52 protein-coding genes (1 of these 52 running past the window's edge) are annotated in these 57,671 nt (G+C 52.1%); 21 read left to right on the forward strand and 31 right to left on the reverse strand.

Annotation, left to right across the window (positions count from 1 at the left end):
• The 3 genes from EK22_RS16910 to EK22_RS24345 all read right to left on the reverse strand — a co-directional run.
• Nucleotides 1-2,903, reverse strand: a 2,903-nt coding sequence (locus tag EK22_RS16910; RefSeq protein ID WP_036252874.1) for an IPT/TIG domain-containing protein, incomplete at its 3' end; no start/stop codon positions are given.
• 31 nt (nt 2,904-2,934) lie between these two features.
• Entirely contained in the window at nt 2,935-3,702 is a 768-nt protein-coding gene (locus tag EK22_RS16915) for a rhodanese-like domain-containing protein (protein ID WP_152565131.1), read from the reverse strand.
• Nucleotides 3,695-4,120 carry a hypothetical protein gene (locus tag EK22_RS24345; RefSeq protein WP_152565132.1) on the reverse strand — a complete coding sequence of 142 codons (426 nt, stop codon included), beginning with the start codon at nt 4,118-4,120 and terminating at the stop codon, nt 3,695-3,697. The genes EK22_RS16915 and EK22_RS24345 overlap by 8 nt, the downstream gene beginning before the upstream one ends.
• Nucleotides 4,121-4,518: 398 nt before the next feature.
• Between EK22_RS24345 and EK22_RS16920 the strand changes: the two genes are divergently transcribed.
• Nucleotides 4,519-4,776, forward strand: a complete 258-nt coding sequence (locus EK22_RS16920; protein WP_036252878.1) for a hypothetical protein — start codon at nt 4,519-4,521, stop codon at nt 4,774-4,776.
• Between the two features lie 371 nt (nt 4,777-5,147).
• On the opposite strand, the gene EK22_RS16925 is transcribed toward EK22_RS16920, so the two are convergent.
• From EK22_RS16925 to EK22_RS16940, 4 genes are read right to left on the reverse strand one after another with little or no spacing between them, the layout of a single operon-like run.
• On the reverse strand, nt 5,148-9,167 hold the full coding sequence (locus EK22_RS16925) for a hypothetical protein (RefSeq protein WP_036252933.1): 4,020 nt from the start codon (nt 9,165-9,167) through the stop codon (nt 5,148-5,150).
• Between the two features lie 14 nt (nt 9,168-9,181).
• Entirely contained in the window at nt 9,182-9,535 is a 354-nt protein-coding gene (locus EK22_RS25330; protein WP_036252880.1) for a hypothetical protein, read from the reverse strand.
• Nucleotides 9,516-10,883 carry a UDP-N-acetylmuramate:L-alanyl-gamma-D-glutamyl-meso-diaminopimelate ligase gene (gene mpl / locus EK22_RS16935; protein ID WP_036252883.1) on the reverse strand — a complete coding sequence of 456 codons (1,368 nt, stop codon included), beginning with the start codon at nt 10,881-10,883 and terminating at the stop codon, nt 9,516-9,518. Before mpl ends, EK22_RS25330 begins: the two co-directional genes overlap by 20 nt.
• A 30-nt stretch (nt 10,884-10,913) precedes the next feature.
• Nucleotides 10,914-11,426 (reverse strand): ankyrin repeat domain-containing protein, encoded by a 513-nt coding sequence (locus EK22_RS16940; protein ID WP_036252885.1) that lies wholly within the window; start codon nt 11,424-11,426, stop codon nt 10,914-10,916.
• Nucleotides 11,427-11,498: 72 nt separating this feature from the next.
• Here EK22_RS16940 and apaG point away from each other — a divergent pair, with 72 nt between their 5' ends.
• Nucleotides 11,499-11,876: a Co2+/Mg2+ efflux protein ApaG gene (gene apaG / locus EK22_RS16945; RefSeq protein WP_036252887.1), complete on the forward strand. Its 378-nt coding sequence runs from the start codon at nt 11,499-11,501 to the stop codon at nt 11,874-11,876.
• A 4-nt stretch (nt 11,877-11,880) separates the two neighbouring features.
• Nucleotides 11,881-12,720: a symmetrical bis(5'-nucleosyl)-tetraphosphatase gene (locus EK22_RS16950; protein WP_036252889.1), complete on the forward strand. Its 840-nt coding sequence runs from the start codon at nt 11,881-11,883 to the stop codon at nt 12,718-12,720.
• A 63-nt stretch (nt 12,721-12,783) separates the two neighbouring features.
• Here the strand turns inward: EK22_RS16950 and EK22_RS16955 are convergent, their stop codons facing one another.
• Together EK22_RS16955 and EK22_RS16960 are read right to left on the reverse strand one after the other, a co-directional pair.
• Complete coding sequence (locus tag EK22_RS16955) at nt 12,784-14,481, reverse strand: multicopper oxidase family protein (RefSeq protein ID WP_036252891.1); 1,698 nt, start codon at nt 14,479-14,481, stop codon at nt 12,784-12,786.
• A 93-nt stretch (nt 14,482-14,574) separates the two neighbouring features.
• Entirely contained in the window at nt 14,575-15,066 is a 492-nt protein-coding gene (locus EK22_RS16960) for a dihydrofolate reductase (RefSeq protein ID WP_036252893.1), read from the reverse strand.
• A 62-nt stretch (nt 15,067-15,128) separates the two neighbouring features.
• Between EK22_RS16960 and EK22_RS16965 the strand changes: the two genes are divergently transcribed.
• Nucleotides 15,129-16,145, forward strand: coding sequence for an asparaginase (locus tag EK22_RS16965; protein WP_036252895.1), 1,017 nt, complete (start codon nt 15,129-15,131; stop codon nt 16,143-16,145).
• Between the two features lie 275 nt (nt 16,146-16,420).
• Here the strand turns inward: EK22_RS16965 and EK22_RS16970 are convergent, their stop codons facing one another.
• The 11 genes from EK22_RS16970 to dnaA form a co-directional block, all read right to left on the reverse strand.
• The gene (locus EK22_RS16970; RefSeq protein WP_036252897.1) at nt 16,421-17,458 is read right to left on the reverse strand and encodes a Fic family protein; all 1,038 of its coding nucleotides are present in this window, start codon (nt 17,456-17,458) and stop codon (nt 16,421-16,423) included.
• 9 nt (nt 17,459-17,467) lie between these two features.
• A complete protein-coding gene (locus tag EK22_RS24960) occupies nt 17,468-19,168 on the reverse strand; it encodes a restriction endonuclease subunit S (RefSeq protein WP_036252899.1) in 1,701 nt (566 codons plus the stop codon).
• Nucleotides 19,168-20,631 (reverse strand): type I restriction-modification system subunit M, encoded by a 1,464-nt coding sequence (locus EK22_RS16980; protein WP_036252901.1) that lies wholly within the window; start codon nt 20,629-20,631, stop codon nt 19,168-19,170. The genes EK22_RS24960 and EK22_RS16980 overlap by 1 nt, the downstream gene beginning before the upstream one ends.
• Nucleotides 20,632-20,658: 27 nt before the next feature.
• Nucleotides 20,659-23,031 (reverse strand): EcoAI/FtnUII family type I restriction enzme subunit R, encoded by a 2,373-nt coding sequence (hsdR, locus tag EK22_RS16985; protein ID WP_036252902.1) that lies wholly within the window; start codon nt 23,029-23,031, stop codon nt 20,659-20,661.
• The gene (locus EK22_RS16990) at nt 23,024-23,239 is read right to left on the reverse strand and encodes a helix-turn-helix domain-containing protein (protein ID WP_036252904.1); all 216 of its coding nucleotides are present in this window, start codon (nt 23,237-23,239) and stop codon (nt 23,024-23,026) included. Before EK22_RS16990 ends, hsdR begins: the two co-directional genes overlap by 8 nt.
• Before the next feature lie 162 nt (nt 23,240-23,401).
• Nucleotides 23,402-24,394, reverse strand: a complete 993-nt coding sequence (locus tag EK22_RS16995) for a thymidylate synthase (protein WP_036252906.1) — start codon at nt 24,392-24,394, stop codon at nt 23,402-23,404.
• Between the two features lie 71 nt (nt 24,395-24,465).
• Complete coding sequence (gene lgt / locus EK22_RS17000) at nt 24,466-25,248, reverse strand: prolipoprotein diacylglyceryl transferase (protein ID WP_036252908.1); 783 nt, start codon at nt 25,246-25,248, stop codon at nt 24,466-24,468.
• A gap of 2 nt (nt 25,249-25,250) precedes the next feature.
• A complete protein-coding gene (gene gyrB, locus EK22_RS17005; protein ID WP_036252911.1) occupies nt 25,251-27,665 on the reverse strand; it encodes a DNA topoisomerase (ATP-hydrolyzing) subunit B in 2,415 nt (804 codons plus the stop codon).
• A gap of 46 nt (nt 27,666-27,711) precedes the next feature.
• Entirely contained in the window at nt 27,712-28,788 is a 1,077-nt protein-coding gene (gene recF, locus EK22_RS17010) for a DNA replication/repair protein RecF (RefSeq protein WP_036252913.1), read from the reverse strand.
• A gap of 8 nt (nt 28,789-28,796) precedes the next feature.
• The gene (dnaN, locus tag EK22_RS17015; protein WP_036252916.1) at nt 28,797-29,948 is read right to left on the reverse strand and encodes a DNA polymerase III subunit beta; all 1,152 of its coding nucleotides are present in this window, start codon (nt 29,946-29,948) and stop codon (nt 28,797-28,799) included.
• Between the two features lie 184 nt (nt 29,949-30,132).
• Nucleotides 30,133-31,449, reverse strand: coding sequence for a chromosomal replication initiator protein DnaA (gene dnaA / locus EK22_RS17020; RefSeq protein ID WP_036252918.1), 1,317 nt, complete (start codon nt 31,447-31,449; stop codon nt 30,133-30,135).
• A gap of 171 nt (nt 31,450-31,620) precedes the next feature.
• Between dnaA and rpmH the strand changes: the two genes are divergently transcribed.
• The 8 genes from rpmH (at nt 31,621) to EK22_RS17045 (ending at nt 37,908) form a co-directional block, all read left to right on the forward strand.
• The gene (gene rpmH, locus EK22_RS23770; RefSeq protein WP_081917941.1) at nt 31,621-31,755 is read left to right on the forward strand and encodes a 50S ribosomal protein L34; all 135 of its coding nucleotides are present in this window, start codon (nt 31,621-31,623) and stop codon (nt 31,753-31,755) included.
• An 11-nt stretch (nt 31,756-31,766) separates the two neighbouring features.
• The gene (gene rnpA / locus EK22_RS17025) at nt 31,767-32,135 is read left to right on the forward strand and encodes a ribonuclease P protein component (protein ID WP_020158772.1); all 369 of its coding nucleotides are present in this window, start codon (nt 31,767-31,769) and stop codon (nt 32,133-32,135) included.
• A complete protein-coding gene (gene yidD / locus EK22_RS23775; protein WP_081917942.1) occupies nt 32,117-32,353 on the forward strand; it encodes a membrane protein insertion efficiency factor YidD in 237 nt (78 codons plus the stop codon). Before rnpA ends, yidD begins: the two co-directional genes overlap by 19 nt.
• Complete coding sequence (gene yidC / locus EK22_RS17030; protein WP_036252935.1) at nt 32,346-34,046, forward strand: membrane protein insertase YidC; 1,701 nt, start codon at nt 32,346-32,348, stop codon at nt 34,044-34,046. Before yidD ends, yidC begins: the two co-directional genes overlap by 8 nt.
• A 9-nt stretch (nt 34,047-34,055) precedes the next feature.
• Nucleotides 34,056-35,405 (forward strand): tRNA uridine-5-carboxymethylaminomethyl(34) synthesis GTPase MnmE, encoded by a 1,350-nt coding sequence (gene mnmE / locus EK22_RS17035; protein ID WP_036252921.1) that lies wholly within the window; start codon nt 34,056-34,058, stop codon nt 35,403-35,405.
• Between the two features lie 430 nt (nt 35,406-35,835).
• The gene (locus tag EK22_RS17040; RefSeq protein ID WP_152565133.1) at nt 35,836-36,066 is read left to right on the forward strand and encodes a hypothetical protein; all 231 of its coding nucleotides are present in this window, start codon (nt 35,836-35,838) and stop codon (nt 36,064-36,066) included.
• A complete protein-coding gene (locus EK22_RS24965; RefSeq protein WP_081917943.1) occupies nt 36,063-36,248 on the forward strand; it encodes an AlbA family DNA-binding domain-containing protein in 186 nt (61 codons plus the stop codon). The genes EK22_RS17040 and EK22_RS24965 overlap by 4 nt, the downstream gene beginning before the upstream one ends.
• On the forward strand, nt 36,238-37,908 hold the full coding sequence (locus EK22_RS17045) for an ATP-binding protein (RefSeq protein WP_081917944.1): 1,671 nt from the start codon (nt 36,238-36,240) through the stop codon (nt 37,906-37,908). The genes EK22_RS24965 and EK22_RS17045 overlap by 11 nt, the downstream gene beginning before the upstream one ends.
• A 483-nt stretch (nt 37,909-38,391) precedes the next feature.
• Here the strand turns inward: EK22_RS17045 and EK22_RS17050 are convergent, their stop codons facing one another.
• The 6 genes from EK22_RS17050 to EK22_RS17075 form a co-directional block, all read right to left on the reverse strand.
• Nucleotides 38,392-38,775, reverse strand: a complete 384-nt coding sequence (locus EK22_RS17050; protein ID WP_020158781.1) for a hypothetical protein — start codon at nt 38,773-38,775, stop codon at nt 38,392-38,394.
• 241 nt (nt 38,776-39,016) lie between these two features.
• Nucleotides 39,017-39,400 carry a hypothetical protein gene (locus EK22_RS17055; protein WP_020158782.1) on the reverse strand — a complete coding sequence of 128 codons (384 nt, stop codon included), beginning with the start codon at nt 39,398-39,400 and terminating at the stop codon, nt 39,017-39,019.
• A 154-nt stretch (nt 39,401-39,554) separates the two neighbouring features.
• Nucleotides 39,555-39,746 carry a CPXCG motif-containing cysteine-rich protein gene (locus EK22_RS17060; RefSeq protein WP_020158783.1) on the reverse strand — a complete coding sequence of 64 codons (192 nt, stop codon included), beginning with the start codon at nt 39,744-39,746 and terminating at the stop codon, nt 39,555-39,557.
• 3 nt (nt 39,747-39,749) lie between these two features.
• On the reverse strand, nt 39,750-40,580 hold the full coding sequence (locus tag EK22_RS17065) for an SDR family oxidoreductase (RefSeq protein WP_020158784.1): 831 nt from the start codon (nt 40,578-40,580) through the stop codon (nt 39,750-39,752).
• A gap of 7 nt (nt 40,581-40,587) precedes the next feature.
• Nucleotides 40,588-41,163, reverse strand: coding sequence for a DUF4124 domain-containing protein (locus EK22_RS17070; RefSeq protein WP_020158785.1), 576 nt, complete (start codon nt 41,161-41,163; stop codon nt 40,588-40,590).
• Between the two features lie 53 nt (nt 41,164-41,216).
• Nucleotides 41,217-42,557 (reverse strand): POT family MFS transporter, encoded by a 1,341-nt coding sequence (locus EK22_RS17075; protein ID WP_036252923.1) that lies wholly within the window; start codon nt 42,555-42,557, stop codon nt 41,217-41,219.
• Between the two features lie 396 nt (nt 42,558-42,953).
• Here EK22_RS17075 and EK22_RS17080 point away from each other — a divergent pair, with 396 nt between their 5' ends.
• The 6 genes from EK22_RS17080 (at nt 42,954) to EK22_RS17105 (ending at nt 49,882) form a co-directional block, all read left to right on the forward strand.
• Complete coding sequence (locus EK22_RS17080) at nt 42,954-43,946, forward strand: AAA family ATPase (RefSeq protein WP_036252925.1); 993 nt, start codon at nt 42,954-42,956, stop codon at nt 43,944-43,946.
• A complete protein-coding gene (locus tag EK22_RS17085; protein WP_051961949.1) occupies nt 43,946-44,872 on the forward strand; it encodes a DUF58 domain-containing protein in 927 nt (308 codons plus the stop codon). The genes EK22_RS17080 and EK22_RS17085 overlap by 1 nt, the downstream gene beginning before the upstream one ends.
• Nucleotides 44,869-45,351 carry a DUF4381 domain-containing protein gene (locus EK22_RS17090; protein WP_051954366.1) on the forward strand — a complete coding sequence of 161 codons (483 nt, stop codon included), beginning with the start codon at nt 44,869-44,871 and terminating at the stop codon, nt 45,349-45,351. Before EK22_RS17085 ends, EK22_RS17090 begins: the two co-directional genes overlap by 4 nt.
• Nucleotides 45,338-46,318 carry a vWA domain-containing protein gene (locus tag EK22_RS17095; RefSeq protein WP_036252927.1) on the forward strand — a complete coding sequence of 327 codons (981 nt, stop codon included), beginning with the start codon at nt 45,338-45,340 and terminating at the stop codon, nt 46,316-46,318. The genes EK22_RS17090 and EK22_RS17095 overlap by 14 nt, the downstream gene beginning before the upstream one ends.
• A complete protein-coding gene (locus EK22_RS17100) occupies nt 46,315-48,129 on the forward strand; it encodes a vWA domain-containing protein (RefSeq protein ID WP_020158791.1) in 1,815 nt (604 codons plus the stop codon). The genes EK22_RS17095 and EK22_RS17100 overlap by 4 nt, the downstream gene beginning before the upstream one ends.
• 94 nt (nt 48,130-48,223) lie before the next feature.
• A complete protein-coding gene (locus EK22_RS17105) occupies nt 48,224-49,882 on the forward strand; it encodes a BatD family protein (RefSeq protein ID WP_020158792.1) in 1,659 nt (552 codons plus the stop codon).
• On the opposite strand, the gene nudE is transcribed toward EK22_RS17105, so the two are convergent.
• On the reverse strand, nt 49,883-50,431 hold the full coding sequence (gene nudE, locus EK22_RS17110) for an ADP compounds hydrolase NudE (RefSeq protein WP_020158793.1): 549 nt from the start codon (nt 50,429-50,431) through the stop codon (nt 49,883-49,885).
• 48 nt (nt 50,432-50,479) lie between these two features.
• Between nudE and yrfG the strand changes: the two genes are divergently transcribed.
• Nucleotides 50,480-51,136: a GMP/IMP nucleotidase gene (gene yrfG / locus EK22_RS17115; RefSeq protein WP_020158794.1), complete on the forward strand. Its 657-nt coding sequence runs from the start codon at nt 50,480-50,482 to the stop codon at nt 51,134-51,136.
• Here the strand turns inward: yrfG and EK22_RS17120 are convergent.
• Nucleotides 51,099-52,382, reverse strand: a complete 1,284-nt coding sequence (locus tag EK22_RS17120; RefSeq protein ID WP_036252929.1) for a DEAD/DEAH box helicase — start codon at nt 52,380-52,382, stop codon at nt 51,099-51,101. The genes yrfG and EK22_RS17120 overlap by 38 nt on opposite strands.
• Nucleotides 52,383-52,481: 99 nt before the next feature.
• Between EK22_RS17120 and trxA the strand changes: the two genes are divergently transcribed.
• Both trxA and rho read left to right on the forward strand, forming a co-directional pair.
• On the forward strand, nt 52,482-52,808 hold the full coding sequence (trxA, locus tag EK22_RS17125) for a thioredoxin TrxA (protein ID WP_027147182.1): 327 nt from the start codon (nt 52,482-52,484) through the stop codon (nt 52,806-52,808).
• Nucleotides 52,809-52,992: 184 nt separating this feature from the next.
• Nucleotides 52,993-54,249 (forward strand): transcription termination factor Rho, encoded by a 1,257-nt coding sequence (rho, locus tag EK22_RS17130; protein ID WP_020158797.1) that lies wholly within the window; start codon nt 52,993-52,995, stop codon nt 54,247-54,249.
• 71 nt (nt 54,250-54,320) lie between these two features.
• On the opposite strand, the gene EK22_RS17135 is transcribed toward rho, so the two are convergent.
• The 3 genes in view from EK22_RS17135 to EK22_RS17145 are tightly spaced (at most 1 nt apart) and all read right to left on the reverse strand, a layout consistent with a single transcriptional unit that may run on beyond the window.
• On the reverse strand, nt 54,321-54,593 hold the full coding sequence (locus tag EK22_RS17135; protein ID WP_027147183.1) for an oxidative damage protection protein: 273 nt from the start codon (nt 54,591-54,593) through the stop codon (nt 54,321-54,323).
• Nucleotides 54,586-55,644, reverse strand: coding sequence for an A/G-specific adenine glycosylase (gene mutY, locus EK22_RS17140; protein WP_020158799.1), 1,059 nt, complete (start codon nt 55,642-55,644; stop codon nt 54,586-54,588). The genes EK22_RS17135 and mutY overlap by 8 nt, the downstream gene beginning before the upstream one ends.
• 1 nt (nt 55,645) lies before the next feature.
• A protein-coding gene (locus EK22_RS17145) for an AsmA family protein (RefSeq protein ID WP_036252931.1) crosses the window boundary here: on the reverse strand, nt 55,646-57,671 show its 3' portion. 83 nt of this gene lie beyond the right edge of the window; only the last 2,026 of its 2,109 coding nucleotides appear in the window; its start codon lies beyond the right edge, outside the window; it ends in the stop codon at nt 55,646-55,648.

Genomic DNA, 57,671 nt, shown 5'->3' on the forward strand with positions numbered 1-57,671 from the left:
TAGAACCCGTCCACGATGCCTGCTGGATCGGCATTCACAATGGCCAGATCGATCGGCAGATCGGCTGCCGCCGTCTGGTTGCCCGAGTATGCCGCGCCCGGCACGGTGACGTAGAGGCGGAACTTGTCACGCATGCTGGCCGGGCTACGCTTGGTGTCTAATTGATTGAAATTGAATACCGGCGCCACAGTGTTCACCAGCAGCTTGGTTGCCGGAGACGTGTAGCCTTCGGCCGTCGCATCGATCGTTACCGTCGCGCCATTGTTGAAGTCCACGCCGGTCACCTGGAAGTAGACGGAAGAGCTACCTGCCGGGATCGTCACGGTCGCCGGAACAGTAGCCTTGGCCGCATCCGAACTGACCAGATTGATTGTCAAAGACTGGTTTGGCGAGTAATTGCTGCCGCCCGTTTTGCGATAGACATAAACCTCCTGGTAATAAGTCCTCAGCCCTTTGCCCACAGTGACTGCCGCCTTGCTGAAGGCAAGGTCCGCTTTTATTGTCGTCACTGGAACGCTTGCGGCATTCAATCCCGGCGAGCTTGCAGTAAATGTCGTGGTTCCTATCTCTACACCGGTCACATTGGCCAAATTTATGCCACCCGATGTCTGTCCCTCGGCAATGGTGATACTCGCAGGCGAAACCGTTGCAATGGCTGGGTTTTCTGAAGCCAGGCTGATCTCGACACCGCCGGCTGGCGCGGGTTTTGACAGAGTAATAGCATAAGAGTGGGTAGTGCCCATGAGTATAGTGATTGAGTTAACAGACGGGTTACCGATATTGATCGACACAGACTCAACAGTAACTGCCGTGCTGGCGGATTGATAGTCGGCAGCGGTTGCGTTAATTTCCGTCATACCCGCGGCCACGCCGGTCAGCGTGAAGTTGGCGCTGGTTTGTCCTTCCGGAACTGTTATTGAAGCCGGAACGGTTGCAGTGGCACTGTTTCCGCTTGTCAGATTCACCACCAAGCCACCCGCGGGAGCCGGATCGGAGAGAATGAGCGGAACGGAGCGTGTCAGGCCGGGTGCAACCAGGACGTTGGCCGAAAGATTCAAAGATACAGGCCGCACTGTAACCGCTGCGCTGCCAGACACAAATTCAGTGGCTATCGCCTGTATAGTGGCTGACCCGATAGCTACCGTAGTCACGGTAAATGTTGCGGATTTCGCTCCCTCAGGAATAACGACGGAAGCAGGCACTGTGGCGATGCCGCTGTCGCTGCTGCTCAGGGCAACGCTGAGACCCGATGTTCCCGCAGGCACGCTGGAGTGAATAGTCAGCGATGCAGTGCGCCCCACGCCCAAGGTTAGCGAAGTGGGCTCCAACTTCAAGGTGGGTGGCGGCACAACCGAGATTTGAGCTTGTCCACTAGTGAAGCCAAGCTTGCTGGCAGTTACCACAGTGTTACCAACATTGGCCGCATTGAACGTGAAGCTGGCAGACATTTGGCCTGCCGGAATCATTAATGTGGATGGCACTGCGCCAACAGTTGGAACACTGGAAACCAGATCAACCGTCACACCGCCCGCCGCAGCCGGGTAAGGCAGTGTCAAAGTAATGGTCTTGGTGGAACCCTTGGGAGCAGTGAGTGTCGACGGACTCAGCAAGAGTTGGCCAGGCACCACTGGCAACAGCAATTCATTCGACATCAAGTATTGACCGGCATTTACAGAATCGGGCGTCTGCAGGCGGACATGCAGATTACCCGCGGAAGCAGGTGTGTCGATACTTGCTTTTAACTGAGTCGCAGATTGAAACTGCGTGGGAACCGCTCCGCCATTTACCTGAACCGAGGATTCGCTGGTGAAATTGGTCCCATTGACCATGACATCCACCATGCCCTGACCCAGGTAAAGCGTTGACGGATCCAGACTGCTGAGTATAGGTTGAGTTGGTACCACCGTAAGCGCATCGGCGACCTTGATTTCACCTGCATCGACCAGAAAACTCGCCTGAGCGGGTCCAATGGCCGCTGTTGCAGCGGCATTTACCGATAGACTGGCTTGAGTGTCTGTAGCGCCCGACAAAACCTCTACTGTCAGCCCCGAGTTATCGAACTGAGCACTTGCCAAGCCCGTCAAACGGGCGCCAGTAATATCGACAGTAGTTGTCGTGCCTTGCTGTATTACATCAGGCGTGATTGCTGTTATGCTGGGTGAAACGCCAACGGAAACCACCCCGGAGTCAACAACATAAGGGATACCGCGTAATCCCCACTTTATGCTGCCATTGATATCACCTGCCGGCACGGTAATGCCATTTATGTCATTGCCGTTTGCCTCATTTCCCACGCCCGAGGGAGATGCCTTCAGATCAATAGCGATTGCAGCCCCCTCATGATTGTTTACTTTGAGATAGTTCAATACAGGGGCTGAACCATTGATCACCAAACCAGTGCCATGTTCGAACAATATATGCTCGAGGCGCGTGTTGATTGTACCGGGGCTAAATACCCACTGTTTCCAATCGCCTGGGGCGGCGCTCTGGGCAAGACGGGTTTTATCCGACAATACACTGATGGGGTCTGTCAAAGTGCCAAGCGCCTGAATGCTTCCCGCTTGCACGTTGAGATTGGCGTTAGCCGCCATATAAACAGTGACGCCGGGATCAACAACAAGTTTGGCGCCATTTTGAATGACTACATCACCACTGAGGAGATAAGGGCTGTTAGCGGAAGTCCAATGAGTATTGGCGGCAATGACGCCAGAAACTGGAGTCTGTGCTAATGCGCCCGAAGCTAGAAATAGCAAAACCAGAGAGGCAAACCACCACATGGGAATGATATAATGCTTCCGCCAAATACGGGCCAATGCCTCGTGCAAACTGACTTCCCGATGTAACATATCAATCATCGAAGACAGCGCAATTTTGGAATCCGTTCTCATGGTGTTGAAATACATAGTGCCATTTCCTTGTTAATTTTCTTGTTATTTACCGATCCGTTGCGTTTACCCAGGCCGGGTATCCCCCATCCAAGACGGTGGTAAGCAGATAACCTTTTTGAAAGAGCTCCCAGGCTATTGGTTGGACCCCTTCATTACTACTGTAACCAACCAGAACAATCCATTTCTCTTTCGAAAGCTTTGATAAGTTGCCTAAAACCTCGTGGGGCATCCAGCGCAAAACTTGCGGAAACGGCGAAACCTCATGCACTCCCGGCGTTACCGATCTTAGGTCAATCACTTGAAGATCAACGCCGTCTTTGATGGCTTCAGACAATTGCCGAGGCTTTATCAGTAGCGGTTGTGTGAAGAAAGGTTCGTTAAGAAAAGGTAGTTCGAGACGCTGCCACTCCACCGGAGTTCCAATCAGCCGCTGACTGTTCAGTTTTATTGCATCCAGAAAGCTTGTTGGTTTACTCTGCCTGTCCTTTATAACCAATTTTTGCGCCGATCTAAACGAAGGAGTCGTTGTGTAGTAGATCAGTCTGGCAGGGCCCGGCGAGGATGGAATTTGAAAGCTGGTATCATCAGCGTTGATCAGTATGAAAGGAATATTCTCTCTGATTAAAGCGACTACACCTTCCGGGGTAATTTCTTCGGGGATTTGTTGTGCATCAGGTATTTCTACGGTTTCCGCCCTGGTGACTTCCTGCTCGTTTAATACTGGTCTATTAATGAAATAAAAACCAAATGCCAAAAGCAAAAGAATCAATACGATTCGCAAAGTCCAGTTGTGAAGCGAAGATTGATTAAACACTTTCTTTCTCCAGGCAACGGGGTGTTCCAGTTAATCGGATGCTATTTAAAATTACACCTGCATAGGAGGCATTATCCAGCTGAAGTCCGACTCTATTAGACGGCTTTCCCTTGAAGTGATTGATGTCATTGATGACAAACCGAATCGGTGCCCAAGCAGGTTGAATTGAACAAATGACGGGTTTCAACCAGTCATGGAAGGTAGTTGAACTTTTGTTGCTATCAAAATCACTGAGGGTGATCTTTACAAGACTATTAACGGCAACAAGGCTAGGCGTGAGTAGAACCCAGGCTGTGGAAAAGGGTGCGGAAATTACTGCTAGGTTACAGTTCAACGCCAGCAATCGCAACCAATGGGCGACACCCTGAATATATAAAACAGGGATTCTATGCTTTTTTTGATGACATCTGCTTGTCATAACCGTGCTCCATGCACAAAGCGCTATGCCAGTTCCCTGGTAAGAACCAGGTTTTTCTACAGTCTAGGATAAACAAAAACTGTGCAAAATCTGTTTTCTTGGCAGGAAAAGGCCTAAATACTTATTGGGGAAAAGCAACCTTGACGTAGGTCTCATACAGCAGTCTGGCTCTCCGTTTTAGGATCCAGGACTTTTCGCCCCCAACCTTCCGTTTAGTTTAGCTTTTATTATTTTTATATTTTTTAATATTTCTTAATAAAATCTTAAGCTTTTTTAAGAATCGTATATTTAATTAAAAATGTCAACCAATTTGGCCCCAAAGATAGTAGTTCACCACAACGGAGTTAGGCCTGACCGGCAGCTTTTACAGCTGTGTATTTCAACCTGGCGGCTGGATCATGGCCATTGAGTCTGGCGGTGCTCAACAGGGTTTGAATGGCGGTCGCATGTTAGCTTGCACGCTCTGCTCTGGCAAACAGCCAATTTTTGCCGATCGACTGGTCCCGGTTTCGACTGAGCCGATCAACGTCGGCCAGCGCTTTATCGCATTGTCCAACGCTTTGGAGGGGCCGCCACCGCTGTACCGGATCCAGCAGATGCTGAAGACTTTAGGGTGTGCGCCGCTCGCCCTTCCACCAACAGCCAGCCGTTCTTGAGCTCAACCGGGCTGAGCAAGTCCGTCACTTAGGAACGCGCATAAAATAACTTCCTCAAGTACGCGGATGAATTTCCGGTGTAGGTGCGGATTCGTCTAGGGCACCTACTGTTAGTATCCGCACAGTGCGAATACCCTGAAGGGCACAAGTTAATTCGCACCTAAAATTCCTGATTTATTCCATGCTCATTACTTAATCAAGCGCCCGTTGCCGAAGGACCTGCCGGTCAACGTGCTAACCAATTTCGGCAACCCCGGCTTGTTAGTCCGCTCGTCATCGTTTTTATTATTTACTTCTCCGGCGCACAAAAACCAAAACATATAACTGTGCGGCGTCATAAACATCCCTCAATTTACAGCTGTAGCTTTAGATTATTTTTCCGGCTCAACCACTGCCTCTTTAGGCTTGGCCGGTTTTTTCTTCCAGAAACCGCCGTGCGAGTAACATCCCCAGCCCCATTTGAGCCAGTTCAGCAGCGATGCGGCCAGCCATAACGACCAGGCCAGCATCAGCAAGCGGTACACGATTAGCGGCACCGATATCAACGTCGCGGTCGGCAACGTCGATGCGCTTCTATCCTGATACCAGTTCAGATTGAAAGCCGAGGATTGATTGCCGGTGATCTGCATATCGGGCGATCCCAGCAGGCCCTGTTCGACGGCCGCGAACAGCAGGCCCAGCGACACCAGCGTCAACAGGCCGATAGCAACCTGCAGCAGATTGAAATAATCGGCCTGGGCGATCGGCTTGCTGGAGCGCCAGCCCAGGAGCATCAGCCAGGCGACCACGATCACGGCCGACGAAACCGGTATCTGGCTGAGCCCGACCAACAATAAAAACCAGTGCCCGCTTTTTAACGGCGTCAGGCGGATTTTGCCCAGGCCCAGCGATACGATCACGATCACGATCAGTACGCCCCAGAACAAGACGGCCGGGCCGAATTTGGGGCCCAGGGTAAACAAGACCCAGCGATCCTGACCCAGGCCCATATTCAGGCTGGCATTGACGCTGTCCTGGCCCAGATCCACGGATGGCGTGCTGATGATCGGCGCTATTTCCAGCGCCTGCTGCCAGCTCAGTGCAATATCCTGCCTGCCGGGATGAATCGGCACGGTCAGCGTACGGCCTTTTAGCCGCAAGGGCTGAATCGCGCCATCGATGCTAACCGATTGCAGCACGGCATGTTCGGGCAACGTCAGGGTATGCTGAGTGCCCTGGGAACTGCGCAGGCTGATTTTCAGCTCGGCCTCCTGTATGCGCTTGCTGGGCCTGATGCTGAGGCGGCTGTTATCGATCGTCAGCGTTTGGCCTGCCACCGGCTGCGGCCGCGTGATTTCCAGCGTCACTTTTTCACCGGGCCACGGACGCCATGTCGGCAGCCAGTGTCCATCATGGTTTTGATGGATCGTGGCAAGGCCCGAGGTTTCGATATGCCAGATGGGGCTGACATCGGCTGTCCAGATTTCCCGCCAGCGATCCGTCGGCGTCGCCGTCAGTTCGATCCGCTCGGATTTTTTCAGTACCGATTGCCATTCCATGAAGGTCTGCTGCGGCGGCATATTGACCTCGACTTTACCGTCCTTGACGCGCACGCCCGCCGTCGTGACCGATTCGCCCGGCAGCAGCGGCACGGCGATGACTACGGCCGAATCGGCTGGCGAAATCCTGTTGATCTGTGTGATAACGCGCCAGTCCAGGCCCAACTGCAAGGTGCGCTTGACGCTGACAAACGGCGGCAGAACGCCCGGTTCCAGCGTTGTCCTGGCAGTATCCTGGGTCTGGCTGACGCGGCTGAATTGCAGTTGGTCATCGACGCGTCCGTCTTCCTGCGTGCCGCTGACCTGCCAGCCGCTCGCTTCGATGGTGACATGACGCGGCTTCAGCGGCAGCGGCAGCGTAAACCGGTTCAGCAAGGGCGCGGCGCTCAGCACCACCTGATGATCGCCTTCGCTCAGGTTGATCCATAAACCGTTGCCGCTGCGGTAAAGTCCCTGGGCGGCTTCGCCGTCAACCGAGACCTGCCCCGGAAACCATTGCTCGTATTCGGCGGGCAAAGGCACGGCCACGGACTGCCGGGCATGAATCCGCAAAGTCAGCGTCAAGGCCTGGTCCGCGACGGCTATATGCATTTGCGGAATCTGCGCGCAGCCCGGCAGACAGTCGGGCGCCGCCAGCAGCCTGTCGCGCAACTCGTCGAGCATGGCCTGATCGGGCATATCGGCATAGACCGGTTGCGGCGGCATCGACATTGCCGGCAGCAGTAAAATCCACAGCAGCAACGGCGTTGCGGTTTTCAGCTTGAATCGGGATTTTTCGACCAGGCCGAACATCAACAGAGCCAGCACGGTAATCAAGGCCACGCGCAGGAAATTGAGCAGCATGGTCATGACCGGCGACAGATACCACAAGCTCAGCTCCTGGCTGCTGTCCACGGTACCGTTCCATGACAGATGGACCTTGGTCCATTGCCATTGCGGCAGGCCCGGACCGGTCTGCACTTTGGCATTGGGGTCGATGCGCTCGAAGCTGACCGCCTGGTCTTTGTCAAAGGCGGCGCCTGCCCTGGCTTGATCCGGCATCGATTTCCTCATCATTTGTTCCTGCATGATCATCGCCTCAGGCTGCGGAGCCATCGCGGCCGTGGCCGGATGTTCCGGCGGCATGAGCGTTTGCCAGGGCTTTTCCAGTTGCGGATAAAGCCCCATGCGTATCTGATCGACCATGAACGGGATTGCGATCACGATCAGCACCAGCCAGAAAGCATTGCGGTACCAAGTCATGAATTTAAGGAATTTGCCTTGCGGCAGGACTTTAATCAGCGCCGTCGCGGCCAGGATATTGAGCCAGACAAAATGAGGCGCGCCGGGCTCATGCCAGATGATCGCCAGCGTCAGCAAGGCGAACGCCCCCCAGGCCGGATGCCACAGGCGCCCGATCGCCAGCGCCGCGATCAATACCAGAAACAAATCCAGCAGTGTCCAGCGGGCAATCCAGCTGTCCGGCACATTGTCGACGCCGCCAGCCGCCAGCAGACGCCAGCCCGGCGGCAGGTTCAGTTCGGCGCTGACGTTATGAAAATCCTGCTCCCAGCCGACCGCGCTGAGGGTACCGATGCCGCCCACTATGCGACTGTCGGCGTCCAGGGTGATGCGGCCCTGCCTGACTTCCACGCCCTGCCTGTCCGCATCGCGGGTGATGAGCTGGCTCTGGCCGTCCAGCATGACCTGGCCCAACTGCATCCGGGGCTGGGCATTAAGCCGCCAGCCGCGGGTCATGCGGCCGCTAATCAGGTCATTGATGGTATAGCCGGCGCCGTCAAAATCCAGCCACAGTTTGCGCGTCAGGTTGAGCCGGTTAGGTTCGGGTTCCGGATCGCCGCGGCGTATCAGCTTGAATTTCATGGCCTGCCCCTGATTGATGCGATAGGCGGGCAAATTTTTCCAATCCTCGGGCAGGTTGGTCTGGCTCGGGTCGACCGCGTTTAAGCTTTCAACCTCGACCACGCGCAGGTCGGGCAGCGCATTGAAGACCCAAATTTCCTCGTTTGGCCAGTCTTTGCTTGTCGCAAGCGGTATAGCGGTCAGTTCGCCCGTGCTTCTGGCCTGCAGTTCGATTTGCCAGCGCCCGGGGCGCACCTGGACCAGCAACTGCCCGTCAGGCTCCAGGCGGGCCGGCAGCGGACTTTGTAACTGCAGCGGAATAAAGCCTTCCAGCAACGGCAGCGCCAGTTTGATTTCGCGTTGCGTGCCGGAGACTTCCAGGTCCATGCGCGTCAAAACCCGTAACGGCACGTCATCGATGATTTTACGGAACACCTGGATATCGAGGCTGTTCCGCTGGTCTTCGGACTTTCGCCGGCCGCTGTCGCTGTCTTTCAGCCACAGTTGCCCGTTCTTGACGGAGGGAGTTTGTACAGGCTTGCCGTTGACATGCAGACTGATCAGGCCGGTGTCTCCGGGGATCGTCAGGATGTCCGGCAGCGACTCCCATAGAAATTGGCCTTTGATCTCGTACACCCCGGCCTCCAGCTTGACGGCCGGCCTGCCGTTTTTATCCGTGACCAGCGCCGGTTGGTTATTGGCTGTGACATTGAGCGGCCAGTAGCGATGATCGCCCGGCAAGCTGATCCAGCTTTCCTGATAGACTTTCCAGCTAATGGCGAAGGTGCCTTTTTCAGGCGTGATGTCGAGGCTTAAGCGGGTCGGCCAGCTGCAGCGCTTTTGCTCGTAGCTGTTATAGATAAAGGGACAGACGCGGTCCTGGTCATGCTGCAGCACCCAGTCGATCCAGGGTTTGAGCGGCTCCGGCACCTGTTCCGGCACCAAGGGCTTGGCCGGCGCGGCCGTGAAAAAAAACAGCGTAATTAGTAACAGCCAGACGATACGACTCATGATGCGCTCCCAGGTCAATCCATTTTGTTTTTATTTACCGCGAAGCTCCCAAAAGCTTCGCGGTATTTATAGTTAAGGAACGTGAATTTTATAATTCCCGCAACTGACTTGTCTTTCCGTCCATCTTCAGCGTTGCGCAAACAGTTACATGGCTTGCCATGCGCCTGTTTGCGCGCCTTGAACATGAACAGAAATCCTGCCTCATTTGCGGGTCTTATTTCATTCCCGTTCCTAAGGATTCGGCTAAAAATAACATTCCGTTTTTTATGATCCTCCGTGGGAGCGATGCCTTCATCGCGACTTGTGGCGTCTTTAGTCGCGATGAAGGCATCGCTCCCACAGGCGCCTTTATTGATTACCGAATCCAACTAATTCATGTTGCAGGCGCTGATAGATACCGCCGAAACCGCCGTTGCTCATCAGCACGAAATGCCCCCCATAAAGGGCTTCCCGTTTAAGTTTAGCGATGATTTCATCCAGCGACTGGCAGATTTCAATATTGCCGGCATATTTTTTCAGTGCGCTCAAATCCCAACCCAGGCCCGGCGGCTGGTAGATCAGAGCCTGATCGGCGCCGCTCAGGGATTGCGCCAGGGTTTGCGTGTGCACGCCCATGCGCATGGTATTGGACCTCGGCTCCACGATCGCGATGATGCGCTCGTCCCCGACCTGTTTGCGCAGGCCGTCCAGCGTCGTCGCGATCGCGGTAGGGTGGTGGGCAAAATCATCATAAATCGTGACGTCGTTGATGCGGGCGATGACTTCCATGCGCCGCTTGACGTTCTGGAACTTCGCCAGCGCCGCTATGGCATCGGCGGGCAGGATGCCGACATGCCGGGCCGCCGCGATCGCCGACAGGGCGTTGTAAACGTTATGCCGGCCGGTCAGGGTCCAGTCGACCGTGCCCTGCACCCTGCCGTCCTGCCACACGTTGAAACGGCTGCCGTCGGCTTGAAGCAATTCGGCGTTCCACGGCGCGTCGGCGTCGATCGAGGTGTGAGTGACCGGCGTCCAGCAGCCCATGGCCAGGACGTCCTGGAGATTGGCGTCGTTCTTGGGGCTGATGATCTGGCCTTCGCCGGGCACGGTACGCACCAGATGATGAAACTGACGTTTGATGGCATCGAGATCGGGGAAGATATCGGCATGATCGTATTCCAGATTGTTCAGTATGGCCGTGCGCGGGCGGTAGTGGACGAACTTGGAACGCTTGTCGAAAAAGGCGCTGTCGTATTCATCGGCCTCGATGACAAAAAACGAGGACTCGCCGAGCCTTGCCGAAATGCCGAAATTCAAAGGGATGCCGCCGATCAAAAAGCCGGGCTTGAAGCCCTGGTGCTCGAGTATCCAGCTCAGCATGCTGGTGGTCGTGGTCTTGCCGTGCGTGCCGGCCACGCCCAGCACCCATTTGTCCTGCAACACGTGCTCGGACAGCCATTGCGGCCCCGATACGTATTTCAGTCCCTTGTTCAGCACCGCTTCCACTTCCGGATTGCCGCGCGACAGGGCATTGCCGATGATGACCAGGTCGGGCTTGCCATCGAGATTTTCGGCGCGGTAGCCTTCCATCAGCTGGATGCCCTGTTGTTCGAGCTGGGTGCTCATGGGCGGGTACACATTCTGGTCCGAACCGCTGACCTGATAGCCCAGCTGCCTTGCGATCAACGCAAGCCCGCCCATGAATGTCCCGCAAATACCTAAAATGTGAATATGCAATGTCTTATCCTGATCGGTGTTGGTAACGAATTATTTTTTCTGCTCCGGTTGCCCGGCATCTGGGGTTTTAGGCGGGGTATCTTCAATCGGCCTGTCGCCCTCTTCCCTGGCGCCGGCTTTTTCGAGCAGCTTGATGATGGCTTCGCCGCCGGTTTTTTGGGCTTTCACCATGACCGTGACGTTTTGCTTATCGGCCGCGTTGACATCGGCGCCGGCGGCAATTAATAAGCTGACGATAGCTTCATGACCGAATACCAGCGCATCCATCAATGCCGTGTTGCCGGCGTTGTCGGCCAGATTGACGTTGGCGCCGTATCCGAGCAGGGTTTTGACGATGCGCCGGTTGCCGCTGAAACTCGCCGCCATCAAAGCCGTGCGCTGGCTGGCCGTTCTGCCGTTGACATCGATGCCCTGCGCCAGCAGGGACTCCACTCTTTCAACCTTGCCTGTCATCGCCGCCGCGAACAAGTCGTTGATATCCTCCGCGTAAGTCATATCGGACAATGCGAACCCCAGGATAAAACAGACGGCTTTGTATTTCATGCGGAATAGGTGCTTGCGTTTAGTGGTAAGTTACGATCAAATAGCTACGTTATTAATCTATATCATCTAATAATGAGCGAAAAAAATAAAATATTAGTTGAAGCCAAGCCGCATTTCATCGAAGCGCAATCTTCTCCTGATGAGAACCGCTATGTTTTCGCCTATACGATTACGATTACTAATGTCGGCGAAATCCCGGCCAAGCTGTTGACGCGCCACTGGCTGATCACCGATGCCAACGGCAAGATTCAGGAAGTCAGGGGCGAAGGGGTGATCGGCGAGCAGCCTTATATCAAGCCCGGCGAAACCTTCCGCTACACCAGCGGCGCCATGATAGAGACGCCGGTCGGCACGATGCAGGGCAATTACACGATGCATTCCGATGAGGGTTATGATTTCGATGCCGCCATTCCCCGGTTCACGCTATCCATCCCCAGAACCCTGCACTAGCTAAATGTCCATCTATGCCATCGGCGATATTCAGGGTTGTTTTGATGAGCTGTTAAGACTGCTGGACGCCATCGCTTTCAATGAAAACACGGACCAACTGTGGTTCGCGGGCGACCTGGTCAACCGCGGACCGAAGTCGCTGGAAACATTGCGCTTCGTCAAGAGCCTCGGCGACGCCGCCGTGACCGTGCTCGGCAACCACGATCTGCATTTGCTGGCCGCGGCCCGCTCGCCAAGACCGCCCGGCAAGCACGATACGCTGGCTCAGGTGCTGGGCGCGCCGGACCGTGATGAATTGCTCGACTGGCTCAGGCACCGCCCGCTGTTCCATCACAACGACGAATTCTGCCTGCTGCATGCCGGCCTGCCGCCGCAATGGGATTTCAACAAGACCCGGAAGATGGCCTTATTTGCCGAGAAAGCCTTAAGAGGCCCCGACTATCAGCGCCTGTTAACGCACATGTATGGCAACAAACCCGATCTCTGGTCGCCGACGCTGACCGGCGTGGCCAAACTGCGGTTTATCATCAATTGCTTCACGCGCATGCGCTATTGCGATGCCTACGGTCGCCTGGACTTCAACCATAGCGGGCCTGTCGGCTCCCAACCTGAAAAACTGATGCCCTGGTTTCAGGTGCCTAACCGCAAAAACGCCGGCATGCGCATCATCTTCGGCCACTGGTCCACTTTGGGCTATTATGAGGGCCAAAATTGCTACGCCATCGATACAGGCTGTCTTTGGGGCGGCCAGCTGACCGCCTTGAAGCTGGGCGAGCCCGCGCAGCGTTTCAGTATCGATTGCCCCGGCGCCAAAAAGCCCGACAAGGTTTACTCGGTCTGTTAGGATTCGGCTAAAATAACATTCGATGTCGCCAGATTAAGGCCTTTTCCGCTCCCACCATGGCCGTCAGTGCACATAAAAATTCCGCATCATGCCCAGATCCTCATGCTCCAGGTTATGGCAGTGATAAAGAAACAAGCCCTTAAAGTCCTGGAACGGCTTGATGATTTCGATCTCTTCCCCGGGCATGACCAGCACCGTGTCTTTCCAGCCAACATCGATAAAGCCGTGTCTGACGGTCTCATAGTCTTGCCTGTCGACATGCCCCTCTTTGCGTGACAGCACCTGGAATTGCTGGCCGTGCAGATGGATCGGATGCGCCATCGCCATCATCATGCCTCCCATCATCCCCATGCCCCCGCCTCTATCACCCATCCTTCCCATACCCTCCCTTTCGCCGCCGTGGTTCATGCCTTCCATCTCATGGCTTTCTCCTGAAGCCCCCTGTTCCTGATGGGCCTCATGAGGATGAAAGATCTTGATTTTCTTGATCGAACCCACCTTGACCTTTTCGATCTCCATGACTTCGTCCAGCGAAAAAGGCCGCCCATTCACCAGAGGCCTCATGTGTCTTTCGGTAATCGCAATCGGCAGCGGGTTATCGGCATTATCGACATCACTTTCGCTCAGCTTTTTCAAAGACACCAGCTGCGCCGGCAGTTTGGGGGAATCGCCGACTTTCTCGGTGATGTTGAATATCGCGATCGGGAATTTCTCGCCCTGAGCCAGTCCGCCGCCCATCATCCCCATGCCGCCTCCGCGCATGCGCTGCATACGCTCAAACATCGGCGGCATGGCGCCGCTGAAAGGCAGGCTGTACAGGACCAGCTTCGAGCCGACCGGACGGCCGCTGAAATCCAGCCATAAATCGTACCGTTCGCTCGGTCCCAACATGATATAGGGCCTGGTCTCGGGCTTTTCCAGCAGACTGACGGCGGACCCGATCGCCGTCAGCGGCGTACCGTCATCCCAGCCCAGCTTGTAGATGCGCGAGTTGGAACCATTCAATACCCGAAACCGGTAGGCGCGCGTTTTGACGGAGAATTCGGCATTGGGCTTGCCGTTGACCAGGATCGTATCGCCCAGAAAGCCTATCATGCGGTCGCGCATGCCGCGCACGTACTGCAGCTGGCCGTTACGATTGAATTGCTTGTCCTGGATGACCAGCGGCCGGTCGTATTCGCCATCCGGCAGACCCAGCGCTTTTTCGTTTTCATCGGTGACCTTGAGCAGGCCGGCCAGTCCGAAGTAAACCTGCGGTCCTGTCAGATTATGCGCGTGCGAGTGGTAGAAACTGGAACCGGCGTTGTTCAGGATTTCAAATTCATAGACAAAGCGTTCGCCGGGCTCGATCGAATACATGGGGTGACCGTCGCTTTTCTGCGGCACATGCATGCCATGCCAGTGTACGATCGAAGGCTCGTACAGATTATTGTAGAAGTAGATTCTGACTTTCTGGCCTTTCACGAAACTGAGAGCCGGCCCCAAATAGCTGTCTTCAAACGACTGCACCGTGTTTTCAGGGCCTTTCAACAATTTTGCGAAGTATTTCTGCACCCTGGTTTCGGCGCCGTTGTTCAGGATAGGCACGAGCACTTCGCGCGCCGAGAATTCGATTTCCACATCGGGTTTGAAACCCGGCGTCGGAACGCTGCTTGCCGACTTGGGGTTGGCCAGCAGCAGTTCGGGAATCATCGCGGCCGCTGCACCGAGAGCGGAATACTGTAAAAACTGACGTCTGCCGTAATCGATTGAATGAATCATTTTTACCCTTCCTTATGCTCGATAGTATGGGTTAACAGACCGGCCTATTCCTTCAATCCCTTCCCGGCATCAAATTTAACTTAAGCCATTGGTTTATTTTATTTTTTCATATTTTATAAAACTGTAGCCGAATCCGGCGTCAGGATCGTTGTCAACATCCTCGCGCGACACCTCGGCCCAATGCCGGGTATCGATTTCCGGGAAAAAAGCATCGCCTGAAAATGCCTTATGGATCAAGGTCACATAAAGCGTATCGGCCAACGGCAGCATCGATTGATAAAGCTCCGAACCGCCAATTACAAAAACTTCCTGGAACTTTCGACAGCAACTTTCCATCGCTGTTTCAATATCGTTAAAAACCAGGCAGCCTTCCTGCCGATAGGCCGGGTCCCTGCTGATGATCACGTTTGTGCGGCCGGGCAAGGGCCTGCCTATCGATTCATAGGTCTTCCGGCCCATGACAATGGGCGAACCCATGGTGATCTGTCTGAAGCGTTTAAGGTCGGCCGATAAATGCCACGGCAGCTGATTATTGATGCCGATAACCCGATTGCTAGCCATCGCGACGATAAGTGATATTTTCATTTTTAATGCACAAATGCTTTGATATTCTTTAAGGTATTATTAACAAACTACTGCATCATACTATGAAAAATATTCTGGTTGTATTCACCGGAGGAACAATCGGCTCCACGGCAATCGGCGGCACCATCAGCACCTCCGATGCGGCACCGTACAAATTGATCCAGTTGTTTCAGCAGCACCACGCCAGCCGTGAACAGATCAGTTTCCACAGCATCCAGCCCATTCAGATCCTGAGCGAAAATCTCGCGCCAGTGGTCTGGGAAAAGCTGATTGCCGTCATCGAGGCGCAAGATATCGGCCGCTACGACGGCATCATCATCACCCACGGCACCGACACGCTGGCGTTTACCGCGGCGGCGCTGGATTTGTACTTCAATACGCTAAATATCCCGATACTGCTGGTTTCCAGTGATCGGCCGCTGGATCATCCCGAAGCCAACGGCCTGCCCAATTTTATCTGCGCCGTTGAATACATCCTGCAGCGGCACGAGCCGGGCGTGTTTGTCCCCTACACCAACCGCAACCAGGCCACGCAGTTGCACCGGGGCACGCGCCTGGCGTCGTCGCTGCAACTGGGCGGCGATTTCATGAGCGTGCAGGGCAAAAGCCATTGCCGGTTCGTCAATGGCGCTTTCACGCAAAACGGCCTTACCGCCACGGGCAAATCGCGCCAACGCGTGCCGTTGAAGGCCGATTTCTCCAAGCGCGTGCTGCTGGTCAAACCGTATCCGGGGCTGGATTATCGCTATATCAATCTGGATGCGGTCGATGTGGTGCTGCACGACTTATACCATTCCGGCACGGCCTGTTCCTCGGCGCAATGGGGCGATCAGTTTTCGCTGCTGGTCTTCATCAGGCAATGCCGGGAACGCGGCATCAAAGTCTATCTGGCCCCGGCGGTGAAATCCGACAACGCCTACGAAAGCACGCGCGAATTACTGGAAGCGGGCGCGGAAATGATTTGGAACCTGTCGCTGGAGACGGCTTACGTGAAGCTGCTGCTGGCCTACGGCAATTTCAGCGACGAACGGCAGATCATGGACTTTATCGATCGCGATGTGGCCTGCGAGCATGTGTAGGCCGGACTGCCCCCCAAAATCAAGACGAAATCCACCGTAGGGTACGCATCGCGTACCTATTCAGGGCATTTCAGCACACCGCAAGTCCGGAAAGGTACGCGATGCGTACGAGACTGTGAAAGTATTCGTTTTTTGAAATTTTAACCACAATATATTGTGCATTTGATATTTGTATATAACAGCATATAGACATTGAAGAGAAAAATGCTGAATACTTTCACAGTCTGGTACCCTACGAAGCTACAATCTATGCAACCTATGCAAAGAAAAGCCGATTACTTGCCTTGTTGTTCAGGCTTGCTTTGCAGCCACCGCTTGCCCTTTTCAGTCAGCCGGTATCGCTGGGTCGGACTTCGGGGCGAATCGGGTTGAGTGCGTTCCAGCCAGCCCCCTTCCAAAGCGGGATTCAGATAGTTTTCCCTGAATGTCGGACGATGCGATAAGCCCAGCGCCTGCATTAAGTGACTGCTGTTGAGTTCTTTGTCGCCGACAACCTCAAGCAGTCGTTTTACTTGATCGGTTACATGGTCGCCTACTTGGTCGGCAGCGACCGCTTCACCGATGGCATCGTGCAGGGCTTGCAGCATAAATTCGACGAAAGGCGTGGCCTCCGCGAGTTCATCCGCTTCAGCCAGCGCACGGTAATAGTCGTCCTGACGCTCGCGGATCACTGTTTCCACGGGCAAATAAGCCAATAAGGGTTTCCAATGCCTCAGAATCAGGGTTTGCCATAAGCGGCCCATGCGTCCATTGCCGTCGGCAAAAGGATGAATGAATTCCAGCTCATAATGAAACAGGCAGCCGGCGATGAGCGGATGTTCGTCAGTGCTCTTTAACCAGGCCAGCAAATCGGCCATCAGATAAGGCACCCGGTCGGCAGGCGGCGCCATGTGAACCAATTGCTCGCCGCGGAAGATGCCGACGCCGCCGGAGCGGTAGACGCCCGGCTGATCGACCAAGGCCGCCATCAACAAGCCATGCGCCGCCAGCAGATCGGCTTCAGAGGCCGGATGCCAGTTTTCCAGCGCCTCGTAAGCGCTGAAGGCATTACGGACTTCCTGAATTTCGCGGGGCAACCCTAGCATCCGTTTGCCGTCAATGACCGCCGTGACTTGTTCCAGGGTCAGCGTGTTGTTTTCGATGGCCAGCGACGCCTGAATGGTGCGAATCCGGTTTTCCCGGCGCAGGCGCGGCGTCAGGCTCCGCTCGGCCAGGACGGAGTAGCGGCCGATCTGTTCGCCGATTTCCGCGACCAGATTCAGGACGGTCGGCGTGATGGTGTGCGGCGGTCGGTAGCGGCTCTGGGCATTCATCGCGCTTGCCTAGACCTCGGCCATCACGGCGTTGAGCAGTTCGGTCCGCTTGCCGGTGGCGGCGTCGATTTGCCGTTCCAGCGTGTCGCACAGGGCCATCAGCTGGTCGATTTTGGCGACGATGCGGTGTTGTTCTGCGACAGGTGGAAGAGCAATAACTAGGTTTCTTAGAAACCCCAGCGAAACAAAAGGTTGTGCTCCACCCGCTGCTTTAGCCTGCAAATCAATTGCTAAATGCTCCATAAAGCGTTTAATGAAATATGGGATAGTTAAGTCTTTATTGTAATATTTGAATAATGCAACGTTTTTGATACTGAATTCACGCTCATCCTCCACGATAACTTGATTGCCGATATTTCCTCCGATCATAGAAAACAAAATATCGTATTTTTCAACTCTTGAACGTCTGATAATTTCGAAATGATCTTGGGCAGATATTTTTCTCGCTCCTGAAAAATCAATTTTTCCATTAACGAAGTTTTTACTTGTTACCAATGGGTATGTATTAGGACCGTTTGCATCTTTCGGTGAATCATGAGTTCCGTCTCTAACATCTAAAACATCCTGTAAACGAGACCATACCCATCCACTTGGTAATACAAACTCTTGCTCATCATTGCCAATTTTTGATAACGGTTTTGGTAATTTGATTTTTCCTTCCTTCACCAGCCGCTGTTTCTCGGCTTCGATTTCCTTGAGCAACTCGCTGGCGGGCGGGTCGTTGGGGTCTTGGGGAACGAGTTTGCCCATGACGGCGAGTTGCAGGATGGCTTTGCGCAGTTCGGCGACGTTGGGTTTGACGGCGTAGAGTTCGCCGAAGTGTCGGGTGATGAAGCGCCAGGCGTCCGAGGATGTTTCGCCGTTATAGGCCAGCACGCGGTTGAGGGCGGCAGCATGGACGGTGAGCCTCAGCCGCTCGCGCTCGGCGCGCAGCTTTTCCAGCTCGCCGCAACGGGCCATCAGCTGGTCGATTTTGGCGACGATGCGGCGTTGTTCGGGGAGTGGAGGAAGTGGCATCAAGTGATTAATGACAGTTGAGGTATTCAACTCAATCTGGTTTGTTGTCCCCGAAGCAGAGCTTTCAATCTCATTTTGGACGATGGGGTTTTGAATCCAGCGCCAAAGAAACAGTGGGCTAACCTCGATTGAACGAACAACCGTCACATGTGAATCGGCGACTATTTCTGCACATTCAAGCTCTTGCGGAACAAGGCATGCGCGGCCAATAGTTCCTGTGCCAGTCGAGTTCCACAAAAGATCGCCAAATCTTAAAAACCGGATCGGTTCATACTTCTTCAAAGAAGCTGGGTCAATATACCTGGCAGGCTCAAGATCAAGGCCGTACCATCTGACGCACTTTTGCGAAATTACGCGATGCGTAGAGAAATCGGCATACTTAGGTCCTTTTCCTCGCTGAATATATGAACAAATATCTCCGAGTCTCACCCACTCCCATCCCTGCGGCAGTTCATAGTGTATTTCCTCCGGCTTGATCGCCGGCAATGGTTTGGGCGCCTTTATCTTGCCTTCCTTCACCAGCCGCTGTTTCTCGGCCTCGATCTCCTTCAGCAACTCGCTGGCCGGCTGATCGTTCGGATCTTGCGGCACCAGCCTGCCCTGCATCGCCAGCGTCAGAATCAGCTCGCGCAGCTTTTTGATGCCGTCGGGCGCAGCGAAGGCGGCGTCGAAATGTTGTTCCAGCAATTCCATCAGCTGTCACCAAGCGCCTGCATCAGTTCCGCTTTCAAGGCGCTCTGAGCCGCTTCGAGCTGGCGGACGATCTGTTGGTATTCCTGCATCAACTCTTCCGGATCACGATGATTGATTTCCTCTTCGTGGGGGTTCTTGCTGTCCAGGTTATAATTGCGCTCGGCCAGTTCCTTGACGCCGACTTTCCAGGCCTGTTCGGTAGTCTTGCGGCCCTTGCGCTCAGGACCGCCCCACCAGGCTTTTTCCAGATCGAATTCGGCGATGGTCAGCGGTTTGGAGCGCGAATAGGATTTGTAGCCTGCCGGATAGGGATGCTCGAAGAACCAGACCTCGCGGGTGCGATCGCCTTTCTCGAAAAACAGGATGTTGGTGGCGATGCTGGTGTACGGGCTGAACACGCCCTTGGGCAGGCGGACGACGGTGTGCAGGTTGAACTCTTCCAGCAGTTCGCGCTTGAGCGTGGTTTTGACGCCCTCGCCGAACAGGAAGCCGTCCGGCAAAACCACGGCGGCGCGGCCGGTGTCGTGCCTGAGCAGGTACATGATCAGCGCCATGAACAGGTCGGCGGTTTCGCGGGTCTGGTATTTGCGCGGGAAGTTGTTCTCGATGCCGTCTTCTTCCATGCCGCCGAACGGCGGATTGGTGATGATGATGTCCACCCGGTCTTTGGGGCCGTAATCCTTCAGCGGCCGGCTCAGGGTGTTGTCATGGCGGATGTGGGTCGGCACGTCGATGCCGTGCAGCATCATGTTGGTCATGGCCAGCATGTGCGGCAGCGGCTTTTTCTCGACGCCGCGGATGCCGGCCTGCAGGGTTTTCAGGTCGTCGGCGGTTTTGACCTGCCGTTTCAGGTGTTCGATGGCGCAGGTCAGAAAGCCGCCGGTGCCGCAGGCCGGGTCGAGGATGGCTTCGCCGAGCCTGGGGTCGAGCATGTCGACCATGAATTGGGTGACGGCGCGCGGCGTGTAGTATTCGCCGGCGTTGCCGGCCGATTGCAGATCAGCGAGGATTTTTTCGTAAATGTCGTTGAACAGGTGGCGGTCGCTGGAGGAGTTGAAATCGACATCGGCCTCGATGGTGTTGATCACCTGGCGCAGCAGGGTGCCGGATTTCATGTAGTTGTAGGCGTCCTCGAACACGGAGCCGACGACTTTGCCGTGCGGCGGGACGCCGGCGGCGGTGGCCAGGCGTTTTAAAGACGGAAACAGGTCGTTGTTGATGAAGTCGATCAATTCCTCGCCGGTCATGCCTTCCGGATTCTTGGCCCAGTTCGTCCAGCGGAAACGGCTTTGCAGCGGCGATTGGTAGCCGGGAACGGTCAGTTGCCATTCCTGTTCCTTGTCGTCGAAAATTTTCAGAAACAGCAGCCAGACGATCTGGCTGATGCGCTGCGCGTCGCCGTCGACGCCGACATCTTTGCGCATGATGTCCTGGATGCTTTTGATCAGGGTTCCTATAGGCATGGGTGGTTTTCTTGCAGTGATGGGCCTTTATGGGGCGTAAAGCGCCTGTTCCAGTTCGCAGACGGCCTGCTGGTATCGATCCAGGCCGCCGAAGCTGCGGATGATCTCCAGCGGGGTGCCGAACTGGTCGAAGGGCGCGATGGTCAGAATCTGGGTTTCTTCGATATGCTGGATGCCTGCGTCGGCGTATTTGTCCAGCAGGGCTTCCAGAACGCGGCGGGCCTGTTCGCCGTAGCGGGTGAAGTAATTGTTTTGCCTGACCTGTTCCGCGCGCTGCCTGCGGGTCAATGGCGGCCGATCCCAGGCGACGTGGCAGACCAGGTCGAACGGGTCGCAGTCGCGGCCGATTTCGTCAGCCAGGGCGTCGAAGAAAATGCCCTGGCCGGCCAGCTCGTCGATGACGGCTTGTTTCTTGTCGCTGCGGCTCCAGCGGCGCAGAAAGTCGTCCAGCGAGGCAAATTCCCGGTTCAGGGTTTTGCGGGTGTAGTCTTTCAGGGACTCCGTGACCAGCTTGCCGTTGGCGTCGAAATACTGCACGCGCTCGGCGACGACTTTAACTTCGACATCGGCGACAACGTAGCGTTTGACTTTGGCTTCATCCGGCTCCGGGCCGGGTTCGGCGACGCCTGTCCAGCCTGCGTCATTGCCAAGGCCCGGATAGTCTTTGCTGCGGTTTTCGCAATCATCGGCCAGGTCGGGCGGCACGGGCGAATCGTCGGGATGGCCGGGGGTATAGATCTGCACGGGATCGCCGTCAAAATCCGGGTCGGCGAACAGTTCGGTGGCTTTGCGAAAATCGATGATGGTGAAGTAATACTTGCCGTAATCTTCGTTGATGCGGGTGCCGCGGCCGATGATCTGCTTGAACTCGGTCATCGACAGGATGCGCTGGTCGAGCACGATCAGTTTGCAGGTCTGGGCGTCGACGCCGGTGGTCATCAGTTTGGAGGTCGTGGCGATGACCGGGTATTTGCTTTCCGGGAAGATGAAGTTGTCGAGCTCGGCTTTGCCTTCTTCATTGTCGCCGGTAATGCGCATGACGTATTTTGAATTTTGCGCGGCCAGGTCGGCGTTTTCGTTGACCAGGGCCTGGCGCATGCGTTCGGCGTGGTCGATGTTTTCGCAGAACACGATGGTCTTGTCGAAACGGTTGGTTTGCTTCAGAAATTCGCTGATTTTTTTGGCGACCAGCCGGGTACGCTGTTCCAGCACCAGCGTCTTGTCGAAATCCCTCTGGTTGTAGATGCGGTCTTCGATTTCGTTGCCGTATTTGTCCAGCATGCCTTTGTCCGGGCGCCAGCCGGTCAGGTCTTTGTCCAGATCGATGCGCACCACTTTGTAGGGGGCCAGGAAGCCGTCGTCTATGCCCTGCCTAAGCGAGTAGGTGTAAATCGGTTCGCCGAAATAGTCGATGTTGGAAACGTCCTTGGTTTCTTTCGGCGTGGCAGTCAGGCCGATCTGGGTGGCGGACGAGAAGTATTCCAGGATTTCCCGCCAGGCCGAGTCGGCCGCGGCGCTGCCGCGATGGCATTCGTCGATGACGATCAGATCGAAAAAGTCCGGGCTGAACTGCCTGTAGATGTTGCGTTCCTCTTCGTTGCCGGTGACGGCCTGATACAGCGACAAGTAGATTTCATAGGATTTGTTGGCCTGGCGTTTCTGGATTTTGGTCATCACCGGGCCGAACGGCTTGAAATCGTTGGTCATGGTCTGATCGACCAGGATATTGCGGTCGGCCAGAAACAGGATGCGGCGTTTGGTCCTGGATTTCCATAAACGCCAGATGATCTGGAATGCGGTAAAGGTTTTGCCGGTGCCGGTGGCCATGACCAGCAGAATGCGGTTCTGCCCGCGCGCTATCGCTTCGATGGTTTTATTGATTGCCAGCAACTGGTAGTAGCGCGGCGTTTTGTTGCCGCCGTCGCTGTAGTAGTCCTGGGTGATGAGCGCGCTTTGCCGCTCGCTCAGGCCCTGGTGTTTAACCCACTCTTGCCAGAGCGTCGCGGCGGAGGGAAATTCGTGCAGGGCCAGCTCGCGTTCGATGATGCCGTCGGTTGCGATTTTGTTATGAAACAGAAAGCCGTCGCCGTTGCTGCTGAACACGAAAGGCACTTGCAGCATGTCGGCATAGCCCAGTGCCTGCTGCATGCCGTCGCCGAGAGCATGGTTGTTGTCCTTGGCCTCGATGATCGCTATCGGCAGGTTAGGCTTGTAAAACAGCACGTAATCGGCGCGTTTGTGTGTGGCGCGGGTGTGCAGTTTGCCGCGTACGATGATCCGGCCTTTGGTGAGCGGAAATTCTTCCCGGATCTGGCTGTTCAAATCCCAGCCGGCCTGTTCCAGCGCGGGGGTGATGAATTTGCTGCAGATGTCGCGTTCGGACAGCTGTTTTTTATTCATCTTTCAACGCTCCCTGCTGTTTTTTGTCCGTGCAGAACTGTTCAAATTGCCGTTGTGCCAGCCTGGACGGGGCTGTCTTGCCGTTTTCCCAGCGGTTTACCGTCGCAAAGCTGACCCCCAGCGCCTGCGCCAGTTCATCCTGACTCAGTTTCAGCTGTTTTCTGACGGCCTTGACCTGTTCTGCAAACGCACTGGGCTGTTGGGGCATTTTCCAAATCCTCATCGGGAATAATCTACAGCCAGAGATACAGGTGCTGGCGAATTGGCGTGCAGGATATAACATCTGTTATATCCTGCGCAAGTCGCCAAGTGCGAATACCCGCAAGGGGCACAAGTAAATTCGCACCTACAGGTTTTAAAATCGCTTGTTTCAGACCGCCATGGGCGCGGTCAGGGGCGCATGGTGCTGGTAGCCCTCCAGCGAGAAGTCGCCGGGCTCTGCTTTTTCAAGCCACTCGGGTTCGTAACTGCCGGTAGCCGCATAGTCGGGGATGCGGTCCGACAGCACCAGTTTCGGCGCCGGATAAGGCTCGCGCTGCAATTGCTGCTCCAGCATCTCCACATGGTTCTCGTAGATATGGGCGTCGCCGATAAAGTAGGTAAACCAGCGGGGCGCATAGCCTGTCAGGCGCCCGACCAGGTGCAGGAGCGCCGCGCCCTCCGCCAGATTGAACGGCGCCCCCAGGCCAATGTCGTTGCTTCGGACATACAGGCACAGCGATATCTCTCGCTTCGAGGTGTTCACCAGGAACTGATACAACAAATGGCAAGGGGGCAGCGCCATTTCTTCCAGTTGCGCCCAGTTCCAGCCGTGAAACAGGATGCGCCGGTTTTGCGGGTCGTTCATGATGGTATCGAGGCACTGGCGGAGCTGGTCGATAGCCTTGTAGAGCAGCACGCGGGCGGCCTTGCCCTGACCGTTTGCGTCTTCCAGGAGTCCGATCCGCTGATAGCCTCTAGCCATTGCATCATCGATCTGGGCGGCGCTTTGCGGCTGGCTCAGGTCGATGAGCTTGTACGCCGGCCATTGCCGCCACTGCACGCCGTAGACAGGCCCGATGTCGTCTTCCTGAAGCCGGTAGGGATTGACCAGCCATTGCCGGTTCTCGTTGGCGTTCTGGTCCCATACCCTGCAGCCTAAAGCGCGGAAATCAGCGGCGCTGCGCGTTGCGCGCAGAAAACCGATCAGTTCGCCGATCGCGGACTTGAACGCCAGTTTCTTGGTGGTCACCGCCGGGAAGCCTTGCTGCAGGTCGAATTTCATCATGGCGCCCGGTATGCTTTTGGTCCGGATGCCGGTGCGGTTGTCCTGCCAGGAGCCGTTTTCGAGAATATCCCTGACGAGGGCGAGGTATTGCTGCATGTCGAGTCCTTATAGCCTGATATAAAGCATAACCGCGATAAAAACGTTATCGGGCCGTTCAAGATACGGTTTCATGCGCTTTTTCTGTGGGCAAAATAAAACATCAGGGCGCCGATGATGATCATGGGCGTGGACAGGATCTGGCCCATGGTCACCCAGTCCAGCGCCAGATATCCCAAATGCGCATCGGGCATTCTGAAGAATTCGACGAAAAACCGGAAGCATCCGTACAGCATGACCGCAAGGCCGGTCGTCGCCATGGTCGGCCTGGGCTTGCGGCTATAAATCCAAAGAATCGTGAATAACACGATGCCTTCCAGAAACGCCTCGTACAGCTGCGAGGGGTGCCGCGGCAGCGGTCCGCCGTTCGGGAATACCATGGCCCAGGGCACATCGGTCGTGCGGCCCCACAGTTCCGAGTTGATGAAATTGCCGATACGGCCGGCGCCCAGGCCGATAGGCGCCAGCGGCGCGATGATGTCGGTCAGCTGCATCATCGTGCACTGTTGTTTCCTGGCGAACAGCCACATCGCGACAAATACGCCCAGCATGCCGCCATGGAACGACATGCCGCCCTGCCAGATCTTGAACAGGACCAGCGGATCATTCAGAAATTCGCCGAAGCCGTAGAACAGGATATAGCCGATTCTGCCGCCCAGAATCACGCCCAGGGCGCCGTAGGTCACCAGGTCTTCAATCGCCTCGGGCTTGATGGGCGACCAGGGCTGTTCGGCTCTTTTTTTGCCCAGCACCCAGACGGCGGCAAAGCCGATCAGGTACATCAGGCCGTACCAGTGAATTTTCAAAGGGCCGATACTAATGGCAATCGGGTCGATATTCGGATAACTCAGCATAATTACACGTCCAGATTAGTCACATCCAAGGCATTTTTAACGATGAAGTCCCTGCGCGGCTCGACCACATCGCCCATCAGCGTGGTAAAAATCTCATCGGCGGCAATCACATCCTCGATTCTGACTTGCAGCAGCCGACGGTTGTTGGCATCGAGCGTGGTTTCCCACAGCTGTTCCGGATTCATTTCGCCCAGACCTTTGTAACGCTGGATGTGCTGGCCTTTTTTGACTTCCCGCATCATCCATTCAAACGCTTGCTTAAAGCTGCCGACCTGCTGCTGGCGTTCACCCATCTGAATGAAGGAGTGCTCGCTGAACATACCGGTGGTATCCTGCGCATACTGCGCGATTTGCTTGTAGTCCTTGCCGGCAAAAAACGCCGCCGTCAGGACAAAGGTTTTTGTGATGCCATGCAGGCGTTTGTTGACGACGACAGAGAAATCATTGCCGGCCTTATAATCGAGTTCTATTGTAAACACCGCTTCGCCGGTTTTCTGATTCAGCTGCCGTTCCAGCTCGCTTAGCCAGTCAGCAAGCTTTTCCCGGTCCTGTTTGATCTCATCATCCAACACACCCATAACAGCCAATTGCTCCAGGAAGCTTTCATCGTAGCGTCTGAATAACCGATTGATGGTAGCGACAACGCCGGTGTATTCCCGGGCCAGTTTTTCCAGGCCCTGACCCTGGATCGGCGGGGCCGAGGCATCGGTAAACAACTGCGCCTTGTCAAGCGCCAGTTGAATCAGGTATTCATTTAATTGCATATCGTCTTTGACGTAATGCTCCTGCTTGCCTTTCTTGACTTTGTATAGCGGCGGCTGGGCGATATAGATATAGCCTTTCTCGACGATTTCAGGCAGCTGGCGGTAAAAGAACGTCAACAGCAAGGTGCGAATGTGCGAACCGTCGACGTCGGCATCGGTCATGATGATGATGCGGTGGTAACGCAGTTTGTCCAGGTTGTATTCATCCTTGCCGATGCCGCAGCCTAAGGCCGTGATTAATGTACCGACTTCTTCGGATGAGATCATTTTATCGAAACGCGCTTTCTCGACATTCAGAATCTTGCCTTTCAGCGGCAGAATGGCCTGAGTTCTGCGATCCCTGCCCTGTTTGGCCGAGCCGCCGGCCGAGTCCCCTTCCACGATAAACAGTTCGGACAGAGCGGGATCTTTTTCCTGGCAGTCGGCCAGCTTGCCCGGCAGGCCGGCAATATCCAGCGTGGTTTTGCGCCGCGTCATTTCGCGGGCGCGGCGCGCGGCTTCCCTGGCCCGGGCCGCGTCGACGATTTTGCCGGCGATGGCTTTGGCGATCTGCGGCCGTTCCAGCAAAAACTCCTGCAATTTCTCATTCATGGTCGATTCGACCAGCGGTTTGACTTCCGATGAAACCAGTTTGTCCTTGGTCTGCGAGGAAAACTTCGGATCCGGCACCTTGACCGATAGCACGGCGGTCAGGCCCTCCCGGGCGTCATCGCCGGTAGTGGCGACCTTTTCCTTTTTCGCCAGGCCGCTGGTTTCGATGTATTGATTGATCGTGCGTGTCAGCGCGCTTCTGAAACCGGCCAGATGCGTGCCGCCGTCGCGCTGCGGGATGTTGTTGGTGTAGCAGAACACGTTTTCCTGGTAGGAATCGTTCCATTGCATCGCCACCTCGACGGTGACGCCTTCTTTTTCGGCGACAAAATGGAATACCTCCGGGAACAACGGCGTCTTGTTCTTGTTCAGATGCTCGACAAAGGCGCTGATGCCGCCCTCAAACTCGAACACATCGCTCTTATCGTTGCGCTCGTCCTCGAGGATGATGCGCACGCCCGAATTCAGGAATGACAGCTCCCTGAGCCTCTTCGCCAGAATATCGTAGTGGAATTCCACATCGCTGAAGGTCCGGGAACTGGGCTTGAAGTTGATCAAGGTGCCGCTGCCTTCGACAGGCCCGACAACCTGTAAAGGCGCTACCGGCTCGCCCATGATGTATTTTTGTTTATGCAACTGGCCGTTCTTGCGTATTTCCAGATTCAATTCTTCCGACAGGGCATTCACGACCGAGACACCGACGCCATGCAAGCCGCCTGATACCTTATAGGCATTGTCATCGAACTTGCCGCCGGCATGCAGCACGGTCATAATCACTTCCGCCGCCGAACGCCCCTCCTCCTCGTGAATATCGACCGGAATGCCGCGTCCGTCATCGGATACTGAAACCGAGCCGTTGCTATGAATAATCACTCTGACTTCCTTGCAGTAACCGGCCAAGGCTTCGTCTATGGAATTATCCACGACTTCGAAAACCATATGATGCAAACCGGAGCCGTCATCGGTATCGCCAATATACATGCCCGGCCGTTTTCTTACTGCATCCAGCCCTTTTAAAACTTGAATGTTGGAACTGTCGTATTGATCGTTGTGATTACTCATGTAGTTGTCCGCTTTCTGTTGTTGCCGTAATGTTCCACGTGAAACATTACATGGGTTTTATATGTCCATGTTCCACGTGGAACATTTTATATTCTTTTAACCGGCTCAAATCGCCAAGGTCAGTCTGTTCGGTTGCCGTGATGAAAACCTGACACTGTAACTCAGCAAGATAGGCAAGCAGCCTGGCCCGGTTCGTCACGTCCAGCTCGGCCGCAAAATCATCCACCAGGATACAGCCGATATTGCCGCGCTCGTTAGCCAGCAGTTGAACCTGTGCAAGCTTCAGGCTCAATACCAGCAGTTTCAGCTGGCCGCGTGAAACAAAATCTTTTGCCAGTCGGTTATTAACCAATAATTGAAAGTCTGCACGATGCGGTCCACTGTGGGTAAATCCATAACGCAGATCCTTATCCATGTCTTCGGTCAAAACCTGCTGAAAGGGCTTTGCGTCATCCCATCCCGAAGTCAACAGGACGTCTATGCAGCCGATGTCGAGAAACCGCTTGATAATCTCAATAAAAACAGGCTTTAACTTTTGCAGGTACTGCTGGCGGTAGTTATCGACTATTGTACCGTAATAAACCAGTTCTTTATCCCAAACATTGATTTGTTCAAGCTGCCTCGTTTTTAATAAGGAATTACGCTGCAATAATGCTTTTTTGAATCGGCGCCAGACCGGCAAAAAATTCGCCTGGTCATTAAAAACGCCCCAATCTATAAATTCGCGCCTGATCTGCGGGCCGGCGTCGAGCAATTCATAACTTTTCGGATGTATCAATTGCATAGGCAGCGCATAAGCTAAATCCGACTTTTTCTGTCTGGATTGCTGGTTGATACGAATTTCAAAATCCTTGCCGTCCAGTTGAATGCCCAAATGGCAATGGCTGCCATCCGGTTGCAGCGCTTGCGCGGAAACGATTAAATGCGATTGATCGAAACTGATAACCGGCTTGATGGATGTGGAACGGAAAGATCGAGCCCGTCCGAGAATGAAAATAGCTTCTATCAGCGAGCTTTTGCCGCTGGCATTTTCTCCAACAACGAAATTGATTGTTGGAGAAGGCCTGATGGATTCTTGATGGATATTCCTGACATGGTAAATATCCAGTTTCAACAAACTCATCCGTAATATTACAGCCTCATCGGCATGACAATAAATTTGTAGGAAGAATCATTGGGTTCATCGATGAAGCAAGTGCTGGCGTTGCTGGCAATAGTCAATACCGCCAGTTCCGAATCCAGATTGGAGACGGCATCCAGCAAATACTGCGCATTGAAGGCGATCGATAAAGGTTCGCCGGTGTATTCGATAAAAAGCTCCTCCTCGGCTTCGTCATGCTCGGGATTGTGCGTGCTGATTCTTAAACTGCCGGACGAAATGTCCAGCGTGACGCCCTTGAATTTTTCGTTGGACAGGATCGCAACGCGGGTTAAAGCTTCCTTCAGTTGCTGTTTTTGAATATGGATCTGATTGAAAAACGCCTGTTGGAACACCTTGCTGAAATCGGGATACTTTGAATCGACCAGTTTGGCGGAAAACACCAGATTCTTGATAAAGATCCGGATGTTGTTGCCGGAAAACTCGACTCTCAACTCGGCGTCCGGATCATCGAGCAAGCGGCTCAGTTCCAGAACGCCTTTCCTGGGCAGGATGATTCGCGCTTCATAGCCGGTCGCCTGATCCAACTGGTCTTCATAAATCGACAAGCGGTGTCCATCCGAGGCCACCAGCTTCAATTTGCTGTTGGAAATATGCAGCAGCAGGCCGTTCAGATAATAACGGACATCCTGATTGGCCATGCAGAATATGGTTTTCTCCAGCGCCCTTTTAAATTTGCCGGCATTGATAAAGAATTGATGCTCGAATTCCGATTCGGCAAATTCCGGATAATTGTCCGCCGGCAGGCAGCTTAAGGAAAAGCGGCTGCGGTTGGACAGGATTTTGACTTTCGCCGCGCCAGTTCCCGACTGGCTTGCGGCATTCACACCATCCATGGCGATATCATCTTCCTGCTCGAATTTGATTTCGGCACCGCCGGGCAATAACCGGCAGATATCCAGGAATTTTCTCGCCGGAACCGTGATCGATCCGGATGTCGCGGTACCGATATCGATTTTGGCCACGATCTGAATCTCCAGATCCGTACCGGTCAAAATCAGCCGATTGTCTTCGATTACCATCAGCACATTGGAGAGAATCGGCATGGTCTGCCTTTTTTCTATGACACTGACTATTTGCTGTAGGGGCGTTAAAAGCTCTTCTCTATTAATAATAAAGTTCATAAAAGAATATTTTTTCTGTTATTACTAGCTTGCATGAAACTGTTGATAACTCTAATTATACCTTAATAATCAATCAGCTAGCCTGTTATAAATGATGTGTTTAAAGTTGTAACTGCTTGTGTTCCGGCTGTAGTTAAAACGAGGCTGTTAATAACGCACCGGTTTATCCACAGCTTGTGCACGATTAATGCGACAAAGTTCTCAACAGATTGGAATAGTCTTCGGCCACCTTACTATCGGCTTCCTTGAGTTCACTGATGCGCTTGCAGGCATTCATGACCGTTGTGTGATCACGGCCGCCGAAAGCCTCGCCGATTTCCGGAAAACTGTGCGAAGTCAGCTCCCTGGCCAGCGACATGGCCATTTGCCGCGGCCGGGTAATGGATTGCCGTCTGTTCTTGGAGGACAGATCGGCCACGCGGATTTTGAAATACTCGGCCACGGTCTTTTGAATGTTGTCTATATTGACCAGCTTGTCCTGCAGGGAGATAAGGTCATGCAGCGCTTCCTTGGTAAACTCGGTCGTGATTTCGCGGCCCGTGAATTGTGCATTGGCAATCACGCGCCTTAACGCGCCTTCCAGGTCGCGGACATTGGACGGAATTCTTTTCGCGATAAAAAACGCGACTTCCTGAGGCAGATCCACATTCGCCAGATGCGCTTTTTTCATCAAGATCGCGGCCCGGGTTTCCATGTCCGGCGGTTCGATGGAAACAGGAAGCCCCCAACCGAATCGCGATTTCAAGCGGTCTTCAAGTCCGATGATTTCCTTCGGGTATTTATCGCAGGTTAAAACCACCTGATGTTTTTTTTCCAGCAAGGTGTTGAAGGTATGGAAAAACTCTTCCTGCGAGCGTTCCTTGCCGGCGAAGAATTGAATGTCGTCGATCAGCAGCACGTCTACGCCACGGTAATATTCCTTAAAGGTATTGATGGAGTTTTGTTGCAACGCTTTGACCATGTCCTGGACGAATTTTTCCGAATGCAGGTAAACAATCGTGGCCGACGGGTTTTTTTGCAGAACGGCATTGCCGATCGCATGCATCATGTGGGTCTTGCCCAATCCTGAACTGCCGTAAATCAGCAACGGGTTATAAGCCTTGCCGATGTTTTCGGAAACCTGGATCGATGCGGCCTTGGCCAACTGATTGGATTTGCCTTCGACAAAATTGTCGAAAGTAAAGGCCTTATTAAGAAAGTTGGGGCTGGCTTTTTTGGTTTCGGCCGGTTTGGCAATCGTTGCGGCGGTGGGTACGGTGGATTTTTTTGAGCCGATTTCAAGAATCAGACCTAATTCACCATTGGAAAATTCATGAATGGTTTCTTCAATTTTGGCAAAATGATGTTGCTTGACCCAGTCCAGTACAAAGCGATTTGGCGCCAGCAGTTTGATTTGTCCGTCGCTTTCTATGGCCTGAAGCGGCCGTATCCATGTACTGAAATCGGAACTGGAGATTTCATTTTCAAGTTTAGAAAGGCAGTTATTCCAAATTGAGCTCATTGAAGTATATAAGATATTGATTTTTAATTAGTGAAGGAATTTTGCTTGGCTGCCACTATACAGCAATAAAACAATGCACTACAGAATTGACAGGGCTATGTTCTTTATTTTATCATCCAACGTCTTTTTTATCCGTTTTTGTTAACCCTAATCTGATCAGGTCCTGAATCAATGAAAAGAACATACCAACCCAGTAAAATCAAACGCGCCAGAACTCACGGTTTCCGCGCCAGAATGGCGACAGTCGGCGGACGCAGAGTGATCAACGCTCGCAGAGCAAAAGGTCGCGCCAAATTAACGGTTTAACTAACCGGTATGTGGCTGAGAAAGTTTTCGGTTTTCCCCCACAGTTACGGTTAAAGAAACCGGCTGAATATAAAAAGGTTTTTGCTAAGCCTGTAAAATCAAGCGATCAGTATTTCACGCTGTTAGCCATCAGGAATGATCTTGATCATCCGAGGCTAGGCTTGGCAATTGCCAAAAAAAATATAAAAAAGGCAATACAACGGAATGTAATTAAACGTATTGTCCGGGAAAGCTATCGATTAAAGCAACAAAGCATAGGAAATATAGACATTGTTGTCTTGGCTCGCAGGGATGCAGCAGATGCTCCGCCGGACTTGCTAAGAAAGTCTTTGGAAAGGCATTGGCTTAAATTGGTAACCCGATGCGATTCATACTCATAACATTCATAAAGTTTTACAAGTACTTTATTAGCCCCTTACTTGGCAATAATTGTCGCTTCTATCCCAGTTGTTCCGCTTATGCCTTGGAAGCGCTTCAGCTCCATGGCGCCGTAACCGGCTCCTATCTCACGCTCAGAAGATTATCAAAATGCCACCCTTTTCATGAAGGTGGCATTGATCCTGTTCCAGAAAAATTTGGTAATAATAAGAATGGATAATATTAGATTTGTATTAATCGTTACTTTTGCAATGCTCGTTTTTATGCTGTGGCAGGCGTGGCAGGTGGACTACGGCCCCAAACCGCCCGTCGCAGTAACAGATCCCAATACCACGAACACGAAAGAAGACCTGCCAGCCGCTACCGGCGGCGTTGCGCCGACGGAAAACGCGAAACAGGAATCCTCATCGGTACCGTCCGTCGCCGTGCCTTCGGCTAAAATCATCAAAGTAAAAACCGATGTCCTGAACTTGGAAATAGATACCTTGGGCGGCACACTGCGTAATCTGGATCTGTTGGAATATCCGGTGGAAAAAGAAAATACCATCGTCAACAGCCTGCGCGACATGCTCGGCCTGTCGGTTTCGGAAAAAAATCTTGCACCAACGCGGTTATTCGACAGCAACCCGGACAAATTATTTTTGGCGCAAAGCGGCTTGATTGCCGATAGCGGTTCAACAGCCGCGGCTACTCACCATACCGTTTTCAATAGCGAAAAAGACAGTTACGTACTGGAACCTGGTCAGGACACGTTGACGGTGCCATTGACCTGGACCGACAGCAGTGGTCTGGTGGTAACTAAAATGTTTACGTTTAAACGCGGCAGTTATCAAATCGGTCTGGAACAGAAAGTACAGAACAATTCCGCCCAACCCTGGACCGGCAGACAATACAGCCAGCTGATGCGCGTGCCTTATCAGGATGAGAAAGGCAATACTTTTATCAGAACCTATACAGGCGGCGTCTTTTATACCGAGGAAGAAAAATATCAGAAAGTGGACTTCGATGATATGGCCGAGGAGAATCTGAGCGTCAAGACTACAGGCGGCTGGACAGGCATGATTCAGCATTATTTCGCGGCTGTATGGATTCCGCCGGCCGATCAGGAAAACCATTTTTACACGAAGGAGCTGAAAGACTGGCGCTATGTGATTGGCGCTTATTCAGAGCCTATGACTGTCGCCAGCAATGCCGATGTCCGGTTTACCTCGCAATTATTTGCCGGTCCTAAAATTCAGCCGATGATGGAAGACATCGCCAAAGGCTTGGAACTGACGGTTGATTACGGCTGGCTGACTTTTATCGGCAAGCCTATTTACTGGCTGCTGAACCAGATATATGACGTGGTGGGCAACTGGGGCTGGTCCATTATCGGCGTGACCTTATGCATTAAGCTGCTGTTCTTCAAACTGTCGCAAGCCAGTTTCCGGTCAATGGCAAAGATGCGCAAAATTCAGCCGCGTCTTAAAGAAATGCAGGAACGCTTTGCCGATGACAGGCCTCGTTTTAATAAAGAAATGATGGACATGTACAAACGCGAAAAGGTCAACCCCTTAGGCGGCTGTCTGCCTATTTTGATCCAGATCCCGGTGTTTATTTCCCTGTACTGGGTACTGGTTGAAACGGTGGAACTCCGCCAGGCGCCTTTCATGTTGTGGATACAGGATTTGTCGGCCATGGATCCTTTTTATGTCTTGCCTGTGCTGATGGGTATCACCATGAAAATCCAGCAAAGTCTGAATCCGGCGCCGATTGACCCGATTCAGGCCAAGATCATGAAAATGTTCCCTATCGTGTTCACTATTTTCTTCTTGTTCTTTCCGGCCGGTCTGGTTTTATATTGGGTTGTTAACAATACATTGTCTATCATTCAGCAATCGTATATTACCCGCCAGATCAATGAAGAAGCATAATTTGTATTAGTGAACTTCGACTCTTTCGATACCATTGCAGCAATTGCAACACCGCCAGGGAATGGCGGTGTCGGTATTATCCGCATTTCAGGCCCTGATGTTACGGCCATAGCCAAACAGCTGATCACCAAACCCCTACAGCCTAGATTGGCGCTGTTTTCGGCTTTTCTCGATGAAAACGGTTCGGCGATCGATTCCGGCATCGCGATTTATTTTCCCGCCCCTGCTTCCTACACCGGTGAAGATGTCCTTGAACTTCAAGGGCACGGTGGTTCCGTGGTATTGGATATGCTGCTGCGGCGAGTTCTGTCGCTGGGCATTCGATTAGCCAATCCCGGTGAATTTACCGAGCGCGCCTTCCTGAATAACAAACTTGATCTGGCACAGGCTGAAGCTGTCGCCGATTTAATAGAAAGCAGCACCGAGCAATCCGTACGCTCCGCGCAAAAATCCATGCAGGGCGTTTTTTCGGAGCAGATCAATGCGCTGGTCGCCGAGCTGACGGAACTGCGCACCTATGTCGAAGCCGCCATCGATTTTGTCGATGAAGAAATCGACTTTCTAAGCGATGGGGTCGTGGAAAACCGCATCATCCGTTTATTGGAGCGCATCGAACAGATCCAGGCTACGGCCCGGCAAGGCCGCCTGTTACGCGATGGCATGACCGTCGTGCTGGCGGGCAAACCCAATGCCGGCAAATCCAGCCTGCTCAATGCCCTGGCCGGACATGACGCGGCCATCGTCACCGATATCGCCGGCACGACCCGGGATGTGCTAAGAGAGCGGATTCAGCTTGATGGCATGCCTTTGCATGTGATCGATACGGCCGGTTTGAGAGAAAGCGACAATGCCGTGGAAAAAGAAGGCATACGCCGGGCACAGGAAGAAATCAAGCAGGCTGACAGAATTCTGTTGCTGCTGGACAGCCGAGACAGCGAAGATGAACAGCAACTGCTGCCCTATTTGCCGGAAAATGTCAGCCTCACCCGGATTTATAACAAAATAGATTTAACCGACAGGGAACCTGAGATAAGGCAGACAACGGCAGGTTGTGAAATTCACCTGTCCGTTAAAACAGGTGCCGGCATGGAACTGCTCAGACAGCATCTGAAACAGTGCATGGGCTACCAGGAACAGACCGATAATGTGTTTATAGCCCGAAGACGCCATATTGAAGCTCTAGGAAAAGGCTATGACTTTGTCCTGAGTGCGTTGCATCAATTGCAGGGCAGCCAGGCCGGCGAACTGGTCGCGGAAGATTTAAGGCAGGCTCAGAACAGTCTGGGGGAAATTACCGGAAAATTTACATCCGATGATTTGTTGGGGAAAATATTTTCCAGTTTCTGTATCGGAAAGTGATTGTTGTATCACGTCATTTCAGGTCATTTCATAACTCATTAAATTACAATAACTGGTAATTTTAACAAGGCAAGCGCATATAATTTTCAGGCTGAGAAAATAATTTTTTCTCTATACGAATCGCTTAAAAGCAGCTTCAAAACGCTTTTCTTCATACTCATTTTAGTAAGGTTCCTTTTTAGCAAGTTGATCAATAGTCTTGCCATCACACGCGCCATACGGAAGTGGGTGGCCATGGCCTACAATTTGAAACGGATGCATGTTTTGGCGACGGGATAAACCAGAGAACCAACACAAATCCCAGCGATGGATACTGAACGACGGCAAAGCCAGGTGGATTCTCACCAGAAACCAACTCGTTAATCGTTTTGAATGCCGATTTAACTGCCCATGAAAGGCTCGCTCCAAAAAATTTAGGCCGCCAATTTTATTGTCCGACAGGCTCCTAGCCGAGCAACTTCAAATCATTTCAGAAATAGAACGTCGCCTCTCGATCGCCGACGAGATCGAGCAGCAAATCAATACCAACCTGAAGCGCGCCGAGCGCATGCGCCAGTCAATCCTGAAAAAAGCCTTTAGTGGCAGGCTGGTTCCGCAAGACCCTGATGATGAACCCGCTGGCGTATTACTGGAAAAAATAAAGCAAGGGCAGAGCGCATGACCGAAGCGGAACTGTTGAATCAGCTCGATCTCGGAGAAGACCAGGAAATCGACTTCAAGTCGGCCGACGGCGGGCTGCCGAAATCCCTATGGGAAACCCTCTCTTCATTCGCCAATAGCGAGGGCGGTTATCTGGTTTTAGGCGTGCAGGAGAAAAAAGGCAAGCTGGATATTGGGCATTAAAAATCCGGAAGCGCAACGTAAAGCCTTTTGGGACGGCCATAATGACGCCAGAAAACTCAGCACGCCACTGTGTCATGAAGACGATATAAAAATCTTAACAGTACAGGGCAAATCGCTGTTATTGATACGCGTACCTCAAGCTTCTCGCATGCAGCGCCCGGTCTATATCAATGGCAATCCATTAATAGGTACCTACAAACGCAACTATGAAGGCGATTACCGCTGCACCGAAACAGAAGTGCGGCAAATGTTGCGTGATGCCAGTGACGAGCCGCAGGATTACGGTATTATTGAAAACTTTACGATAGAGGATCTGGATTCCGACACCCTCAAGGCTTATCGCAATCGGTTCGTGTCCAGAGAGCCGGATCATCCATTCTTGGCGCTGGACAATCAAGGCTTGTTGGAGAAACTGAATGGTTGGCGACGCAACCGCAAGACGGGGCAAGAAGGGCTGACTCTGGCCGGTCTGTTTATGTTCGGCAAGGAACAAAGCATTCTTGAGGCTTTTCCGCATTATCAGCTGGATTACCAGGAGCATCTGTCCGATGATCCTGAAGTGCGCTGGACTTATCGCCTGACCCTGGATGGCCGCTGGGAAAGCAACATTTTTAATTTCTATGCGCGGGTTTATCGGCGTTTAACCGACGATCTGGATGTGCCGTTCAAGCTGGACACCCAGGGCATCAGGCAAGGTGAAACGCATGTTCATGAAGCGTTGCGCGAAGCACTGATCAACTGTCTGGTACATGCCGATCATCGTTCCACACGCCCGATTAAAATAGTCAAACGGCGCGACCGAATAGAGTTTTTAAATCCCGGCCGTTTGCGGATTTCGCTGGATCAACTCTATGAAGGTGGTCTTAGTGATCCGCGTAATCCGGCCATGCTGAAAATGTTTCAGTTATTGGGCTTGGGCGAGAAATCGGGATCGGGCATGCCGAAAATCCTGCGCGCATGGCGCGAACAATCGTGGCTGAAGCCTTTGGTCAGTGAGAAGCTGGATTTAGATATGACCCAGATGACCCTGCCGGTCATCAGTCTGATACCTGAAGAAATCGATCAGGAGATTAAAGATATTGTCGGTGATGCTTACAGTTATTTGTCCGAGCTTGACCGATTTATCCTGGTTTTGGCGCATCGCTTTGGAAAAATAGGTAATGCCGATATCAAGCTTCATCGCCCTGAACATCCTCGCGAAATTGGTGATCATTTAAAAAATTTAGTACAGCAAGGATGCCTCAAGCAATCAGAAAATGGGCGGGGAACGCGTTATTCTTTACAAGGCAAAATAGTGCCGGATTTGTTCTCTGAAATGGACATTAACTCCGAGCATTATCAAAGGAAGTCCGAACATAAGGAGACTAGCTTCGAACATAATGGCAGCAACTCCGAACATTATGCACATTTGTTAAGTCTTGCAGAGCCAATAAGAAATAAGCAGCGCACGGCCCCGGAGCAGGTGAAATCTGTCATTATACAATTGTGTGCTGATGAATTTTTATCGCTCCGAACATTAGCCGAATTATTAAATCGGGCACCAGATAGCGTCAGAAACCACTATATCAAGCCTATGCTTAAAGCGGGTTTGTTAGAAGCTCGCTATCCAATACAACATAATCATCCTCAACAAGCTTATAAAACCAGGATAGAACATTAATGAGTCCCGCCAACATCGTACAAAAACTCTGGAATTACTGCGACGTGCTACGTGATGATGGCATGAGCTATGGTGATCATGTCGAGCAACTGACTGATTTGATGTTTCTAAAATGGCCGATGAGCGTACCAAGCCGCCTTATAACCAGGCCAGGCTGATACCGGAAAACTACAACTGGCAAAAATTGAAAGCCAGAGACGGTGTGTCAAAGAGCGTTGAAAACTTGTCTCATCCGACAATTTAAATTCTTAAATCTTAAATTCCTGCTGTTCCCCAAATTCACTTTGGTTAATCAAGTAGCAAACAATGTCAGCTTAAATCGCTGCAACTGCGATTAATGGATAATTGATAGGACTGGGATTTTACTTTCCGGATTGAAAATAAAATCAGGGGTTATTGAAAAATGCTTCAGGTGGTAGCCAAGGAAGGAGAGTAGCAGCTATATCAGGCAACTGGAAGCTGTCCTGATATAGCTTGGCGTTCTTACAATAATCCTTTCAGATCACTGAAAGCTTTTGAAGCATCTTGCAATTCTTGTTCTGCTTCTTGTAAAGAGTTCTTTTTAGCATGTGAGCGTGCACTTTTCAGTTTGCCGTTCGCTCTTGAGCGTGCTACGTCTACTTTGTCATTAGCATTGATTTCTTTACTTGTATCTGACGCTTCTTTAATCAAATCAGCAACAGCAGCGCCTTCTGCTCCGCTATTGATAGCGTCTATCGCTGCCTTGATTTTGCCTACAGTCATATCGATCGCATCAGCTGGCGCGTATACGATTCTGCCTGGATCTTCAGCAAACGCAGAAGATGAAACAGCTCCCATTGATGTTGCGATCAATAAAGACAGTAAGACTTTTTTTAAGATTTTCATTTTGCACTAATCCCACAAGTTGTAGTTATTTCAAGTTATATTGGCAGTATAACTATCTATTTTCATGGTCAAGAGTTATCTACCGGCGGTAATTCTAACACATTTTGAGCATTTTCAATGACCAAGAGGATTGAAAAAGCAGAATAGGCGGATTTTAGCGACTTAAATTAAAGCCGGTGGCGGGATTTCAAAAGAGTCGGATTCGATCATAAGAACAATCAAATCCGACATTATTCAGGTATTAATGAGTTTTAGCGTATATTTCTTTTATCTCTTGAAAACCGGCTAAAGCTTCTTTTAACTGCTGTTCTGAGGCTTTCATATCATTATTACGAGCTTCAATACGTGCCGCTTTCAATTTTGAACTGGCTTTATTGCGTTTTAAATCAAGCTCATTATTAGAGATATTTTTTTGCATTTGGCGCGCGTCATTAATCAAAGACATAACGGCTTCGTTATCGGCACCATTTTCAATGGCGGCAATGGATTCTTCCACTTTAGCGACAGTATCATCGATAGCAACTTTTACTTCTTCGCCTGTTGGATTTTTAGCAAAAGCTGTGGAAGCCGAAGCCAGGGAAATGGTTACAAATAAAGAGACTGCTATTTTTTTTAATGCTTTCATTGGGCTATAAACCTCAGATATTTATTTATGGGGTTCAGACATAACGATTAAAATGAGAGTTTATGCGGGAAAGCAAGAATTCAAATTAATTAATGGCTACGCAGAGCGCGGCATTCTAGCACAGAAAAAAATTAAAACTGAATGATAATGAATATTATTCATTATCCCTTTTAATAGTAAGGTAAATTTCTCCGGCCTCGTCGACGGCTAATATAAATAAGATCGGGGCACAGCAAACCGAACAATCTTCATAATATTCCTGCGGGCCGGAAGAAGTATCCACAAGAATATCAATAAGTTCGCCGCAATAGGGGCAGACAACATCGACTTCTTTCAGGTCATGCACGCGTCATACCTTTCGCAGCAGCCCGTCCATCCAGGAAATGGGCAATATGCGCTTAAGAAAAGCAAAGGCATAGGTCGGGGTTGTCACGTAATAACGCAGCTTAGGCCGCTTGGCTTCCAAGGCATGAATGACTTTTTCAGAGACGGCTTCGGCGGGCAGCGTGAATGGCGCGGCCGGGCCTTCTTTCTGCAGGCGTGCCTCCATGGCTTTATACGTTTCCTTATGGAAACTATGCGTCGGATCTATATTTTTCTTATACAGTTCAAACGCGTTTTTTCTGAAATCGCTCAGGATCGGACCTGGCTCTATCAGCGAGATATGGATATTGCTGCCGTGCAGCTCGAGTCGTAATGTGTCGGCCAAACCTTCCAGCGCGAATTTGCTGGCATTGTAAGCCCCACGATAAGTCATGGCGACCAGCCCCAATATCGAGCTGTTATAGATAATGCGCCCATGGCCCTGCTGGCGCATCACGGGAATAAGCAGGTTAGTCAGCTCATGAGTGCCGAACAGGTTGGTTTCAAATTGACTGCGCAAGGCATCGCGGCTTAAATCCTCCACCGCGCCAGGCTGTCCAAAAGCCCCGTTATTGAACAGCGCATCTATTCTTCCGTCCGTTAAGGCTATGACTTGCCTGACCGCCTGGCGGATACTGTCGCTGTCTGCCAGATCCAGCTGGACGGCAGTGAAACCTTCCCGGCTCAACCGGGCGACACTTTCAGGCTTTCTTGCCGAAGCGATAACATTATGGCCGCGTTTTTTTAATTCGACAGCCGTGACATATCCAATGCCGCTGGAGCAGCCCGTAATTAATATGGTTTTTGGAGAATTCATAGAATAGTTACTGAGTTAATTCCTGTTCTGTTAAATAAACACTTTTACCGCTGCTGCAATTGATTAAAAAGACCAGCGCATCCCGGCTGCTTTTTGCATTCAGTTCCGATGCTTCAACGCGGCCGCATTGCCCGGTGGCCAGAGCCTGTTCCGCCGCCTGTCTTCTCAAGCGCTCGATATCCGGCAAGCGGTCCTGGTAATTTTGGGCCACATCCGGCAATTGGCCGGGCAGATAAGGAGGAATTGCATAAGCGGAAAACTTTTCCGGATTATTTTTGATAAGCAATTGATTTTTGGCGCTTTCATCGGCGGCCGCCTTGTGTAATTGGGCCTGTTGCTGCTTAAGTTTCTCCCGTTCAAGTTTGTCTTGATCAAGTTTTTTACGCTGTTCTTCCTGTTGTTTTCGTTGTTCATCCAGATCGGTAGCGCTGCCGGTTTTAACATTCAATTCGACATTGCTCTGCCCGGCCAGGCATGGGGTCGATTGATAAGCTGTTTTGCCGTCGCTCCCCGTACATTTATAAACGCCGGCAGCCGCATGGGCGGAAAAAAGAATTCCCAAAAAAACCAGTATGAATCGCATCGTACTCCCCAGTGATGTTACGTGAAAGTCAAATTAAAAAATTATAGGCAACATCAGGGATTTTGCTCATCCTGCCAATAGGACTGCTCGGTATAGTAACGGTTCGAAAGCCAAAACAGCACGGCGGTAATCAACATTAAGCCGGTAAAAAACCAGAAATAATCGGCACCGGCCAGTTTGCTGGAGCCGTCGGCATTTTGAATAAGAAAATTGACGGTGCTGGTAAACAGATTGCCGACCGCCACCGAAAGGAAATAAAACGCCATGATAAACGATTTCATGGTTTTCGGCGCCTGCGTATAGGAAAATTCAAGACAGGTCACTGAAACCATGACTTCGGCTGATGTCAGCAACAAATAAGCCGGCAACTGCCAGATAATCGACGGCGTCAAGCCGTTATCGATATCGGTTTGAATGAAACCGGCAAGGGTGAAAGCCAGCGTGGTCAGGAACAAACCGATGGTCATTTTCCTTAATGCCGTCAGTTCAATAAACCGGTTTAAAAACGGATAAATCCGATAGGAAAACAGTGGCGTCAGCAGCATGATCAGCAACGGGTTGGCCGCCTGAATCTGTGATGGCAGCAGTTCGACCCCCAGGATCATACGGTCCATTTTTTGCGCCTGCAATATCCAGGATGAGCCGATTTGTTCGAATAAAGCCCAGAATATAGCAATAAAAGCATAAATGGAGGCCAGCTTTTTTAAAGCTGTCAAACCGACAGCACCGAACATGTCCTTGATAAAAACCGTGCCGGCTGGCGGTATATGTACATAGCGATACCGCCCCGTCCAAAAGGTGAAGGTGGCCAGCAGCATTAAAAAACCGGGAACGGCAAAGGCTGCCGAAGAACCGTAATGATGCAGCAGCCAGGGGATAATCAGCATCGCGGCAAAAGCGCCGAGATTGATGGAAAAATAAAACCAGCTGAAGACTTGGCCGATTAAATGCCGGTTAGCCATGCCAAACTGATCGCCGACATGCGCGGAAACACACGGCTTTATGCCGCCCGCGCCGATTGCGATCAGCCCCTGTCCGATCAGCAAACCGATGCGGGTATCGTCAACCGCCAATGCAAAATGCCCCAGGCAGTAAATCAGCGATAAAAAAATAATCGTGCGGTACTTGCCCAGCAGGCCGTCAGCCAGTAAGGCGCCGAACAACGGCATGAAATACACGGCCGAGACAAATAAATGAAAATAGCCCTGGGCTTCATTTTCAGACATGACATCGGGCCGACCCGTTGAGTCCACCAGATACTGTGTCATAAAAATCACCAGTATGGCGCGCATCCCGTAATAACTGAAGCGCTCGGCCGCTTCATTGCCGACGATATAAGGGATGCCGGTGGGCAAGGTGTCGGATGAATCAGGTTTGGTTTTATACAATTCCATGACGATGACCGTTTATTTTTCCGGCTTTAATCATAACAAAATAAGATATTTAAAAACCTATTGTTATTACTAGCTTGACAAAATCTGTGGATAAGTAAAATTTATTTTCTAATATCATCAACTTAAAACAATCTATAATTTGCGGTTAAGGTTATCCACATTCTGTGCACAGCTTGTGGATAACTTGCCGGCTGCGAGTATGTCCCCAGTAATCCACAGGTTACTCACGGATACATACAGAAGTTACTCTATGTCGTCAGCTGGAATATCCGTATAAAATATGGAACTTTATTACGATAAGATTGTTTACAAGGGATAACCTCGGCTCCGGTTATTAATTTTTGTTGGTGCGGCTTTAGGCCCCCAAGCTATGGATTTAAAACCTACAATTGGACTATGTCAGAACAAAACAGCAATATAAGTACCAGTCAATCATCGTTAATGAGGTTAAAAACCTATATTAATCAAGAAATTATCGGTCAGGATGTGCTTGTTGAACGAATGCTGATCGGCTTATTGGCCGATGGCCATATTCTGGTTGAAGGCGCTCCTGGCCTGGCTAAGACAAGAGCGATCAATATCTTGAGCAAAGGCATTCAGGGGGACTTTCATCGCGTACAGTTCACGCCGGATCTGTTGCCGGCTGATTTAACCGGTACTGAAATTTATCGCCCCCAACAGGGCAGCTTCGAGTTTCAAAAAGGGCCTCTGTTTCATAACCTGATCCTGGCCGATGAAATCAACCGTTCACCGGCCAAAGTGCAGGCCGCGCTGCTGGAAGCCATGGCCGAACGCCAGATTACCGTCGGTCAGGCTACCTATCCGCTGCCGCAGCTGTTCATGGTCATGGCGACGCAAAACCCTATCGAACAGGAAGGCACGTACCCATTGCCTGAAGCGCAACTGGACCGTTTTTTACTGCATGTGAAAATCGATTACCCGCAAGCGGAGCATGAAAAAAGCATTCTGCACCTGGCCCGGAACGAGGCCAGACTGGAGTCGGTAAAAAACAATGCCAAATTTGAGCCAATCGATCAAAAGACTTTGTTCGAGGCCCGCAATGAAGTGCTGGATCTCTACATGGCCGATAGCCTTGAAGACTATCTGCTGCAGCTCGTGCTGGCGACGCGCAACCCCGGCGTTTACGGCAAAGACCTGGCCGGCTGGCTGCAATACGGTGCGAGCCCCAGAGCCAGCATTGCCTTGGACCGTTGTTCCAGGGCCAAGGCCTGGCTGGCGCAACGCGATTTTGTCAGTCCCGAGGACATTCAGGACATGGCGTACGATGTCCTGCGCCACCGGCTGATATTGTCTTACGAAGCAGAGGCCGAAGGCATCACGACCGATCATTTCATCAGAGAGCTCATTGCCAGAGTTGCCGTACCTTGATGTTTTTCAGTAAACAGGCGGGCGATGCCAGACAGTCAGACAGCGAACTGGTTTCAGTGTCGCTCAAAACCTTGGTTGATCTTGCCAGGCCAGCGGCCAGTCTGAACTTGCAGCATGCCTTGATACGCTCGACACAAAGCGGCGGCTATGTCTCGCGCTTTAAGGGCCGGGGCATGGAATTTGACGAGGCGCGGCTTTATCAGCCCGGCGATGATATCCGCAGCATCGACTGGCGCGTGACGGCCCGCACCGGCAAACCCCATACCAAACTGTTCCGCGAGGAGCGCGAGCGGCCGATATTCATCTCCGTCGATAACCGGGCCGCCATGCATTTCGCGACGCGCGGCGTCTTTAAGTCGGTCCTGGCGGCCAAGCTGGCCGGTTTGCTAGCCTGGACGGCGCAGCATCACGGCGATCGGATCGGCGGCCAGATCTTTTCCGATACGGCCTGCCGCGAGTTAAAACCGCAGAACGGCAAGCATGCGGTATTGCGGTTTCTCAATGCCTTGGTGCAGCCAGCCGACCGGACGGCCGATACCCTGACGCTGGAGCACGTGCTGGCGCGCTTGGCGCAGCATGCCCGTCCCGGCAGTCGTGTTTACATCATCAGCGACTTTCGCGGCCTCAATGAAAAAGCCGAAAAGCACCTGCTAAAATTATCGCAGCACTGCGACGTCGTCCTGATCATGGTTTACGATCCGTTGGAAAGCGCGCTGCCTGTCAAGGGCCGGTACCGGTTTACCGATGAAGAACGCGATGTGGTTGTCGATGCCGATTCCAGCGCTGCTGTGCAATACCAGCAACGCTTTGCCCAGCGCCAGCAGCGCCTGGGCCAGCTGGCGCAAAGCCGGGGCCTGGTTTTCATGCAATGCGGCACCGACGAGGATCCGGTACAACGTTTGAGATATTTATTGGGGCATAGATGATGGAACCGGCTCAACTTCCCTTGAGAGATATACACATGCCGGAAGCGATCGGCTGGTGGCCGCCGGCTACTGGCTGGTGGCTGGTCGCCGTATCGCTGCCCTTGCTGATATTCTTGCTGGTCTGGCTATACAAGCGTCTGACCCGCAAGACCGCCGTCAAAACCGCTAAAAAAATGCTGGCGCAAATCAAACAGGATCCAACGCTCGATAACCATAGCAAAGTGGTCGAGCTTTCCGTATTGATCCGGCGCGTAGCGATCAGTGTAGCGCCCAGGACCCAAGCCGCCGGTTTGACAGGCCGGGCATGGCTGGCCTATCTGGACGGCTCGGTCAAAGGCTCGCCTTTCAGCGAAGGCATCGGCTGCTGTTTGAGCGATGCACCGTATCGAAAAACGCAACTGGCCGATGCGGAAATTTCACATTTAATCAGTCTGTGCGAAGACTGGCTCAAAGCCCAAGCGAAAAATGATTCATTTTGAATGGCCCTGGCTGCTCAGCCTGTTACCCCTGCCTTTGTTAATCCGCTGGCTGCTGCCGGCCTGTAATCCGGTCGAGCAGGCTGCCTTGAAAGTGCCTTTTCTTGATGATTTTTCCGAAGTCGAGACCCGCGCCGTTTCGCAAACGAGGCAATGGCCGTTTCTGATGGCCAGCATCGCCTGGATTTTGCTGGTTGCCGCCTGTACCCGCCCGCAGTGGCTGGGTGACCCGATCGAGCAGGCCGTCAGCGGCCGGGATCTGATGCTGGCCGTGGATTTATCGGGCAGCATGGAGGTGCAGGACTTTGTTATCAACAAGCAAACCGTGGATAGACTGACAGCGACTAAATGGGTGGCCGGCGACTTTATCAATCGGCGCGCCGGAGACCGGCTGGGATTGATCCTGTTCGGTACGCAGGCCTATCTGCAAACGCCTTTGACTTTCGACAGAAAAACCGTCATGACCTTGCTGGATGAGTCGGCCATCGGGCTGGCCGGCGACAATACCGCAATCGGTGATGCAATCGGCCTGGCCGTCAAACGGCTCAAGAATCAACAAGTCAACAGCCGGGTGCTGATACTGTTGACGGACGGCGCCAATACCGCCGGCGAAGTCTCGCCATTGAAAGCGGCCGAACTGGCCGCCGAAAACCAGTTGAAAATTTACACGATCGGCATTGGCGCCGATGAAATGCTTGTACGCACTTTTTTCGGTGCTCATAAAGTCAACCCGTCCCAGGATCTGGATGAAGAAACCTTGACGGCCATTGCCGAAAAAACCGGCGGCGTTTATTTCCGGGCCAGAAATACCGATGAGCTCAGCAGGATCTATCAATTGCTGGATCAGCTGGAGCCAGTGGAAAAAGACAAACAATACTTCAGGCCCCGGAGCGAACTGTACTATTGGCCGCTGGCCGGCGCGCTGCTGCTGGCGGCCGTGATTGCATCGTCCCGAGTGAGGTTGTTATGAATCTGGCCGATTTTCATTTCATCAGGCCCTACTGGCTGCTGGCCCTGATACCGTATGGCGTGCTGCTGGTTTTAATGCTGAGGAGCAAACTCAGGCAGGGTAATTGGTCGGCGGTCTGTGATGCGGCCCTTTTGCCTTATCTGTTGCAGGAGAAGGCGGTCAGGCAAAGTCGCTGGCCATTGACTGCCGGTGCTGTCGCCGCTTTCCTGGCGATCATCGCGCTGGCCGGACCTGCCTGGGAACGGCTGCCGGCGCCGGTTTTCCGCAATGATTCGGCCCTGGTCATCGCTCTGGATCTTTCCCGCTCCATGGATGCCGCCGATATCAAACCGAGCCGCCTGATTCGCGCCCGCTATAAGATTGCCGATATTCTGAGACAGCGGAAAGACGGTCAGACCGCGTTGCTGGTCTATGCCGGCGATGCCTTTACGGTCACGCCGCTGACTGACGATACCGAAACCATAGCCAGCCAGCTGGAGGCGTTAAACACCAATATCATGCCCACTCAGGGCAGCAATACGGCCGTGGTTCTGGAAAAAGCACAGGAACTGTTCAGACAGGCCGGTCTTCAGAAAGGGCAATTATTGCTTGTGACCGACGGCGTCGATGTCGATGAAACCCTGCCGGCGGTAAAATCGCTGGGCAGCTACCAGCTATCGATATTGGGCGTCGGAACTGCCGAAGGCGCGCCGATCGCGTTGCCGGCCGGCGGCTTTTTAAAAGACGAGCAGGGTGATATCGTAGTCACCAGACTGAATGTCGATGAATTGACGAAACTGGCGCAGGCAGGGCATGGCATCTATCAATCGATAACCGCCGACGACAGCGATATCGATACCTTGCTGGCCGCACTGGATCAACCCATAAAGGAGCAGGGTGCCGAGAAAAAGGACGGTCTGCTGGATCAGTGGCAGGATAAGGGGCCGTGGATTCTGTTGCTGGTTTTGCCGCTGGCGGCGCTGACGTTCAGAAAAGGCCTGTTGTGCTGGGCCATGTTGCTGCTGTTGCCGCTGCCGAAAAACAGCTATGCCCTGGACTGGCCGGATTTGTGGCGCACCAAAGACCAGCAGGCCCAGCAGGCATTTCGACAGGGCGACTATGGCACAGCCGCGCAGCTGTTTGAAAATCCGGATTGGAAGGCGGCGGCTCAGTATAAAGCGGGTCAAGAGGAATTCGGGACGATGAAAACGCCCAAAACAGCGACCGGTTTTTATAATCAAGGCAATGTGTTGGCTAAATCCGGACGATATGAAGAGGCTCTATCCGCTTATGATGAAGCCTTAAAAAGATCACCTGATAAAAAGCTTGCTGAAGACGCCAAGGCTAATAAGGAAATTGTGAAAAAAGCTTTGGAAAAGCAAAAACAGCAACAGAATCAGCAAAAACAGCAAAACCAGGATGATAAACAGCAGCAGTCCAAGGATGACTCGCAGCAAAAAGACAGCGATCAAGCGGATCAGTCCGGTGATCAGCAAAAACCGGACGATGAATCCGACCGGCAACCGTCCGACAAGCCGCCGCCGAAAGATCAGCAACCGCCAAACAAGCCCGAGCAGGAAAAGCAGGACGCCGAAAAAAGCCGGCAGCCCGGCCAACAGGACAAGGGAGAAGCGCAGCAACAAGCCGCGCAAAAGCCCGACGAGTCGCCTGTGGAAACCAAGGACGAAGCGACGCAGGCCAGCGAACAATGGCTTAACAGAATTCCCGACGATCCGGCAGGCCTGCTGAAACGCAAGTTTTTATACCAATACGGACAACAGGAGCGGCAGCCGGACCGTAAGAAACGGTCGAACTCAGAAGCTGCCTGGTAAACAGCATAACTGAAGCAATTGTAACGCCGCATCATTCAAATTTATGAAGATGAACATGAGATTATTGAAATTAATACTAGTCGGACCCTATCGAGTGACACTGCTTCTTCTGTTTTTGTTGGTGCATGCCTCGGGGCTATCGGCGGCTGAAATTAATGTCGCGGTAGACCGCAGTCCGGTCAATCTTAATGAATCCTTTCAGATCACGTTCACGGCGACCGACTCGCCCGACGACGATCCTGATTTCACACCGCTGGAACAGGATTTTGAAGTATTGGGCCAGAGCCAGAGTAGCCATTTGTCGTGGATTAACGGCACATCCAGCAAAACCGTTCAGTGGGTGTTGCAAGTCATGGCCAAACACACCGGCAGCCTGACGATACCATCCATACAATTTGGCGACGATGCGAGCAAGCAGGCGGCTGTGCGGGTAACCGAAGGCGCGGCGGATAAGGACCAGTTGGTCGACGGGGATTTGTTTCTAGAGGTTGAGGCGACGCCTGAAAGTCCTTATGTACAATCCCAGGTTCTCTATACCATGCGCTTATATCGCAGGGTCGAAATTTCCCAGGCCGGTTTGAATGAGCCGGAACTGGCCGATGCGGTCATTGAAAAACTTGGCGACGACAGCAATTACAGCACGCAGATCAATGGCGTCAATTATTGGGTCACCGAACGAAAGTACGCCATTTTCCCGCAAAAAAGCGGCCGCATGACCATCAAGCCTTTGGAATTGACGGCTCAGGTCGTGACCTCGACTCGTCCCAGTTTCGGCGGTTTCTTCAATCCCCAGATGACCAAAACCCAGCGCGTGGCATCCCGGTCAATAACACTGGACGTACAACCGGCGGCGGCATCTTTTACAGGACAGCACTGGCTGCCTGCCGAACAGCTGCATTTAAAACAGGAATGGTCGGGCGATATCGAGCACATGAAAGTGGGGGAACCGTTGACGCGGACACTGACGGTGTTGGCAAAAGGCACCATGGTCAGTCAGTTGCCGGAATTAAATGCTGCCAAAACGCCTGAGCAGTTAAAAAGCTACCCTGACCAACCGGCACTGCAGGAGCAGAAGAAAAACGACGGCGTGATTGCCTTCAGGGAAGAAAAAATAGCCTTGATTCCATCGAAGGCGGGCAGTTATACATTGCCGGCCATAGAATTACCCTGGTTTAATATCAAAACCCAGCAGATGGAAGTGGCCACGATTCCGGAAACCACCATCCATGCCGTCGCCGCAGCCGCCGCTCCCGCGCAGCCTAAAGCGCCGGTTGAAATAGCGGTAAAGCCAGAAAAGGTCAAGCAGGCGCCGCTCATACAGCCCCGGGAAACCAATATCTGGTTGGCGATTTCGGTATTCTTGGGCGCGGGCTGGCTGATGACGCTGGTTTATTTTCTGTTTAGACGGTCCGCCAATAAATCCGCACCGCAAGCTACTATGCCTGAGGCGAATTTAAACGACAGTATCAAAAAACTGAAACAGGCCTGTAGCGATAATGACGCCATAGCCGCCAAGGATGCCCTGCTGGAATGGGGCCGGCAAAAATTCAATGCTACGAATCTCGGTGCCATCGCGTCTTTTTGCGAGGCCCGTTTAAGGGATGAGATCCTGCTGTTGAACCGAACCCTGTATGGTAGGGCTGTCGGACAGTGGCAAGGAAAAAAACTGTTTCAGGCGTTCAGTGAACACAAAGCACGGGAAAGAATCGGGCAAACGGCGGATTCCAGTCTGGAACCGTTATACCGCTTGTGATTATCTCGTCTTGAAATATTCCAGGGTCATGAACAAGGCGGCGATCGAGCGGGCTTCAGTGCATTCGCCCGTGGCCAGCAGGGCATTGATGTCGCTTAATTTCCACGGGATGACTTCTAGCTCTTCGGGTTCGTCTCCGGGCAGTTTTTCGGCGTACAGATCCTGCGCGATGATGATCTCGGTCATGTGTTCCAGATATGACGGCGCGATGGAAAAAGAGCTTAAATGATGCAGGTTTCTGGCACCGAAGCCGACTTCCTCTTTAAGCTCCCGGTTGGCGGCATCGAGAAACGATTCGCCGGCATCGGTTTTGCCTTTCGGCAGACCCAGTTCATAACGATCGATACCGGCAAGGTATTCCCGTATCAGTAACACGGTGTCGACATCGAGCATGGGCACGATAAGCACGGCACCGCCGGGATTGCCCCGCGCCAGGCGCTCATAATTGCGCTGCACGCCGTTACTGAATTGCAGATCCAGTGATTCGATACGGAATAAACGACTTTTCGCAACGACAGTCTTATTAAGGATGAGGGGTTTTTTAGCCATTTCTAGAGTTTTAAATTAAATGATCTTCGGTAAATATAACGCACTCTTATGATCGATTGGAACAAAATTGATACGGTATTGCTGGACATGGACGGCACGCTTCTGGATTTGAATTTCGATAATCATTTCTGGAAGGAATTCGTGCCGCTGAAATTCGCCGAGAAACAGGGTATAGCGCTAGCGGAAGCCAAACAGCTGTTGGAGCCGCGTTTCAAAAACATGGAAGGTCGGTTGGAATGGTACTGCCTCGATTACTGGAGTGAGGCGCTGCAACTCAATATCGCCGGATTGAAGGCTGAAATAGCGGGATTGATTTCGGTATTGCCGCATGTCGTCGAGTTTCTGGAAAAAATTCATCAGTCTCCACGCAAGGTTTTATTGGTGACTAATGCGCATCAGGACAGTCTCGGCTTGAAAATGGAAAAAACCTGTCTGCACCGGTTTTTCGACGACATCGTCAGCTCTCATACGCTGGGGTTTCCTAAGGAACATGCTGATTTCTGGCGCCTGTTGCAGCAGCAAAAACCGTTTGAAAAACACAATACATTGCTGATCGATGACAGCCTGGCGGTTTTGAATGCCGCCAGGCTGTTCGGCATAGCCCATCTGATTTCGGTCAGCAGGCCCGATACGCAGCTGCCCAAAAAGGAAATAACCGGTTTTCCCGCTATTGAGGATTTTCGGGAACTGATGCCCGGGCTTTAGGCTTGCGCGGGCGCGGCCTTTTCTGCGGGGCACGTTTTTCCTGAGCCGGTGCGCTGCTCTTTCTTTTGGGCTTGACAACATCGTCCGCGAGCAAATCGGCGGTAATCGGCTTGATCGGCACTTTCTGCCCAATATAAGTTTCGATATCGGGCATGGAATACGCATATTCCTCGCAAATAAAGCTGATCGCCTCGCCGCTGGCGCCAAAGCGCGCGGTTCGTCCTATTCTATGCACATAATCCTCGACATCCTGCGGCAGATCGTAATTGAAAACGTGCGAAACATCGGCGATATGCAGGCCCCGGGCCGCGACATCAGTCGCGATCAACAGCCGGATTCTGTTTTCCTGAAAATCATTGAGCAGGCGCTGGCGTTTATCCTGAGGCACATCGCCGCTTAACGCCGCGGTTTCATAGCCATTAGCATTGAGGTAATCGTTCAGCTGCTCGGCGCAGCGTTTGGTATTGACGAAAATAATGCTGCGTTGCGGCTTATATTGGTTCAAAATGCCCAGCAACAACGGAATCTTTTGTTCGTTAGAGGGGCAAAACGCACTTTGCTGTATGGCCTTGGACGTGACTTCCTCGGTCTCTATGCGTATCAGAACCGGATTGTTCATGTGTTCGTAAGCCAGTTCGGTTACTTTGTACGATAAAGTCGCCGAAAACAGCATGTTCAGACGTTTTTCCGGTGCTGGCATGCGTCTCAACAAATAGCGTATGTCTTTAATGAAACCCAAATCGAACATGCGGTCGGCTTCGTCCATTACGGTGACTTGCACGTTGTCCAGCGTAAAGGCATTCTGCCGGTAAAAATCAATGATACGGCCGGGCGTACCGATAATTATATCGATATTCGATTTCAGGCTGTCGAGCTGCTTCTGATAATCGGTGCCACCATAAATGAGAGCAAATTTAAGGTTAAGATGCGCGCCCAGCGACCGGGCATCTTTATGGATCTGAATGGCCAGTTCGCGTGTCGGTGCCAGAATGATGGCCCGGGGATTTTTGACGGGATCACTGACATCATTGATCAAATGTTGGAAAGTGGCCAGCAGAAATGTGGCGGTTTTTCCGGTTCCGGGTTGCGCCTGGCCTGCGATATCCTTATCCCGAAGCAATAAAGGCAGGGCTTTGTCCTGTATCGGCGTGCAATGGTGGAAGCCGGCCTCTTGCAGGCCTTGCAGGATGATGTCAGACAATTCCAGGTTGCTGAAGCGAGTATTTGTTAAATGTGTCTTGTTCATAGACAATAGCATAACGTAAAAAACCTATCAGCTGAAATTGATTGACAAATTAACGTTATCCCTCCTATAGTCTTAGCTTTTAAATTTTGGAGAAATAGTGTGAGCGACTTAGTCCTTCATGTAAATGATAGTGAATTTAACGAAACTGTTATTAAAGCGGACGGTCCTGTGCTGGTAGATTATTGGGCTGAATGGTGTGGACCTTGCAAAATGATTGCACCGGTTCTGGATGAAATTGCCACAGAATACAAAGGCAAGTTAACCGTTGTTAAATTAAACATCGACGAAAACCCACAAACACCACAACACTATGGCGTACGCGGTATTCCAACTTTGATGCTGTTTAAGAACGGCGAAGTGGAAGCCACAAAGGTAGGGGCATTGACAAAATCACAGCTTGCCACCTTTATTGACAGTAATATATAAATAAATCCTGCTCAGCCCGTCACAAAAAGCTTGGACGGGTTTGGGTATTTAAGTTATACTTGTCGAGTGCCGCATCAGGCGCACTCAAAAGCATATCGCCCGATAAACTACATCCCTAAAGTCTAAATCCTATCTTGCTTAAGTTACGGTCCAGACCGTATACCCTTTTCTTCGAGTCATTTTTATGAATCTAACCGAGTTAAAACTAAAACAAATCAGTGAAGTTATTGAAATAGCAGAGTCGCTAGGACTCGAAAGTGTCGCCAGAACCCGTAAACAGGACTTAATCTTTGCTATCCTTAAGAAACAGGCGAAAGGCGGTGAAGATATCTATGGCGATGGCGTTCTGGAAATTCTACAGGATGGTTTTGGTTTTTTACGTACTCCGGGATGTTCTTATTTAGCGGGACCTGACGATATTTATGTCTCGCCCAGCCAAATCAGGCGATTTGCCTTAAAAACAGGGGATACGGTCAGCGGCAAGATCAGGCCGCCTAAAGACAATGAGCGTTATTTTGCAATGCTCAAAGTCGAACAGATCAATTTCGAACCTCCTGAAAATACCAAAAATAAAATTCACTTCTCTAACCTGACTCCTCTCTTTGCCAATCAGCGATTCGTTCTGGAAAAAGGCAATGGCACCAGTGAAGATTTAACCGGACGCATCATCGATTTAATCGCGCCTATCGGCAAAGGCCAGCGCGGCTTGATCGTATCGCCGCCGAAAGCCGGTAAAACGATGATCCTGCAAAGTCTGGCACAATCCATCGCCGAAAAGAATCCCGAATGTTATCTGATTGTTTTGTTGATCGATGAACGTCCCGAAGAGGTTACGGAAATGGAGCGCTGCGTGCGCGGTGAAGTCATCTCCAGTACTTTTGATGAACCGGCAACCCGCCACGTTCAGGTCGCGGAGATGGTGATTGAGAAAGCACGCCGTCTGGTCGAGCATAAACACGATGTAGTTATTTTGTTAGACTCGATCACTAGGCTGGCAAGAGCTTACAATACGGTCGTTCCTTCTTCGGGAAAGATCTTGACCGGTGGTGTGGACGCCAACGCACTGGAAAAACCGAAACGCTTTTTCGGCGCGGCGCGTAATATCGAGGAAGGCGGCAGCCTGACGATTATCGCCACGGCGCTGGTTGATACCGGTTCCCGAATGGACGAAGTGATCTATGAGGAGTTTAAAGGCACCGGCAACATGGAACTGCATCTGGATCGCAAGATTGCGGAAAAACGTATTTACCCCGCGATCAATATCAATCGTTCCGGCACGCGTCGGGAAGAATACCTGGTCGATCCTGATACGTTGCAAAAAACCTGGATCCTGCGCAAAATCCTGCAACCGATGGACGAAACGGCCGCTTCGGAATTCCTGGTGGGCAAGCTGAAGGATTTCAAGACTAACGCCGAGTTTTTTGAATCGATGAAACGTTGATTCCGGCGGGAGTTGCTATATCAAATGTGCGGCGTGAGCCATGCCGCACATTTGATAATGTGGCGCAGGTCTCAGGATTGGGGCGGTACATACCCTTCAGGCATGTCGGTATTGCCTTCAAACAGAAACTTTCTTCTTTCCTCTTCCAAAAATGCTTTGGCTTTTGGATCAAAGCTGGCCAGCTTATATTCATTGATCAGCATGGTCTGTTTGCTTAGCCATTGCTGCCAAGCCTGCTTCGATACTTTCTCGAATATTTCCTGACCTTTGGGCCCAGGAAAGGGCGGCGCATCCAAGCCCTCGGCTTCTATTCCCAATTTAACGCACTTAACCATTCTAGTCATCGTTGTCCTCGATAGTGGATTGTTGTTGCAATAGCAGTTTGATCGGCGCTGCTATTCCCAGGTTATGAATTTGTTCCGCTTTATACCAGACAGTTTGCCTGGCATCCATCACAATATTGGAAGGATTGTCGGTCTGAATGAGCAGCGGCGTGAAATCCAGATGATAATGAGAAAAGGTGTGGCGCCGCGCTGCCATTGGCTTTTGATCAAGGATGGGCATGTTCCTGGCCATACACCAGTCGGTGGCCGCTTCGATACTGTCAAATTCAGGCAGACTCCATAAACCGCCCCAGATGCCGGCCGGCGGTCTTTTTTCCAGCAGTATCTGATTGAAGCGGTTGCGCAGCAATAAAAATACCTGCTGCCTAACCGGCAGGCACTTGGCGGGTTTAGGTGCCGGAAAGGCGGCGATATTATCGGTTATTCGAGCCAGGCAGCTGTCCTTGAGCGGGCAGGCATGACAGGCGGGCTTGGTGCGCGTACAGATCGTGGCGCCAAGGTCCATCATGGCCTGCGTGTAATCGGCGACCCGATCCACGGGCGTGTAGTGGGCGCTGAGCAGCCACAGTTCCTTACTGACCTGGCTGCTTCCGGGCCAGCCGGGCACGGCTTTAAACCGTGCCAGTACTCTTTTGACATTGCCGTCGAGAATAGGGTGGCTTTTTTTGAAAGCAATGCTCAGTATGGCTCCGGCCGTCGATAAGCCTATGCCCGGCAAGGCGACAAGTTCATCCAGCGTATCGGGAAAGCGACCTTTCTCAACAATCAATCGCGCGGTTTTATGCAGGTTGCGGGCACGGGCGTAATAACCCAATCCGGACCACAGGTGCAGTACGTCATCAATCGGCGATTGCGCCAGGCTTTCTATGTCAGGGAATTTTTCGGTAAAGGCGTTGAAATAGGCGATCACCGTCGCAACCTGGGTTTGTTGCAGCATTGTTTCAGACAGCCAGACGCGATAAGGCGTCCTGTCTTTCTGCCAGGGCAGGTCTTTCCGGCCATACCGGTCAAACCAGTCGAGAATGCCTTGTTGAAAAACGGCGGGTTTCATATCAGAAAAGACGCTTTAACAGATCACTGGTGCCAGGACCGATTTTTTTGTCGAGTTTGTCCAGTAATTTCTGTTTTTTCTCCTCGATTTTGGCTTTATGTTCTTCAGTCAGCAAAGAGGTGGGGTCCACCGTGTAAGCAGGCTCGTTGAACGTGCCGCCCACATTGATGGCAACCGTCATTTTCTCGGCTTGTTGTCCGCTGGCGTCGGCCGACTTCAGCAGTGTGGCATTGATTTTATAGTCCAGTTTCTCGGTATTAAGATTGGCGCTGCCTTTGCCGTTAACGCGTAATTTGGAGGAGTGGGCAATCAGGTCATTATTATGCAGAATGCCGTTGTTGACGGTTGCCGTACCGGTGATCTCCGAAAATAACGTTTGATCTTTTTTGTTGTCAGTCGGCAATGGCGCGCCCTTAACCAAGGCTTTGCTGCTGTCGATGATTTTCTGCAGATTAAACCCCAGAATAACGCTATCCCTGAACAGAAAGCTCAATCGGCCATTGAGCGAGGATTTAAGTTCATTGGCAGTATGGCCTTGCGCCTGCAGCTGGGCGGATGCATTGACGGCGCCGCTCATGCGGGCTTCGCCTTGGTAATCCTTTAACAAAGGGGCAACCTGAACATGATTGAGTGTTTCGTTGACCGCGAGCTTAGGCTGATTGCCGCGTACGTCCATGTTCAGATTGCCGGAATAGCTGCCCTGATAGAACTGTTTCACGCTTTGTTGCGTCGTCACGATGCCGTTTTTGGCATTGAGTTTCACATGGATATCCTGCAAGGTCAGGTTGCTGGCCTTAAGTTTTTGCAGTGTCAGCTGGCCGTTGGCGTTCAGCTTTCTTAGCGTATCAACAGGCAACGCCGAAGCCGCCGCCGCTGTAGTGGTGGCCGGGCTGGCTATGGGTTTTGATTTTTTATCGGCTGCCTTTTCGGGCGCCAGATAACGATCGACATCAATGGCATCGGCAGTCAGATTGAAAGTAATCGCCGGTTCACTGAAGTTTTTGATGCCGGCCGAGCCATTGATGGCGGTATCATCCAGTTTAACGACCAGGTTCTGAAGGTCGGCCGACTTGTCAGTGGCCAGCAGGTTGAAATTCATGGCCAGGCGGGTCAGGGCACTGGCATCGCGTGTGGCGGGCGGCGTCATTGCCAGTTGTTTCATTACCTGCACCGGATTGAACTCGGCGACCGTGACAGGCCCCTGGAATGAAGGCTGGTCTTTAATTTGGGTGCCGGTAATATCAGCGGCAATTTTCAGGTCACCGGATTCAAGCCGTAATGTTGAGATCTTAAGGTCTTGCTTGGCCATATCCAGCGCCACATCAGCCGCCGTTAACGTCGATTTCAGGGATTGGCCCGGAATTTTTTCGCCGGCCGTCGTGGTCTGTAGATTAACGTCAGCTAAGTGGAAGACGTCGAGCTTTTCATTAACGGTTAAATCCATGGCCAGTTTGATCGTCTCGGTCAGCTTGGCCTGGGTATCTGAAACGACTAGAGCCAAGTCAACGGCGAAAGGTTGATCAAAAACAATCTTATCCGTGTTCAGATTGACGTCTTTGAATTCCAGATGTTTGCCGTTTTTTTGGTTGTCCCAGTCAATACGGGCATTTTCAATGGTTATACCGCCGATAGATAATATGGTCTGGGCTTTGGCGCTTGGTTGGACGTCTTGTTTGCCGCTGTCAGGGGCGGGTATCTCGGGTTGTGTTTCGACAAGATCATGCCAGTTATTGATGCCCTGTTTGTTCTTGGCGAGATTGACAGTCAGTCCCTTTAAGACGATGCGGTCGACTTCAATTTCTTTCGATAACAGCGGCAGCAATTTCACATTGATATTGCTTTCTTCAATTTCGGCAAAAGGCTTGCTTTGGAAACCTTCCGCATTGCTCAGCACCATTTTGCCCGATGAAATGCCCAGCCATGGGAAAACTGATAACTTCAGCTCGCCTTCCAGGGTTAACTCCCGGCCGATCTTGTCTTTAACCGCCGCTTGTATTTCTGGTTTGAAATCATTGGGATCAATAAAA

Origin of the sequence: Methylobacter sp. BBA5.1, assembly GCF_000746145.1 — a bacterium.
GTDB lineage: Bacteria > Pseudomonadota > Gammaproteobacteria > Methylococcales > Methylomonadaceae > Methylobacter > Methylobacter marinus.

Excerpts from the sequence above, each read along its gene's own strand:
- EK22_RS17095 (WP_036252927.1), top strand. The coding sequence starts at position 45,338 with ATGATTCATTTTGAATGGCCCTGGCTGCTCAGCCTGTTACCCCTGCCT.
- EK22_RS17075 (WP_036252923.1), bottom strand. The coding sequence starts at position 42,557 with ATGGAATTGTATAAAACCAAACCTGATTCATCCGACACCTTGCCCACC.
- hsdR (WP_036252902.1), bottom strand. The coding sequence starts at position 23,031 with ATGAATAAAAAACAGCTGTCCGAACGCGACATCTGCAGCAAATTCATC.
- EK22_RS16970 (WP_036252897.1), bottom strand. The coding sequence starts at position 17,458 with ATGAATGCCCAGAGCCGCTACCGACCGCCGCACACCATCACGCCGACC.
- EK22_RS16955 (WP_036252891.1), bottom strand. The coding sequence starts at position 14,481 with ATGATTCATTCAATCGATTACGGCAGACGTCAGTTTTTACAGTATTCC.
- rho (WP_020158797.1), top strand. The coding sequence starts at position 52,993 with ATGAATCTAACCGAGTTAAAACTAAAACAAATCAGTGAAGTTATTGAA.
- EK22_RS24345 (WP_152565132.1), bottom strand. The coding sequence starts at position 4,120 with ATGACAAGCAGATGTCATCAAAAAAAGCATAGAATCCCTGTTTTATAT.
- EK22_RS16950 (WP_036252889.1), top strand. The coding sequence starts at position 11,881 with ATGTCCATCTATGCCATCGGCGATATTCAGGGTTGTTTTGATGAGCTG.
- EK22_RS17100 (WP_020158791.1), top strand. The coding sequence starts at position 46,315 with ATGAATCTGGCCGATTTTCATTTCATCAGGCCCTACTGGCTGCTGGCC.
- EK22_RS16960 (WP_036252893.1), bottom strand. The coding sequence starts at position 15,066 with ATGAAAATATCACTTATCGTCGCGATGGCTAGCAATCGGGTTATCGGC.
- lgt (WP_036252908.1), bottom strand. The coding sequence starts at position 25,248 with ATGCTGAGTTATCCGAATATCGACCCGATTGCCATTAGTATCGGCCCT.
- dnaN (WP_036252916.1), bottom strand. The coding sequence starts at position 29,948 with ATGAACTTTATTATTAATAGAGAAGAGCTTTTAACGCCCCTACAGCAA.
- EK22_RS16925 (WP_036252933.1), bottom strand. The coding sequence starts at position 9,167 with ATGAGTCGTATCGTCTGGCTGTTACTAATTACGCTGTTTTTTTTCACG.
- EK22_RS16980 (WP_036252901.1), bottom strand. The coding sequence starts at position 20,631 with ATGCCTATAGGAACCCTGATCAAAAGCATCCAGGACATCATGCGCAAA.
- yrfG (WP_020158794.1), top strand. The coding sequence starts at position 50,480 with ATGATCGATTGGAACAAAATTGATACGGTATTGCTGGACATGGACGGC.
- mutY (WP_020158799.1), bottom strand. The coding sequence starts at position 55,644 with ATGAAACCCGCCGTTTTTCAACAAGGCATTCTCGACTGGTTTGACCGG.
- EK22_RS17090 (WP_051954366.1), top strand. The coding sequence starts at position 44,869 with ATGATGGAACCGGCTCAACTTCCCTTGAGAGATATACACATGCCGGAA.
- EK22_RS16965 (WP_036252895.1), top strand. The coding sequence starts at position 15,129 with ATGAAAAATATTCTGGTTGTATTCACCGGAGGAACAATCGGCTCCACG.
- dnaA (WP_036252918.1), bottom strand. The coding sequence starts at position 31,449 with ATGAGCTCAATTTGGAATAACTGCCTTTCTAAACTTGAAAATGAAATC.
- EK22_RS24960 (WP_036252899.1), bottom strand. The coding sequence starts at position 19,168 with ATGGAATTGCTGGAACAACATTTCGACGCCGCCTTCGCTGCGCCCGAC.
- EK22_RS17085 (WP_051961949.1), top strand. The coding sequence starts at position 43,946 with ATGTTTTTCAGTAAACAGGCGGGCGATGCCAGACAGTCAGACAGCGAA.
- nudE (WP_020158793.1), bottom strand. The coding sequence starts at position 50,431 with ATGGCTAAAAAACCCCTCATCCTTAATAAGACTGTCGTTGCGAAAAGT.
- EK22_RS17135 (WP_027147183.1), bottom strand. The coding sequence starts at position 54,593 with ATGACTAGAATGGTTAAGTGCGTTAAATTGGGAATAGAAGCCGAGGGC.
- EK22_RS17055 (WP_020158782.1), bottom strand. The coding sequence starts at position 39,400 with ATGAAAGCATTAAAAAAAATAGCAGTCTCTTTATTTGTAACCATTTCC.
- EK22_RS16995 (WP_036252906.1), bottom strand. The coding sequence starts at position 24,394 with ATGCAGCAATACCTCGCCCTCGTCAGGGATATTCTCGAAAACGGCTCC.
- yidC (WP_036252935.1), top strand. The coding sequence starts at position 32,346 with ATGGATAATATTAGATTTGTATTAATCGTTACTTTTGCAATGCTCGTT.
- EK22_RS17050 (WP_020158781.1), bottom strand. The coding sequence starts at position 38,775 with ATGAAAATCTTAAAAAAAGTCTTACTGTCTTTATTGATCGCAACATCA.
- EK22_RS17080 (WP_036252925.1), top strand. The coding sequence starts at position 42,954 with ATGTCAGAACAAAACAGCAATATAAGTACCAGTCAATCATCGTTAATG.
- EK22_RS16920 (WP_036252878.1), top strand. The coding sequence starts at position 4,519 with ATGGCCATTGAGTCTGGCGGTGCTCAACAGGGTTTGAATGGCGGTCGC.
- rpmH (WP_081917941.1), top strand. The coding sequence starts at position 31,621 with ATGAAAAGAACATACCAACCCAGTAAAATCAAACGCGCCAGAACTCAC.
- EK22_RS16990 (WP_036252904.1), bottom strand. The coding sequence starts at position 23,239 with ATGCCCCAACAGCCCAGTGCGTTTGCAGAACAGGTCAAGGCCGTCAGA.
- EK22_RS24965 (WP_081917943.1), top strand. The coding sequence starts at position 36,063 with ATGACCGAAGCGGAACTGTTGAATCAGCTCGATCTCGGAGAAGACCAG.
- EK22_RS17065 (WP_020158784.1), bottom strand. The coding sequence starts at position 40,580 with ATGAATTCTCCAAAAACCATATTAATTACGGGCTGCTCCAGCGGCATT.
- yidD (WP_081917942.1), top strand. The coding sequence starts at position 32,117 with ATGCGATTCATACTCATAACATTCATAAAGTTTTACAAGTACTTTATT.
- EK22_RS17120 (WP_036252929.1), bottom strand. The coding sequence starts at position 52,382 with ATGAACAAGACACATTTAACAAATACTCGCTTCAGCAACCTGGAATTG.
- EK22_RS17070 (WP_020158785.1), bottom strand. The coding sequence starts at position 41,163 with ATGCGATTCATACTGGTTTTTTTGGGAATTCTTTTTTCCGCCCATGCG.
- recF (WP_036252913.1), bottom strand. The coding sequence starts at position 28,788 with ATGAGTTTGTTGAAACTGGATATTTACCATGTCAGGAATATCCATCAA.
- EK22_RS16940 (WP_036252885.1), bottom strand. The coding sequence starts at position 11,426 with ATGAAATACAAAGCCGTCTGTTTTATCCTGGGGTTCGCATTGTCCGAT.
- apaG (WP_036252887.1), top strand. The coding sequence starts at position 11,499 with ATGAGCGAAAAAAATAAAATATTAGTTGAAGCCAAGCCGCATTTCATC.
- gyrB (WP_036252911.1), bottom strand. The coding sequence starts at position 27,665 with ATGAGTAATCACAACGATCAATACGACAGTTCCAACATTCAAGTTTTA.